Source organism: Rhodococcus sp. T2V, assembly GCF_029269925.1.
Taxonomy (GTDB): domain Bacteria; phylum Actinomycetota; class Actinomycetes; order Mycobacteriales; family Mycobacteriaceae; genus Rhodococcus_F; species Rhodococcus_F koreensis.
Genome location: NZ_JARJBD010000022.1, coordinates 57,672 through 115,342 on the forward strand (window position 1 = coordinate 57,672; position 57,671 = coordinate 115,342).

Genomic DNA, 57,671 nt, shown 5'->3' on the forward strand with positions numbered 1-57,671 from the left:
CGATTGCACCGGAAAGCGTCGGACTGGTTCGCCGACCATCACGCGCTCGGCGAGGCGGTCGATCATGCGCTGGCCGCCGGCGATGACGACCGTGCCGTGGACCTGATCGAGTCGCACGCGATGAACCTGATCGAAAGCTCGAAGATGGGGACGGTCCTCGCTCTGGTTGCGAAACTTCCCGCACTGCTCGCACAGAACCGGGCCCGGCTCCAGCTGATCGTGGCGTGGGCCAACGTCCTGCTGCACCGGCTCGAGCCGATGCAGGCCGCCCTGGCGCGGGTCGAGGCTGCCCTCGCCGAGCACACCCTGACCGAGGCGCAGGTAATCGATCTGCGGGTGGAGGCGGCAGTCATCGCCGATGTCGGTCGGTGCCACGCCGACGTCATCGACGGGGCCGGCGAGCAGGTCCGCGAATGTTTGACACGGCCGAACACCCTGCCGCCCTTCGTCGTCGCCGCGGCAGCCGACGTCACTTCCTTCGCCGACATCTGCACCTTCGACTTCGACGCCGCCCGTCGACTGCAGAACTGGGCACGGCCTTACCACCAGCAGACCCGCGGCCCGCACTTCGGGATGATCGGGCACTGTTTCGCCGGTATCGCCGCCAACGAACTCCTCGACATCACCGCCGCCGAGGATCACTTCCGGGCCGCCTGGGACCTCGCCGTTTCCACCGTCGGTGTCCACTCGTATGCGGCACAGCTGTCCGGGGCCCTGCTCGGTGACCTGCTGTATCAGCAGGGCACGATCGATGAGGCCGAGCGCCTGCTGGATGCCAGTTACCGCCTCGGCGCCGAGGGCGGCGTCGTGGATTTCATGCTCGCCAGTTACGGCACCGGAGCCCGGATCAAGGCCCTGCGCGGTGACATGCCCGCGGCCGCGCAGCGGTTGGACGAGGGCGCCGACACCGCCCGGAAGTTGTCACTGCCGCGGCTCGCCGCGCGGATCGACAACGAGCGGATTCGCTGCAGATGGGAACCGGGCGCCGAATTCCACTCTCGGACAGAGCGGTCGACGCCAGAACACCAACCCACCGTCATCAGCAGACGAACGACCGAAATCGACGAAGACTCCCAGATCCGGCTGCTCCTGACCGCCCACGCCTACGACCAAGCCTGCACCCGGGTCGAGGCGGTGGTCCGGACACTCGAAACAGCGCGGCGACCGCGGGCCCTCCTCGAGGCGAGGATGCTGCACGCCCAGTGCCTGGCCGCCGCGGGAAGGGTCACGGACGCGAAACAGGTCCTCATTCCCGTTGCCGCCGACTGCGCCGAATACGGCCTGCCCCGACTGGTGGCCGACGGCGGCGAACTCGTCACCCGACTCCTCACCGGGATCGCCGACGACCAACGCCACGGCCGCTGGCGGCCCGAATGGCCGTCCATCCCGGAGTCCTTCCTCACCCAGACGCGCCCGCACTAGCGTCGCGGAGTGCCTCTCACCGAAGAAGCGCATGTGGCGGGCCGGTCAGCGCTACTACGGGGCGGCCGAAACCTCCGGGAGTGAGGGCAGCGGCCGGGATGCGACGTCCCGTGCCTCGTCCGGGGCGACGCCGACCATGCACAGCATCGCCTGGGCGAAGACTTCGTCCGTGCGGTCCTGCGCCGGCGCCGACACCACGTGATGGAGGGTCGACAGCAGAGCGCCGAATACGCACGCCGTGGCGATCTCGACATCGGGAATCGTGAAGCTTCCGCTGTCCACGCCCTTGCGCAGGTCGCGGGCGGCCCGGGGGCCGAGGATGTCGATGAGCTTGGGGTGGGCCACGCCGAGGCGCACCACGAACCACCCCCACAGGGGATCGCTGATCGCATGGCGCACGAGGTGCCGCAGCGACGAGGAAAACACCTCGGCGGCGTCGGGCATGCCAGCGGTCATCAGATCCATTCTGGCGCCCAGTGATTCGATCGATTCCTCGGCGACGGCCTCGACGATCTCGTCGCGGGAGTGGAAGTAGTTGTAGAACGTCCCGGCGCCGAGGTCGGCGGCTTCGGTGATGTCCGACAGGCCCACTGCGTCGACGCCGCGTTCGGCGACGAGGGTGCGGGCGGCGTCGATGAGCCGTGCCCGGGTCTTCTCGCGCCGGCGCTGGTGGCGCGACGCCGGAGGGGGCGTCGCGGAGCTGTTCGTCGGTGCAGGCACAGGCAAACGCTACGCGATCGCCGTGCGAGCGCGGACCCGGACGGCCCATGGGATGAGCGATGGATCATAAATGAGGCATTGCTCAATATTGAAGAGTATGTCACCATTGCTTCATTCCTATGACCCAGCTCACTCGTGAAGAGGAAGTGCAATGACGGACCCTCAGACGGCTCAGTCGAACCTCGAGTACGACGCCGATGTTGCAGTGGTGGGCTGCGGCCCCGTCGGGACGCTGCTGGCCGTACTGCTCGGCCGGAGCGGTCACCGAGTCACGATCGTCGACAAGTGGCCCGCGCCGTACGCGCAGCCCCGCGCGGTCACGTACGACCACGAAATCGCCCGCATCCTCGCGATTCTGGGCATCGACTCGGACAACGATCCGGCGGTCGAGTACCACGACGATCTCTACTACTGGCGCAACGCCGAGGGGGAAACCCTCCTCGAGGTCGACTGGAAATCCATCGCGGCGTCGGGGTGGCGCACGCGGTACTGGTTCTCCCAGCCCGCGCTCGAGAAGCGGCTGCGTGATGTGGCCGCCACGTTGCCGAGCGTGACGATGCTGCGCGGCTGGCTGGCGACCGGCCTCGAGCAGAACGACGACGGGATCGTGCTGACCGGACAGGTCACCGGCCCGAACGGCGAGTCGGCCACCGAGGTGATCCGCGCGAAGTACGTCGTCGGGGCGGACGGTGCCAACAGCTTTGTCCGTGCGGCACTGGGCCTGGACTACGCCGACCACGGATTCTTCTTCGACTGGCTGATCCTCGACATGATCATGCCGGACATCTCGGGTCTCGACCTCGGCCCGACGCACTGGCAGCTGTGCGACCCGGCCCGGCCGACGACGATCGTCCCGGGCGGCCCCGGCCGCCGCCGCTGGGAGTACATGGTGCTGCCCGGGGAGAACCCCGTGGAACTCGCCTCCGAGCAATCCGCGTGGCATCTGCTCGAACCGTGGGGCGTCACTCCGGCCAACGCCGAACTCGAGCGATCGGCGGTCTACCGATTTCAGGCACGGTGGGCGGAGAACTGGCGCAACGGCCGTGGACTGATCGCGGGCGATGCCGCGCATCAGATGCCGCCGTTCGCCGGCGAGGGCATGTGCGCGGGCCTGCGGGATTCGGTGGCCCTGGCATGGCGTCTGGACCTCGTGCTGTCGGGCAGGTCCGGCGACGCCGTCCTCGATTCCTACGGGACCGAACGCACGGGGCACGTCCAGCACTACATCGACTTCTCGATGCGCCTCGGCAAGATCATCTGCATTGCCGACGCCGACGCCGCGATCGACCGGGACCGGCAGATGATCGCCGAACTCGCCGCCTCCGACGGCACCCCGGTCGACACCGACATGGCCTCGCTCGGGCCGGGCCTGTGGCATTCGGGCACCGCTCATGCCGGGGAACTGTCCGTTCAGGGCGTCGTGGAGGCGAATGGGCGACGGGGCCGATTCGACGACGTCGCGGGCCGAGGCTGGGCGGTGATCGGCCGTGGCGAATCCCCGGTCGAGGTGCTCACCGAAGAGCAGCGCCGACTGTGGAATCGTCTGGACGGACGCTGTGTCCGGATCGGGACGGCGGGTGCGGACTGCGACGTGGTCGACGTGGACGGCACCTATGGGAGGTGGTTCGACGAGATCGGCGCCGACTTCGTGATCCTGCGTCCCGACTTCTACGTCGCGGCCACCGCCCCCGACGCGGCGACGCTGCGGGCCTCACTCGGCACGATTCTCGACGGGCTGCATGTGACCACCATCGATCGCGCACCGGTCACGACCGGATGAAGGGAGCTACCACCGTGAATCTCACTTTCGATCACGTCACGCTCGGACAGCGGGTGCTGTTCGGATCGGGACGTGCCGCCGACAACCTCGCCGACGAGGTGGCCCGGCTCGGCGCCCGACGGGTCATGGTCGTCGCATCCCGATCCGAAACCCGGGTTGCCCAGGCGGTCACGACACACATCGATGTGGCCGTGTTCCACGACGACGTCGCCCCGCACGTTCCGATCGCCAACGCCGAATCGGCCCGTGCGGTTGCGGCGGACAACGCGATCGACCTGCTGGTGTGTATCGGCGGCGGCTCGACCACCGGGCTGGCCAAGGCCGTCGCCCTGACGACGGGACTGCCGATCGTCGCGGTGCCCACCACCTACGCGGGATCCGAGGCCACCAACGTGTGGGGTCTGACCGAGGCGGCCCGCAAGACCACCGGCGTCGACGACCGGGTGCTACCCGTCACGGTGATCTACGACGCGCACCTGACGCTGTCGCTGCCGGTGGCACTGTCGGTCGCGTCCGGCCTCAACGGCATGGCCCACTGCATCGACTCGATGTGGGCGCCGCGCACCGACCCGATCAACCGTGCCCTGGCCGCCGAGGGCATCCGGGCGCTTGCCGAGGGACTTCCCCTCATCAAGAGCGACCCGCAGGACGTGAGCGGGCGCGAGCAGGCCCTGTACGGCGCGTACCTGTCCGCGGTCGCGTTCGCCTCCGCAGGATCGGGTCTGCACCACAAGATCTGTCACGTCCTCGGCGGCGCGTACGACCTGCCCCACGCCCAAACCCACGCGACGGTCCTGCCGTACGTCCTCGCGTTCAACGCCCCCGCCGCGCCCGAGGCGGAGCGCAGGATCGCCGCGGCGTTCGGGACGGGCACGGCGGTCGCGGGACTCGACGCGCTGCGGACGGCACTCGCCGCCCCCCGCGCCCTGCGGGACTACGGGTTCGACGAGACGCGGATTCCCGAGGCCGTGGAGTTGATCCTGCCTGTCGTCCCCGATTCGAATCCCCGCCAGGTTTCCGCCACCGATCTCGAATCACTGCTGCGCGCAGCTCACGCAGGCGTGACCCCCGAACCGTGAAAGGCACACCCATCATGATCACCGACACTGCCCAACCGATCGGCCCGCAGCAGCGGGCGCTCGAGGACGAACTCGTAGCCACCGTCGTCGCGTCGTTCGACGCCGCCCCCGATCCGCGACTGAAGCAGCTCATGCAGTCGCTGACCCGGCACCTGCACGCGTTCATCCGCGATGTGCGCCTGACGGAAGAAGAATGGAACACGGCGATCGAGTTCCTCACCGCGGTCGGGCACATCACCGACGACAAGCGCCAGGAGTTCGTCCTGCTCTCCGACGTGCTCGGCGCATCCATGCAAACCATCGCCGTCAACAACCAGGCCCACAAAGGCGCCACCGACGCGACGGTCTTCGGTCCGTTCTTCGTCGAGGATGCCCCCGAGATCCCGCTCGGCGGTGACATCGCCGGCGGCGCCTCGGGGCAGCCGTGCTGGGTCGACGGCACCGTCACCGACACCGACGGCAACCCGGTTGTCGGCGCCCGCATCGAGGTGTGGGAGTGCGACGAAGACGGGTACTACGACGTGCAATACGCCGACGATCGAATTGCCGGTCGAGCGCACTTGTCCACCGACGACCAAGGGCGGTACCGATTCTGGGGTCTGACACCGGTGCCTTATCCCATCCCGCACGACGGGCCGGTCGGCAAGATGCTCGAGGCGGTGGGCCGGTCGCCGGTCCGTGCGGCGCACCTGCACTTCATGGTCACCGCCGACGGTCTGCGCCCCCTGGTCACGCACATCTTCGTCGACGGCGATCCGCAGATCGACATCGGCGACAGCGTCTTCGGGGTCAAGGAGTCACTGATCAAGGAATTCGCGGAGCAACCGCCGGGCACACCCACCCCGGACGGCCGCAGCCTCGGCGACCGCTCCTGGGCGCGAGCGCGTTTCGACATCGTCCTGGCGCCTGCGGGCGTCTGACGTCCGATCCCGGATCAGCGGGCCACGTTGCCGAGGTCGACCGTGCTCACGTCGACCTCCAGCGGGATGATGTCGCTGCGCACCCAGGTTTCGTAGACGTCGTACCGGAGACCTTCGGGCGTCCAGGACGTGGAGCGGATGCACAACATGGGCTCGTCCGCGTCGATCGCCAGCGCCTCGGCGATCTCCGGCGTCGGCCTGGCGGCGCGGATGATGCGGTTGGCGCCGCCCAGGCTGAAGCCCGCATTCGTCAGCAGAGTCGTCAGCGACGCCTCGCCGGCGAGCACCTCGCTCGCGGATGCCAGGACCGGAGTCAGGATCGGCGGGCTGTAGTTGGTACTGAACAGCGCGGGCGTGCCGTCGAGGGAGCGAACCCGCACCAACTCGAAACCCACTGTCTCGCTCGGCAGATTCAGCGCCTGGCAGACGTGGTCGGGAAACGTGGCAGTTCCCGAGCGCAGCACCCGGGTGCTCACCGACCGGTTCTGGTGGCCCATCGCATTCTCGAGGAAGCCTTCCTTGCCCTGGATGACCCAACCGGTGCCGTCCTTGGGGGCGCTGGCGAACACTCCGCGGTTCGGGATTCGCTGAGCAACTCCGCGAGATTCCAGGAACTGCAGAGCCTGACGGACGGTGGCCCGCGACAGTTCGAACTGGACGGAAAGCTCGTTCTCGCTGGGCAGCTTGGCTCCGCGGGCGATGGCCCCCGACGAGATCCGACCCTCCAGCACGGACGCCAGCTGCTGGTAGTACGGCACAACCGACTGCCGATCGATCGAACCCTCGGTACTCGTAGTCACGGAGCGGCTCCTTTCGGCTCTCTGATGTCTCGATCGTAGGTGTTGAACGGCCAGGCGTTGTCCACGACCTTGCCCGGTTCGCCGTCGCCGCCGGCCATATGTCTTGACAAAGAGCGACTCTAGAACGTACTAGTTGTGTACGACGTCTCCCCGACAGGAAGTGCACAGCGATGAAAATCGGACTACTCACCGACTCGGTCAGCCATCTGCCCTTCGACGCTGCACTGGACCTGGCGCGCACCCACGGACTGTCGTCCGTCGAGATCGCCACGGGAAACTGGTCGGAGAGTCCGCATGCCGATCTACCCGCCCTCGTGTCGTCCGAAGGGGCGAGGGAGGAGTTCCTCGGCAAGATCACGTCCCGCGGTCTGACCCTCAGCGCTCTCACTGCGAACGGCAACCAACTCCACCCCGTCACCGGGGAGCGGCAGGCCGAAGTCGTCCGCGACACCATCACGGTGGCCAGTGCGCTCGGAGTCCCGACAGTGGTCCTCATGTCGGGATTGCCGGGCGCCGAAGGTGACTCGTCGCCCAACTGGATCACCACGTCCTGGCCGCCGGAGAACGTGGACATCCTCGCCTACCAGTGGCAGGAGGTGGCAATTCCGTACTGGAAGGAACTCGCCGCCTTCGCGCGCGACGCGAACGTGCGTCTGGCCGTCGAAGCCTGTGGCGCCCAACTCGTCCACAACGTGTCGACTCTGCACCGGCTGATCGACAGCGCCGGGGCGGACGTCGTCGGCGCCAATCTCGACCCCTCGCACCTCATGTGGATGGGCGCAGACATCCCCGCCGTCATCCGGTCGCTCGGCGAGTCCATCTTCCACGTCCACGCCAAGGACATCCGGATCAACCGGTGGAACGCCGACAACGACGGACTGCTCGACACCGTTCCGATCACCACCCCGCACGACCGCGCATGGAACTACGTCACCCTCGGCCTGGGACATCCGGACGGGCAGCGGTTCTGGGCCGACTTCGTCTACAACCTCCGGTCCGTCGGCTACGACGGCACGCTCAACATCGAGCACGAGGACGCGCTCGTCAGTTCGGTCGAGGGCGTCGGCCGGGCGGCCGACTTGCTGAACCAGGTGGTGCTCACCGAAACCCCCGACTGGACACCGGCCCGCGTGTAGGTGGACAACCGTATAGACGGACCGCGTGTTCGCCAGGTAACCCCTACTCTATGAGCGACAACGGCGCGGACAGTCGACCCGCACAGGTTCGGGCGCCGTGGGAAACCGGGACACCTAGGAGCGCGACCATGCCGCTGGCACCGTTCGACCCCATCACCGCGATCTACACACCGGCGCACGCCTGGATGTACGAGACCATCGTGGCGCCGGCCGTCTACCGCTCACGCCGCGTCATCGACGAGTACTTCCTGCCGCATCTCCCCCCGAACGCCCGCATTCTGGACGTCGGATCGGGCGGGGCGCTCTTCACCAAGTACATCGCCGACCAGCGCCCCGACGTGCACATTCTGGGTCTCGATCTGTCGCAGGCGCAGATCAAGCGCGCCACCAAACGCATGCGCAGCTACGGCGACCGGGTGCGTTTCGACGTGGGCGATGCCACGAAGCTCGACTTCGCCGATCAGACGTTCGACGGCGTGATCAGCTACGGCTCCATCAAGCACTGGTCGTCGCGCGAGGCCGGGCTCGCCGAGTGCGTGCGCGTCCTGAAGCCGGGCGGACCGCTGCTGATCACGGATGCGGACCGCAGCACGAGTTTCGAGGATGCCGAGAGGTTCGTCGAGGCCTACAAGGCGCCGCGCATTCTCGGTGCGGTCAACCTCGCGATTTTCCACACCTGGATCGCCGGGCGCTCGATCAGTCTCGACGAGGCGCGTGACCTCGCGGACCGGATCGAGCTCGACGACGCGACCGTAGCGCGCATCACCGACATGCCGCTCGTCATGATTTCCGGTCGCCGGCCTGCGTGAACGTCACGGTCGGTCGCCTGCCCGGGCCGGCAGTGACGCGATGCCGCTGACGAATGCGGAGAGCAGCAGCTCCGGCTCGCCCACCGCGTGGAGTCCGGGGTGGGCGGCGAACAGTTCCTCGAGCATGACCCGCAGCTCGAGCTTTGCGAGGTTCACGCCCAGGCAGTGGTGGATGTCTTTCGCACCGAAGCCGAGATGCTTGCCCGCGTTCGGGCGAGTGATGTCGAACCGGTCCGGATCGTCGAAGACGTTCTCGTCGTGGTTCGCGGACAGGTACCACATGACGACCTTGTCCCCGGCCGCGATGTGGGCGCCGCCGATCTCGGTGTCGACGGTCGCGGTGCGCCGCATGTAGGGCACCGGGGACGCGAAGCGGATCACCTCGTCGATCGTGTTGTCGATGTGGCCGGGGAAGTCGGCGAGCAGCAGTTGCTTCTGGACGGGGTGCTCGCTGAGCAGGTGCAGCGCCCACGCCAGCGCTTGCCGGGTGGTCTCGTAACCCGCCGTGATCAGCAGGATGACGAACGACCCGAACTCCGTCGGCGTGAGGGTCTCCCCGTCGACCGTCGTCGACACCAGGCGGGACGTCAGGTCGTCGCCGGGTTCCGCCTTGCGTTTCTCGCCCAGTTCGAGGGCGTACCCGTAGATCTGACCGAGACCCGCCGCACCGCCGGGGGCGGTGACGAACTCCTGATCCCCACCCCCGGAAATGACGTCGGCGGCCGCCGCCAGGATCATCGGCCGATCGCTCTCCGGGATCCCGAGCAGCTCGCAGATCACCTGCACCGGCAACCGGGTCGCGACCTCGGGGACGAAGTCGAACACCGTATCTCGGGGCAGGTCGGCGGCGATCTGCGCGGCGTGACCGCGCACCCTGTCGGCGATGCCCCGCACCGACGCGGCGGTGAACGCCGATTGCACGATCCCCCGCAGATGCTGGTGCCGGGGGTTGTCCATCGCGATCATCGACATGGCGAACTCGAGGATCTCGACGGGGACGTCGTCGATGGTGAAGCCCTTGGCCGAGGAGAAGACCTCCGGGTTCCGGCTCACCGCCACCACGTCGTCGTAGCCGACGACCGACCAGAAGCCCGGTCCGTCCGTTTCGGTGTGGAACTCGATCGGCGACCGCTGACGAAGGCCCTCGAACAGGGCGCGACGATCCGCGAAGCTGCGGTCCCAGAACACGCGTGCGGCAGGCGAGATGATTCTTTCGGACGCAGAACCCGTCACCGGTCCCCCTCGGTCGGTCGAACAGTCACTGCGACCCTACTGGGCGGGCAGCGGTTGTGCAGGTGAGGAATCACCGCAGGTCAACGGCTATGATCATAGAGTTGGCCTGCGGTGCGCCGGAGATGAACGGGGAGGACGACCTGTGACGTTGAGGGTTCGACTCTCCGACCTGCGTGAGATGCGCGATCATCCGTTGGGGGCGATCGAAGCAGGGTTCCGGGCGGGCCTGACCCAGCAGGAGGCCTTCACCAGAGGTCGCGGCCCCTTTTCCGGCGACGCCGAGAGCGTCTTCTCCGAACGTGAATTGTTCGTCACCGCGCCCGACGACGAGGTGCTGGCGGTCGCGACGATCACCGGGGTCCGCGAGTACGACGGCGAGTTCCTCGTCGACGGCGACCTGGTCGTCGACCACGAGCGGGTAGGGACGCGGCTGCTGATCCGGACCCCCGACGAGAACGTGTTCTCCTGCGCCGACGAGGAATCGGCGTGGGCGGGCTCGATCGAACGGGCACGGTGGATCTACGTGCGGGCGCTGGTCGAGGTCGCAACGGTCAAGACGACCTCCTACGACCGTCGGCTCGCCTGCGCGGATCCTGCGGCCGACCCCGCAACGACCCTCGCCACCGCCGACGAGACGATGCAGGTGGTGCCCCGGTACGTGATGATCCACCGCAGCGGCAAGCTACGACTCGGCGGGCCGTACGCCGACATCGCGGACTGGGACGGTCACGTCGAACCCTGGTCCGACTACGGCTACGTCGACTGCCTGCGCCTCGACGACGTCCTGGGCACCAGCGGCGACCTCGACATCGACGCTCTTCGGCCACTCACCTCGCGGGCGGCCGCCGCGGAACTCCTCGAGTCGCTGGGATGGGACAAGGTCGTCCGCCGATTCGTCGAGGCCCGCTGACCGCCGGGCGCGCATAATCCAACGCAGACGGCTTGGTCTGTTCGGCCGCGATCCGGGTCTGATCGGTGGCATTGTAGGTGTGGGCTGTTATCTCATCGCATGATCCGTTACCACTCGACGGGAGTTCACGCATGGCCACGCACCTCCACCTCGGACACATCTTCCACATCGCAGGCGCGCCGAAAGTGACCGAAGCCGCGGCCGCCCTGGTTTCGATACCCGACGGCGCCCTGGTGCTGGACGACGATGGGCGAATCGTGTTCTGCGGTGACCGCGCCGAGCTCCCGTTCGAATACGAGACCGGCACCGTGTACGACCACCGGCCCGGGTTTCTGCTGCCCGGGTTCGTCGACACCCACGTCCATTTCCCTCAGACCTACGCCGGCGACTCCTACGGCGGCGGGCAACTTCTGGAGTGGCTGACCCTGTGCATGTTCCCGTCGGAGGCGAAATTCGCCGACCCGGCGTTCGCGCAGCAGGCGGCCGTCGAGTTCACCAACCGGCGCATCTCGGCGGGCACGACCGCCGCCATGGTGTTCGGCTCTGCGTTTCCGCACGCCCAGGACGCGTTGTTCACCGAGACACAGAAAGCCGGTCTGCGCATCGTGAGTGGCCGCGGAATTCAAACCGTCGGTGACGAAACCGCCCAGCCGTTGATGACGTCCGAAGAGGACGCCATCCGGCTCACCCGCGAGGAGATCGACAAGTGGCACGGCGCCGACACCGGCGACGTCGACACCGCGCTGCTCCATGTGGCGATCATCCCGCGGTTCTCGCTGTCGGTGACGACGGAGACCTTGAAGAATCTCGGGGAACTCTACGACGAGGTGCGCGACCGCGGGGTGTATGTGCACTCGCATCTCAACGAGAACAACCGTCCCGGCACCGGCGAGGTCGACTCGACCAAGGAGACGTACCAGGTGAACTCGTACCTGGACACCTACGACGGGAAGTTCCTGCCCGGGTCGGCGGTCGGCGGAAAGAGCCTGCTGGGCAGGCGCACGATCCTCGCGCACTGCGTGCACTGCCAGGACGCCGAGCTCGAGCGGATGGCCGAGACCGGTACGTCGGTCTCACACTGTCCGATCTCGCAGCTGTTCCTGGGATCCGGAACGATGCCGTGGAAGCGCACGGTCGCGTCGGGTGTCACCATCTCCGTGGGAAGCGATTTCGGCGGCGGCGACGAATGGCTGATTCCCCGGGTGCTCGGCGACGCGTTCAAGGTGCACATCACCGAGCCCGGTGATGACGGAGTGTCGATGCATCCCGCCGAGATGCTGTTCATCGGCACCCTCGGCGGCGCCCGGGCCCTGGACATGGAGAACCGGTTCGGCAACTTCGACGTCGGGAAGGAAGCCGACTTCGTCGTCGTCGACCCGTCGGGCACGCCTGCACTCGACGGGTTGCTGCGCAACGCCTTTCGATCCGCCGACCCCGAACTCGCTCGCGATCAGACCCTGTTCGCGCTGCTGATGGGGATCCGCGAGACGTCCATCACCGAGGTGTACGTCGCGGGCAAACGCGCAAAGTCGTCCTGAACCGACGGTGGTGGCCGACCTCGCGGGCCGGCCACCACCGCGTTGCCTCAGCTGGGGTTCACCGACGAATGATGGTTTGCGATCAGCCACTTTCCGTCTTCGTACCGGTACACCCACGTGACCCTCGCTGCCACGTCCTGGCCGTTGGCGTTGATGACCCAGCGGCCCACGTTGTAGGCGAGGTCACAGTCCGAATACTTGTAGCTTTCTTCCATCCGGGCCGTGGGATCGGCCTTGATCAGGTTGACGAAATACTCCGTTATCTCCTCCGGAGTGTCGGCGATCGGCACCGACAGGGTTGGTAGCAGTATCGCGTCCGGCCGGTACAGCGCGGCCACCCGGCTCGCGTCGCCGGAGACCAGTGCATCGTTCCAACTCGTGAAAAGCGCATCCAGCTCACTGTCACTCGCGCGGACACAACTGTCCTCACTGTCGGAGGAAGTATCCGACGAACACGAAACCACCGAAATCGTCAACGCGAGAATCGCAATGCCTGTGCCGAACGGTTTGGTATTCATACCAACCTCCGCGGAGAAGGGCGCGTACGGGAACGACCCGCCAACCGATCAAGCGTAACCCCGCGACCACACGGCGCGGATCGGATCAGCGCACCCCGACCCACGCGCCCGATGCGACCGATGCCGTGATGGCGTCGAGGGTTTCGGCCGCGGCGACGGCGTCGGCGATCGTTGCGCCCTGGGGCTTTCCGTCGACGATCGACGTGATGAAGTTGTTTCCCTCGATGACCTTGAGGTCGTCGTAGCTCATCGAGGACGCGGAACCCGGCTGGAAGCGGGCGTATGCCCCGGCGTCGGGCCCCACCCAGACCGTCGTGACCGGCTGGTCCTGGTACCTGCTGCCGAGACTCGTTCCGAGTTCGTTCATCCGCCGGAAGTCCCAGTACACTGCACCTTTCGTGCCGTGGATCTCGAAGCCGTAGTTGTTCTGCTCGCCGACGGCCACGCGGCTGGCGTCCAGTGCCACCCGCCCGCCCGATGCCAGACGGACCAGCGCGCTGACGAAGTCGTCGTTCTCCACCGCCCCCAACCTGCCGCCGGTGGCGCGCGCATGCCCGCTGGTGGCCCCCGTCGGGACGGCGCGCTGCGGGATGAAGACGGCCGTGTCGGCCACCACGGCGTCGATGTCCCCGAGCAGGTACCGGACCAGGTCGACGCCGTGCGAGGCGAGATCGCCCAGCACGCCCGACCCACCCCGCGCGTTCTCGTAACGCCAGCTCAGCGCGCCGTCCGGATGTGCGGCGTAGTCGCTGAGGAAGCGAAACCGTGAATGCGTGATAGTGCCCAGTTCGCCCGAGGCGATGAGATCGTGTGCCATCGCGACGGCAGGTGCGTGCCGGTAGTTGAACCCGACGGTCGACTGGACGCCGGCCTTCTCGACGGCGGCAGCAACAGCCTTCGCGTCCTCGGACGAGAGCCCGACCGGCTTCTCGATCCAGATGTGTTTGCCCGCCTCGGCCATCGCGACGCCGATCTCGCGGTGAAGGAAGTTGGGTGCGGTGATGCTGACCGCGTCGATGTTCTCGTCCGCGGCGATGTCGCGCCAGTCCGTCAGCGCTGCGCCGAACCCGAACTGGGCGGCGGCTTCCTCGGCGCGACCGGGTACCTCGTCGGCGACGGCGGCCAGCCGGATCGTCGGGGCTTCCGGGAAGTGGTGGCGCTGCCGCAGATACGCGTTGGTGTGCACTCGGCCCATCCAGCCGAATCCGGCCACTGCAACTGCGATCTCGGTGGGGTTGACGTTGGTCAAGGTCGACTCCGGAACTACTCGGTGCGGCGGGTGTCTCTACGACAGTGCTGTGCGCCTGCGGCGAAGTCAACCGTTTGTGCGGACAAAGTAGCTCTCGAGGGGAATTTGATGGGTTTCGCCCGCCGCAGGGCGGGGACCGCCGGCCCGCGGACCAGCGTTCCCCTCGCATTCCTCGACGGCTATGCGTCCGCGCGTCGCACCAACGTCGGGACGCCGGCGTCGACCCGAATCACGCACTGATCGAGCGACTCGAACATCTCCTCCGCCGAAGCCCCGGAAACGGAGACTTCGTGCAACGCTTGCCCTTCCGAGGCAACAAGCGAGACCTGGGGTGCAACGTCCTCACCCGAGTCCGGGATCGCGTCCGTCCCCGCGGTCCGCATGACGGCGGCGAGAATGCTGCCGCTGTCGTCCGCCAGGACCTGCACGTGGGACACCTTCGGTGATTCCTGTGTCGTCATGCGAGTACGCCTCCTTCGAGATGGAACCAGATGCCCGAATTCGAACTGTTATGAATGCCGAGCGCATACCACTGCCTGCTGGGGCCGCCGAATACCGGTTCGTTGGCGGTGCCCTGCCACTGCGTCACCAGGACCTTCGTGCCGCCACCACCCTGGCTGGCATCGAGTTTCGGCGTCGCCAGCTGCGGCCCCTTCCAGACGTCCCCGAACGAGAAGGAGAACTGATTCGCCTGACCAGCGGCGAGAAAAAGCCCCTGTGGCGTTGTCGACCAAGCCATTTCGGTGTCCTTTCGTCGATTCGCGAATGCGATACAGGACCGACCGTACGGCGACCTGCGCCGGGTGAACCGAGTAGTCGACTACGCGAATCTCGCGCCGGACGCGGCGTTCGGTGCGGACACGATGCCGGCGAGGCTGCAGGGGCCAGGACGGCGCTCACGTCGCCGCAGGAGATCGTGCTCGTACATGGCCCGCGCTCCGGCCGCGAGGTAGTCCTCCGGCCCCCACGGCTGGATCAGTGCAGCGATCCGGTCAAACCATGGTGACCGCGGGGTTCGTCGTGCTTGGCTGGATGCACGAGACCCGATGAGGAGCCAAGGTCATGACCGAGCCGTTCACTGGTGATCCCGCGCTCGACGAAGTGGGATCCGCCGCGGTGGCCTCGCCGCCCCGCCGTTCCGGGGTAGCGACGCGATGACCTGGGCGTTACCGGCGATCGCCGCGATGCTGCTCGCCTTCGCCGCGATCTCCCGGAAAGTTGCGGGTACCCCGCTCACCGCGCCGATCGCCTTCACGGTGGGTGGACTCGCGCTGGGTGCGGAAGGGGTGGGCCTGATCGAGGTGGACGTCTCGGGCGAGATCATCAAGTTGCTCGCCGAGGTGACGCTCGCGCTCGTGCTCTTCACCGACGCGTCGAACGTCGACCTCACCGCGCTCCGTCCCGAGATCGCGCTCCCAGCAAGACTTCTTGGATTCGGACTGCCGCTGACGATCGCCGCGGGCTTCGGCGCCGCGGTGCTCGTGTTCGACGATCTCGGCTGGCCGGAGGCGTTGCTGCTGGCGGTGATCCTGGCGCCGACCGACGCGGCGCTCGGACAGGCGGTCGTGACGCTGCCCTCTCTACCGACGCGGGTGCGGCAAGGCCTCAACGTCGAGAGCGGACTCAACGACGGCATCTGCGTGCCACTGTTCCTGATCGTCCTCGCGATCGCCCGCGCCGAATCGGGGGCGATCGGCGGTGGCTCCGCCGCGATCCTGGTCGCCGAGCAGATCGGCTACGGCATCCTCGCCGGCTTGGGTGCCGGGGCGGTCGCGGCAGCAATCGTGGTCGTCGCCGGCAGGCGCGATGCGATCGACCCGCTGTGGATCCAGATCGTTCCGGTCGCCGCCGCCGTGCTTGCGTACACGATCGCCGTTCCGCTCGGCGGGTCGGGTTTCATCGCGGCGTTCGTCGGTGGCCTCGCCTTCGGTGCCATTCGGCGGCGGGCGGGGGGCGAGCTCTCGCACATGATCGAGGAGTCCGGCGATCTCTTCAATGCGGTGACCTTCATCGTCTTCGGTGCGGTGCTGCTCGGTCCCGCGCTCGGCCACCTGTCGTGGCAGGTGCTCGTCTACGCGGCGTTCAGCCTCACCGTCGTGCGGATGGTGCCGGTGGCGCTCTCCCTCGTCGGCCTGCACGCACGGGGGCCGACCATCGCCTTTCTCGGCTGGTTCGGCCCGCGCGGGCTCGCCACCATCGTCTTCGTGGTCCTGATCGTCGAGGAGTCGGGCGAACTCCCGCACGAAAACCTGCTGCTGACGACCGCGCTGGTCACCATCGGCGCCTCGGTCCTCGCCCACGGACTCACCGCCGCGCCGCTCGCCGATCGTTACGCGGCCTGGTTCCGGGGGCATCCCCGGCCGGAGACCCTCCACATCGAAGCGTCCGGGGAGAGGCCGGGCGATGTCCGTCCTCGCGTGGACGACGGCGGCTAGCAACAGCGCAACCATCCGGTGGGCAAACAGAGCTCTGCGACGGGTTGCCCACCAGCGGGATGATCAATATACTGAACGAAAAGTTCACTTTATCGAACGGAATGTTGGGTCGAGTCCAAGTGACGTGGACCACTCCATCTACGAGGAACCGGCGTCGAGTCGGGCGAGGTGAAGCGTGAACTTCTCCGCAGGATCAGCGGCGGGCATTCGGTCGAAATATGGCGGATGCGACTACCCGCGAACCACTCCAGCACAGGCCTCCCTCACGCAGACGGCACAGTCGAGCAGCTCTATGTCTCGTCTGGGCACCTTCGTGCAGGTCCCGTGGACAACCCCACCACGCTGGGACCGGGCGACGTACTCGCCTTTGCCGGCGACGCTCCGCACGTGTACGTCACGTCGAACGAGTCAGTTCGACTTGACCGTGACATTCATTGTCCCAGTATCGAATTGAAAGGTCGTCCATGACCTCGCCCGCCACACCCCTGCAGGGATACCTCAGTGACAATGCTGCAGGCGCGTCCCCCCAGATCCTCGCCGCGATGACCGCGGCGGCCGAGGGCCTGGCCGCGCCGTACGGCAATGACGAGCTTTCGCAGTCGGTGCGGGCAAAGTTCGCCGACGTCTTCGACCATCACGTCGACGTCTTCCCGGTCGGCACCGGTTCGGCGGCGAACGGACTCGCGTTGGCCGCTCTGACGCCTCCGTGGGGCGCAGTCCTGTCGCACCCGGATGCTCACATCAACAACGACGAGGCAGGCGCACCGGAGTTCTTCACGAATGGTGCGAGATCAATCCTGGTGGACGGCCCGGATTCCAAGATCGACGCGGACGTGTTCCGCGCAGCAGTGGGCCGGAGGAGAGGAGATGTCCACAGCGTGCAGCCCTCCGTCGTCAGCCTCACGCAGGCAACCGAGTCCGGCAGCGCATACAGTCTGGACGAGCTCGCGGAACTGTCGTCGATCGCGCACGAGGCGGGTCTTCGTGTCCACATGGACGGTGCTCGTTTCGCCAACGCCCTGATCGCCATCGGGGCGACCCCGGCCGAAATGAGCTGGAAGGCAGGAGTGGACGTCCTGTCGTTCGGTGCCACGAAGAACGGCGCGATGACCGCGGACGCCGTGATCTCGTTCGACGGCCGGCTCACGACCGAACTGCAGTACCGCCACAAGCGCGCAGGTCAACTCACTTCCAAAATGCGCTTCCAGACAGCGCAACTCGGCGCCTACCTCGACGGCGACCTCTGGCTGAACAATGCGCGCCACGCGAACGGCATGGCGACACGACTGCGCGACGGCCTCGCGGGCCTTCCCGGCGTGAAGATCCTGAGCAAGAGCGGTGCCAACATTCTGTTCTGCCACTTCCCCGATCACCTGTCGGCCGATCTCAGGGCTCAGGGGTACGCCTTCTACGGCGACCGCTGGGAGCCGGGAGTCGTCCGGTTCGTGACGTCTTTCGCCCATCACTCATCGGACATCGACACGCTTGTGTCATCGGTAACCGAACTTACGCGCGGGTACCGATCTGTGCCGTAGAGCGCGAGAACGATAGACCGCCTCAGCGCGACAACGCCTTTGGTGGCCACCATCAGATCTGCCCCCGTCGATGCGCTGAGCCATGCGATCTCAGCTGCGGGACGGGGGGTTACCCGACGGCGCCTCCGGTGCGAAGTCCGGCGATCGCAGTGTCTGTGAGGCCGAGTTCGCTGAGCACGGCGTCGGTGTGCTCACCGAGGGCGGGAACAGGTCCCATGGGCAGTTCGACATCGGTGAACGTCATCGGCGGCAGTACCGCCCGCACCGGTCCGGCGGCGGTGTCGACCTCCCGCCACCGGCCACGCTCGGACAGTTGAGGATGGTCGATGAGGTCTCTCATTCCGTTCAGGCGGGCGGCGGGCACGCCTGCCGCGGCGAGTCGTTTGTCCAGTTCCTCGGTGTCGAAACGGCGGGTGTGCTCGGCGACGACCTGGTCGGTTTCGGGCCGGTGCTCCACCCGCAGGATGTTGGTCGCAAACTTCGGATGCTCCGCGAGATCGGGTCTGCCGAACACCTCGGTGACCAGCGCCCGCCAGCCGCGGTCGTTCTGCACCCCGATCAGGATCTGCCCGTCGACGGTCGGGTACGCGTCGTACGGTGCGATCGAGGCGTGACTCAGACCCATCCGCTCGACCTGAGTGTCCTGGTACATCTGCAGGTACATGGGGTGCCCGAGCCATTCGACGGTCGCGTCGAACATGGACACATCCACCGCGGCCCCCACACCGGTGCGTTCGCGCCGAAACAGTGCCGCCTGCACCGCAGTCAGCGCATACATGCCGGCGGCGATGTCGGCGGCTGGAATTCCCGTCTTGGTTGCCGTCTCGGGGGTGCCGGTGATCGAGCACAAACCGGTCTCCGCCTGCACCAGCATGTCGTACGCCTTACGTGCCTGCAGTGGGCCTGCGGTGCCGTAGCCGGTCATGTTCACCACGATCAGTCCGGGGCGGTCGCGGCGCACGGCGTCGGCGCCGAGACCGAGCCGTTCCATCGCGCCGGGAGCAAAGTTCTGGACGACGACGTCGGCCCGGTCGAGGAGCCGACGTATCACCTCGAGCCCCTCCGCTGACTTCATGTCGACGCACACCGACTCCTTGCCCCGGTTGAGCCACACGAAATGGGAGGCGAGACCGTGCACGGCGGTGTCGTAGTTGCGGGCGAAATCGCCCTCCCCGACACGTTCGATCTTGATCACGCGGGCTCCGAGATCGGCCAGGTGCCGGGTGGCGATCGGGGCGGCCACCGCCTGCTCGAAGCTGACCACGGTGATCCCGTCGAGAGGAAGGTCCCGGCGCGCCGTCGACGTCACAATTGAGGTCACGTGAATTCTCCTGATGATGGACCGCACGCTGCAGACGGAGCGTTCGGTGCCGGCTACCCGGCATGGTGACTCCAGGATCGGCCACCGCCCCACGACGCGGGTGTTCCAAAGCGGAACACCCCAGAATCCGGTCCGGGGGCGCTCGAGAGTCCGCTGAACGAGATCGCGGATTCACGGCGTTGCCCCTGCCCTCCACCGGCGGAGGCGAGGACACCGGACTGACCGCCCCGCTATGCGGTGGTGACGTCGGGCGGGTCGGGAAGGTCGACGTCGAGAACGAAGTCGAGCCAGATCAGGGCGTCGGCGAGCGTCTCCGCCCGCATGGTCACGTCGAATTGCTCGGCAGCGGTCAGCGACCGCTGCGCTTCGGCGAGATCCTCGGCGAGGAACGCCGACACCGTCCGCAGCACCCAACGCTCCGACGCCGAGAGGGCGTCCACGTCGACGAACCCGCCGTCCGTGAAGCGCAGGTCGAGGATGAACCTCTCCCCCGGTCCCGCGGCGCCCAAACGCGCGGTGACCACGCCGACGATGGCATCGACGACCCAGGCGAGCACGTCGCCGTACTCCGGTTGCTCTCCGACAGCCGGCGGTTCGGCGCACACCCGGGATATCTCGCCCGAGAACCGGACGACGTCACGGTCACCGACCAGTTGCATCAGCCGGCCGCCGACTGCCGCGGCCGACGAACTGGTGGGGCTGCCCGCGTTCGATCCCATACTTCGAGAATGCCCGGTGCGGGGCACCGCCACACAGCGCGGTCGATCACGCCCAGTTGCCGGTATGGCCCCACCGGTCCCGGCCGCCCAAAGCTGACCGGTGGGGTCCACCGCCCGTGTAGCGGCGTCCGACGGAATTCGATTCGACGTCGGCGCGCTGCGTACGGGCACACCGCCCGATCCCTCGATGGGCGGACTCTCACCTCGGTCTGGAGGTGGCGATTCGCTTCGCCTGCAACTGATTGGACGCTATCGCGAACCAAGGTAAAGCGCAAGTAAAGATCGCTCGAGGGCTCGACGTTCCCCGCTGCCGGCCGGCAGCAGCCTCAATCGACGGACCGAATCCGAACGGTGTAGTTTTGCTGCGGGCCTTATCCTCAGGGGACTCTGCGTGAGCGCCGTCACGGCGGCCTGACACGGCCGAGAAATCTGCACGAAACATGCACGTTACGTTCCGTTCGTACAGTGTTGCCCCGACGCACCCCCACCTCATCCGCGGGGTACACGCGAGGGAGAAACACATGAGTGGGAATGCCGTCCGTCTGCAGGCGATCAAGGACGTCGAGGCCTACGTGCCCCCGGCCGTCAGTTTCGTCGACGACGAGAAGCCGGGCGAGATCTTCGGCCAGAACGTGTTCAGCAAGACGGTGATGCAGAAGCGTCTGCCGAGGTCGGTATACAAGTCCGTCATCGCCACGATCGAGAAGGGCAAGCCTCTCGACCCGATGGTCGCCGACGCGGTCGCGTCGGCGATGAAGGACTGGGCACTCGAGAAGGGCGCCACGCACTACGCGCACGTCTTCTACCCCCTGACGGGCCTGACCGCGGAGAAGCACGACAGCTTCTTCGACCCGGTCGGCGACGGGTCGGCGCTCGCCGAATTCGCAGGTAAGACGCTCGTCCAGGGCGAACCCGACGCGTCGAGCTTCCCCAACGGCGGGCTCCGCAACACGTTCGAGGCGCGCGGTTACACCGGGTGGGACGTCACCAGCCCGGCCTACGTGCTCGAGAACCCGAACGGCAACACCCTGTGCATTCCGACGGTGTTCGTGTCGATGACCGGGGACGCGCTCGACCACAAGACACCGCTGCTGCGGTCGCAGCAGGCGATGGGTGTCCACGCGGAACGCATCCTGACGCTCTTCGGCCACGACGACGTCGAGAACATCGTCTCGTTCTGCGGACCGGAGCAGGAATACTTCCTCGTCGACCGGCACTTCTTCCTCGCCCGGCCGGACCTGCTCAACTCCGGCCGCACCCTGTTCGGCGCGAAGCCGCCCAAGGGCCAGGAGTTCGACGACCACTACTTCGGCGCCATCCCCGAGCGCGTTCTCGGCTTCATGATGGACACCGAACGTGAGCTGTTCAAGCTCGGCATTCCGGCGAAGACCAGGCACAACGAGGTCGCCCCCGGCCAATTCGAGATCGCACCGATGTTCGAACGCGGCAACATCGCCGCCGACCACCAGCAACTGCTGATGACGACGCTCAAGACGATCGCCAAGAAGCACGGCATGGCCTGCCTGTTCCACGAGAAGCCGTTCGACGGTGTCAACGGGTCCGGCAAGCACGTCAACTTCTCGCTCGGCAATTCCGAACTCGGCAGCCTCCTCGTCCCCGGCGACAACCCGCACGACAACGCCCAGTTCCTCGTGTTCTGCGCTGCCGTCATCCGCGGGGTGCACAAGTACGGCGGCCTGCTCCGCGCCTCCGTCGCGTCGGCGACCAACGATCACCGACTCGGCGCGAACGAGGCTCCCCCGGCCATCATCTCCGTGTTCCTCGGAGACCAGCTCGCCGGCGTGTTCGAGCAGATCGCGAAGGGTGCGGCCACCTCGTCGAAGGGGAAGGGCACCATGAAGATCGGTGTCGACACCCTGCCCGTGCTCCCGACCGATCCGGGCGACCGCAACCGCACGAGCCCGTTCGCCTTCACCGGCAACCGGTTCGAGTTCCGGGCGCCGGGTTCGATGCAGACCGTCAGCGGACCCATCGTCACGATCAACACGATCATGGCCGAGTCGCTCGACTACATCGCGACCGAACTCGAGACCGCGGTCGCGAACGGCACCGACTTCGACACCGCGGTGCAGAACCTGCTCACCGAGATCATCACCAACCACGGTGACGTCGTGTTCAACGGGGACGGATACTCGGAGAACTGGCAGAACGAGGCGGCCGCGCGTGGACTGCCGAACCTGCGCACGACGCTCGACGCGTTGCCCGAACTGATCACCGAATCGGCGGTCGAACTGTTCGGCAAGTACCAGGTGTTCAACCATCGGGAGATGCACTCTCGCTACGAGATCGGTCTCGAACAGTACGCGCTGACGATCGGTGTGGAAGCACGGCTGACCCTGGAATTGGGACAGACGTCGATCCTCCCCGCCGCGATTCGCTACCAGACCGAATTGGCGCAGAACGTTGCGGCGCTGAAGGCGGCAGGCGTGGACGCGGACCTGTCCGCGCTCGAGGCCGTGTCGGCACCCCTGACGAACCTCAGGGCCGCGCTCGCCGAGTTGAAGTCCGCGCTCGCCGCTCAGGGCGAATCGGAGGCACTGGCGGAGGCAACGCATGCCAAGGACGCCCTCCTGCCCGCGATGGCTGCCGTTCGCGCAGCAGCAGACAGCCTCGAGGACATCGTGGCCGACGACCTCTGGCCGCTGCCCACGTACCAGGAGATGCTCTACGTCCTCTGACGGACTGGAGTAGATCTGCACGCAGACAGGTCCGGAACCTACGGCGGAAGCTGTGGGTTCCGGACCTGTCCGTCGGCTCACACTGCGCGGGTCTCGGAGTGTCTGTCAGTGGCGCGATGCGGCCACGTCGCCGAGCGCTTCGACAGATTTCCAATCGACCACGGCTGCGCAGTTACGCCGCAGCAGCGCAAGAATCAGCTGGTTCACCACATCGTTGTCGGGGAGAACCGCGACCGCGGCGAGTGTGACGTAGAGGCCGCTGAGTAGCTGGATCCTGTAGTCGGCCGTCGCCTGCCCCTCGTCGTATCCGGAGGATTTCTCCGCGAACACGTCGATGTACGTCTTCAGCAATCGTGTTTCGTGTAGTCGGCGCTCGGCGACGTCGACACTGCCCGACATGAAGTACGCGAAGTCGTACATCGGATTGCGCAAGCCGGTGAACTGCCAATCCAGGAGCACGGTCGACACTCCCGCCTCCGACCTCTCGAACAGAACATTGTCGACGCGAGGGTCGCCGTGAGTGAGTGTCAGGTGTTGCTGCGGCAGCCCGTACCAGATGCGGACGAGTGCGACGGCATCTCGCATGGCGGCGAGGAAGTCCGGCGGGAGGTCCCCGGCGAAGCGCGTCAGCGCGGCCGCGGCCCCGCGTTCCGCCGCATCGCACCAGTAGTCGGAGACCTCGGACATGCGCACCAACCACGCGGGTGCTGCCTCATCTGTCAGTGGGAAGAAGCTGGAGTGCAGGCGAGCGAGTTCCGCGACAAGGGATTCCGCCTCGGCCACACCACACCCCGCGGCTTGATTGCCGGGCGTCGTCGTTGCCGTCAAGTCCTCCAGGACGAGGTTGATGTTCGTCTCGTCGCCGGCCACCCAGAAGCACCGCGGAATCCGGCAAGCCTGTCGGCCACCGACTTCCCGGTAGGCGCCGATTTCGCGGTGGTATGCACCGCTCCGCAGTCCGTGCGCGTGCGCACCCGGTGCGCTCGGACGGAACTTCACCACGACCGCGGCGGGGGAAACGAAGTCGGCTCGTGCGTACTCGATGCCGATTCGCACGGTGTCGCTCACGTTGCCTGCGCCGATCGGCTGCACCGAAATCGACGCGACCTCGACCCCGGTGTGGCCTGCGTGCCGCAGCACGGACTGCACCCATGCGGTGTCGATCTCGGTGGCGACGTCGAGCACTCTGGGAGTCGGGTGATTCATGACCAGGACCCTTCGAAGTAGTTGGAGTTCCACACATCCGTGATGAGTCCCGCGGTCACTTTGAAGACCTCGATTCCGCAGAGCCTCTCTCCGGTGGACAGGCGGATCGCGTTCCACGTCAGCGTCGCGAACTCCTCGTTGCCAGAGAGGTTGGCCACCTCGAATGTCGGCTGATTCGACGCCAGGTCGGCACGAATGCGCTCGACTTGCTGATTCCGGCTGAGCGCCAAGGTGTTACCCGCTTCGTGTCGAATGACCGGGTCTCCGCAGATTTCGTGGATGAGCTCGAACCGTTGCTTGTTGTAGATCTCGAACACGTACTGTTCGACGAGTTCGACGGGGGTCCTCACCGGAGACTCCTGTACGCCTCGACGACCGGCTCGAGTTCTGCCGGGGTCGAGCAGTGCATGATGACGCCGTCGACACCGAGATCGAGTTGGGCGGAGACCTTCTTCGCGCAGGCCTCGGCTGATCCTGTGGCGGCTGCGTCGAGCCACTCGGCGGGCAGCACTGTGCCGATGTGTTCGATCTCGGACGGGGTTGCCACCGCATCGCACCAGCCGTTCAATCCGGCGACCACCGGATCTTCTCGGAACCGCTGGAGCGCGCTGGGGTCCCAGTTGTTCGTCTTCACCATCAGGTCTCCGTACACCTGCAGGTAGGTCGCGAGTCTGGCCACGGTCTTCTTCAGTTGCAGTTCGACGGGCAGGTGGTCGGGAACCGTTGCGTAGCAGGACCACACCTTGACCGCTGCGGGGTCACGGCCGGCCTTCTCCGCAGCGGTGCGGACCGCGTTCACACACCGCACGACAGTGTCGTCCGAGAAGTACGTGTGGAGAACGACGACGTCGGCGGCTCGCCCCGCCAGGGCCAGGGTCGCAGGCCCGAATGCGGTCAGTCCGATCGGAATGCTCTCGTCGAATGTCGGGTCGAGGCGCAGCGCCGGAAAGTTTCCGGCCGGGCCGCTATGGCCCTCGACGGTCTCTCCCTTCCACAATCGGCGCATCAGACCGATGAAATCCTCCAGTTGCGCGGTGGTGACCGGCGGGAGGCCGAAGGCTTTCAGTTGCGGTGCCAGCCCACGACCGAGGCCGAGGACGAAGCGGCCGTTCGTCAGCCGGTGCATCGTCGTCGCCCATGCTGCTGTCACCATCGGGTGGCGGGTGTTGTGGTTGGTCGCAGCAGTGGCGATGTTCAGGCGTTCGGTCACCGCGCCGGCCGCGCCCGTCAACGACCCGAGTTCCTTGACGTTGAACCGTTCGGAAAAGAACGCGGTGCCCAGGCCGAGACGCTCGGCCAGTGCCAGTTCGCCGTACATCTCTCGGGGAGACTCGACGTGTCCGCCGAGTGCGTAGAAGCCCAGTTCAGGCATCGAATCGTTCACTGAGTGCGCCTTTCGTGAGAACCGCAGTCGGGCGCGGACCTACCCACGGTTCACCGCGACGAGGGGGTGGATCCCGATGTGGCGGGCGCCGTCGCGGTCCCGTGCATGTGTGAGGGAATTGGTGACCATGGACAGAAACAGCTCGTCACCGCGCTCGGTTCGTTCCACCAGCATCGCAGCCGCAACCCCGATGATGAAGTTGTGGAAGGTCGCGCACGCATAGTCCTGGACGAGACGTTCGAACGGATAGCCGTCGACCCCGAGGTCGACGAGTTCCGAGTGGTAGTGGAGGAGGAGTTCGTCCTCGTTCGCTCGACGTGTCGCGGCGTCCAGCGCGCCACCGATGAAGTAGGCGATATCGACGACTCCCGGTGCGTACACCACTGTTTGCCAGTCCAGTACAACGAGCGGCACTTCTCCGCCGCGCGCGTCGAACAGAACGTTGTCGGGTCGGTAGTCTCCGTGCTGGACGGTGTAGGGCATCCTCTCCAGCGCCTGGTAGTACCCGGCGATGTTGTCGACGAACTCCTGCCCCAGTGCGAAGTCGGCCTCGCTGAGCCGGCCGGTGTAGCGCTGACGGAATCCGTCGTACCATTCGGGCATCATCTCTGCGAATCGCTGCCAGTAGCTCGACGAGATGTCCAACCACGGGTTGCCCCTGAGTTCTTCGGAACCCCAGTAAGGCGCGTGGATCCGCGCGGCTTGTTCGACGGCGAGCCGCGTTTCGGCCACCGTGCAGCCGATCAGCTGGTTTCCGGGACGTGCGGGAGTGAGGTCCTCCAGGAGGAGAACGAATTCGGTATTGTTCGAATCGATTTCGGCGTGGAAACAGGACGGGACGCGGACCTGGAGGTGCGGCGCGATCTCGGTGTAGAAGCCGACCTCACGGGCGTAGTTGAGCTCGCTGCGTCCGGCCGCGCGACTCTGCTCGCTGTCGGAGGTCAGTTTCGCGACGAGCGACTCTGGCCCTCGGCCGGGGCCCGAGTAGGAGATCGTGATCCGATAGCTGTCGGCGACCAGGCCTGTGCCTATCGGTTCGATTGCCGTGTCGGTCACCCGATTGCCGCGGGCGAGTATCCCCTTGTCGTGCAACACTCGATCCAGCCAGCTCGCGCAAATATCAGCTGCGTGCAATGTCTTCTCCTTATCGAGGGCCGACGCCGACTCAGATCGCGAGGACCGTCACGACACCGGTCGTGCCGTCGACCTCGATGAGTGCTCCGTTCGGGATGCGCTTGGTCGCGTCGGTTGCCGAGACGATGCACGGGATACCGATTTCCCGGCTGACGATCGCGGCGTGCGAGAACGGGGCTCCGACGTCGACGACCACCGCGGAGGCGGCGACGAACAGCGGTGTCCAGGACGGGTCTGTGATCGGGGCGATGAGGATCTCTCCGGGCTCGAGCGCGGAGGGGTCGTCGGGGGTGGTCAGGACCCGGGCGATGCCCCGTGCGGTGCCGGTGCAGCCGGACACGCCGACCACAGACTCGCCCGCGGCCAGCGCAGCACCGGCGGCGCCTGCGCGCAGCGACCAACTCTCGAGCGGCGGAACTTCCTCGGATACCACGAACGGCGGCTTGACGTCGAAGAGCGCGCTATAGCTCTTTTCCCGCTCGCGCACGATGTCGGTGAACGCAGTGGGATCGACGAGGTAGGCATCGAGTTCGTCGGCGAAGAGCATGAAGATCTGCTCCACGCTGTCGAGGGCCCCCGCCTCGACCCCGCGTCGGCCGAGCTCCCGTGCGGGAAGCCGGATTTCGTGGATCACCATCGCTGCCGTAGTGCGGGCGCGTTCGCGGCCGCGGAGCCAGAGAGCGGCGGCGGCGAGGGTGGCCTCGAACTGGGCGGAGGTCTCGGGATCCCCGGCAAGGAGCTCACGGACCACCAAAGCGGCGGCCTCGCGTTCCTCACTTCGGATGGCGCCCTTACCTTCCGGCGCTTCGTCGTCGCCGACCTGCCGCATGCGGTCGACGGTGGCCAGCGCCAGTTCCGGTTTGACGCCCCAAGTCTGGGCGCGAATCTCCCATTCCGCCGGGCCGCGGAAGTCCCAGTCCGACAGGAACGCGTCGAGATCGGCGCGGAACGCGGCGACGGCCGGGTCGGTGCTCGCCGACAGCCGGTCGTAGAGGCCGGGGACGCCTTCGTCGAACACGGCGGCCACCGCCGGATCCTGGGCGGTGCGGCTGAGGGTCCACATCCGCTTGGAGGGTCCGGTGGAGTCGACGTCACCGATGCCGCCGACCAGGGTGAGGGCGAGCTCGGGCCTGCCGACGGCGGCGGCGATCTGCGCGACGGCCCCCAGCCCGACACCCGATTTGAGGCTGGCCTCGATGTGGTGCTGGAACAGCGGCCGCAGGATGTAGTCGAACGAGGTGATGCGCTCGCGCAACTGCTGGTCGGTCAACGCGGTCATGTCGGGCCGGTCGGCGCGGATGCGCATCACGTCCCGACGGTCGGCGTCGTACTCGGGTAGCCCGGTGGCCCCGATGACTTCTTCGACCAGCCAGGCGCCGGCGCGCTCGGCGAACTCCGGGTTCTCGTCGAAGTCCCGCTGCTCGCTCTCGTAGCTGGGAATCCCGGGCATGTCGCCGAAGTACTGCAGGTCGACCGCTTCCGGTGACATCCCCGGCACGCGGACGCCGAACAGCCGCATCAGCGACATGTTGATGTACAGGTAGCTGCCGAAGGCCGGGAGGATGTTGTAGTCGACCGTGGCGTCGTAGAGGTCGTGGTCCCAGACCCTGCATGCGACGAAGGCGTCCCGCCAGCCCGGTTCGAGATTGTGCTGGAAGCCGGCGGAGGCGTTCAACGGACTGATCGGGTCGGGGAAGATCTCCCCGACGTTCGCGCGGGAGTACAGGGGAAACACCTTCGACACAGTGTCGTTGATGGGCCACTCAGCCATGCGATGCCTTCTTTCAGACAAATGTTGTGGAGTGCCGGTGTCATTCCGGAACGATGCATGTCGCCTTTCGTGTTAGCGACTGTGAATTCACATTCTTATGTGAGTGGCGTCACTCTGTCAAGACTCCGAGGCCTTGACCGAACCCACGTCTGGCGAGTTTCCACGCTTGCCGGTAGACAAAAGTGTGAATGCTGCGTCACAATCCTTGAGTACGAGGTCTGAGCTGGCGTCTGGTTCGTGGAGGTCGGCAGGGAAGGAGAGCGCTCACATGCGCATTTTGGTCACCAACGACGACGGCATCGACGCGCCCGGACTGCATGCGGTGGCGACCGCTCTGGCAACCGAGGGGTACGAGATCACCATCGCCGCACCGCGCGGCGAGTGCAGCGGCAGCGGCTCTTCGCTGGGCACCCTCGAGCACGGAGCGGAGATCGCCTACACGGAGCGCCGCTTCGAGCACCTGCCGGGAGTGCAGGCACTCAGCTTCGACGCCCCGCCCGCATTTGCGGTGTTCGCGGCGTGCGCGGGGGTGTTCGGCCCTCCGCCGGACCTGGTCGTCAGCGGCATCAATCCGGGCCCGAACACCGGCCGGATGATTCTGAATTCGAGCACGGTGGCGGCCGCGCTGACCGCGTCGACCCTCGGCGTCCGCGGTCTCGCCGTCAGCTGCGGGTTTCCGCCGGAGCACCGATTCGACACCGCCGGCCGGATCGCGGTGTCGGCGGCACAGTGGATGCTCGCCCACAGCGCCCACCGTGCCGTGCTGAACGTCAATGTGCCCGATCTCGACATCAGTGACGTCAAGGGCGTGCGGATGGCGCCGCTGGCACCGCGCGGACTGCTCGGCTTGACCTTCGACAAGACCCCGGACACGGTGCGGCTGTTGCGATTCGCCAATACCGAACGCCTCGGCACCGGAACCGACTCCGCTCTCGTGCGTGACGGCTACGTGTCGATCAGCGCCATCTCGGCCGTCGCGGCCAACTCCGAGGGCTCAGGCGTCGCGGCGCACGTCGAGGCGTGCCTGCCGTTCCCGGTGGCCGCCGAGTCCTAGTCACAGGATTTTCTGCGCTGCACCGTATATCGAACACAGAAGGGGTCGGGCCGGTCATCGACCGGCCCGACCCTTCCCGTGTTGTGCCTTGTTCAGCCTTCGTCGGAAGCGCCCCGGGTCCGGCCGGCACTGAGGATGAGGTCTTCGTGCAATTCCATCCAGATGTCGTGGTAGCTGTCGTACATCGGCCGAGCGAACGAGGCGTTGTCGCCGCCGCGGATGCGGTCGAGCGCCGCGGAGAGGCGCGGCAGGTAGCGACCGAACCGCGGCAGCGCATCGACCAGTTCCGGGAGCGACGCCCGCAGTTGCTCGTCGGTCTGCGCCAGCGCGTCGACGACCTCGCCGTCGTAGGTCGGGTCGCCGTGATCGTTGGGGGTGTCGTCGCTGCGCATCTGCCAGCGCTGACACACCATCTTGAAGTCGGAATTGATCGGCAGGAATCGGTCGTAGAAGGCTGTCAGCGCGGTGGCCGCGCCCGTGGTGGCCGGATCCTGTGCGAGTAGCCGCAGATGCTCGGCCTTGCCCGCGGGGGTCAGCATCGCTCCCGGCATCCGACCCTCCCGGCGCACCACCAGACCCTGCTCGACGAGCGGATTCAAGGCCGCCGGCAGGTCCTCGACGGGCACGCCCGACAGGGCGCTGAGCACGTCGTCGTTGGCCAGTCCCTTCACGCGGAGCGAATGCAGGACGTCGAAGGTGTGTTGATCTTGCTGGGCGTGAACCATGTCTGGCTCCTGTTCGGGTGATCGATGGTCGGATTGTGTCTTCGTCAGGAATTCGCGAAATAGTGCGAGCGCAGGGCCTTCTTGTTGAGTTTTCCGGTAGGAAGCCGCGGCAGGCGGTCGACGAAGTCGATCGAGCGGGGCGCTTTGAAGGTCGCCAGGCAGCCGCGGCAGTGATCGATGAGGCCGGCGGCGGTGGTCGCGTCACCCGGTACACCCTCGCGCAATTCCACCATCGCCTTGACCTGTTCCCCGAATTCCGGGTCGGGGATGCCGAATACCGCGGCGTCGACGACATCGGGATGGCGCACCAGGGCGGCCTCGATCTCCTCGGGGTAGATGTTGACCCCGCCGGAGATGATCATGAAACTTTCCCGCCCGGCGAGGTAGAGGAATCCGTCCTCGTCGAGGTAGCCGCGGTCGCCCATGCTTTTCCAGCCGGCACTCGTCGCGGTGTCTCCCGCGTTGACGTAGACCGTCGCGGCCGGCGGTTCGAACCAGACCTTGCCGATCTCACCCGTCGGCAGCGGGGACCCCGCGTCGTCGGTGACGTGCACGCGGGTGCCGCCGAGGGGCCGGCCGACCGACCCGGGGTGGTCGGCGGATTCGGCGGCGGAGATGTAGGTGTGCCCGTAGCCCTCGGAGGCGCCGTAGTACTCGTGCAGGATGGGCCCCCACCACGCGTTGATCTGTTCCTTGACCTCTACCGGGCAGGGCGCGCCGGAGGTGACGGCGGTGCGGTGCGTCGGCGACAGCGCGATGGCGGCCCTGTCGGGCAGGGCGAGAATGCGCAGCAGCATCGTCGGCACCCACTGCGAGTGGGTGACCCCGTGGGCGGCGATCGCCGTCATGGCCGCGGACGCGTCGAAGCGTTCCATACATACGACCGTGCCGCCGGCGGCCATCGTCATCAGCTGGAAGGTGAACGGCGCCGCGTGGTAGTTCGGGGCGGGCGAGAGCAGCACCGTGTCCGAGTCGATGCCGAGCTTCAGGGCGAGGCCCGCGTGGCGGGTGGGCGCCTCCGCGGGATGGATGTCCAGCAATTTCTGCCGGAACGCTTTCGGACGGCCGGTGGTACCGCCGCTGTAGAGGACGCGGGCGCCGAAGCGCTCGTCCGCGATGGGAGTCCTCGGGTGGTTCGCGATCGCCGCGGCGAGGTGCTCGCCTCCGGGAGCAGGATCGGTGCACAGGATCAGCGCGGTGTGCCCTTCGGGAAGGGCGTCGGCGACCGCTCCGGCGAGCGAGCCGCTGGTGACCACCGCGGCCGGTGCCGCTTCGGTGAGGAGCGCGGCGAGTTCGGTGGCGCCGAGGTGCCAGTTCACCGGTGTGACATACAGGCCCGCGCGCATTCCGGCCGCGACCACCACCGGCCATTCGATCCGGTTCTCCATCACCAGGACGATGGAATCGCCTGTTGTCACGCCCCTGCTGCGCAGGAGATGGGCGAGCTGGTTGGACTGCTCGTCGAGCTGCCGGTAGGTGAGCGAAGAACCGGAGGCGGCCATCACGAACGCGAGAGAATCGGGATGCTCGGCGGCGATTGCGGGTGGGTACACGTGACCTCTTTTTGTGAATTGTTCGTCACTATCTAGGTCAGGCTACAAGCGATTTGACTCGTCTTACAAGGGGTATTTGCAAATCCGGCGATTTGTGCTTTAGTGACACCAATGTCACAAACGAACGTGACCGTGACGGGAGACATCCAAATGACCACCAGCAGTGGTATCGACCTGATGGACCTGCGGGCATTCGCCTCCGGCTACGCGGACGAGATCTTCGCGCAGTTGCGCAACGAGGACCCTCTGCACTGGAACGAGGAAACGAACGGCCCGGGATTCTGGTCGGTGACTCGATACGCCGACGTCAAAGCAGTTGCCGCGGACCACGACACGTTCACCGTTACCCAGGGGACGCAGATCGCGAGCAGGCGCGCCGAAGGCGAAGGCGCCCGCAGCATTCATCACGTCGACCCACCGGAGCACGGGCCGCTGCGCAAGATCGTCACCCCGCACGTGCGACCGGCCAAGGTGAAGGCCCTCGTCCCGGACATCGAGGCGGTGATCGACGACCTGCTGGACAAGGCCGTCGGCGCGGGGCCGATCGACCTGGTCGCGAACATCTCCGCCCAACTGCCCCTGGTGATGATCGGTCGACTGCTCGGCGCCCCGCTCGAGGACTGCCCGAACCTGCTGCGGTGGACGAACCAGATGGCCTCGGAGGACCCCGACTACTCCGCGGGTCCCGAGACCGCCGTGCGCGCCCGCGACGAGGTGTTCGCCTACTTCCGGGCCCTCGAGACCGAGCGTCGGGCCTGCCCGGCCGACGACCTGGTCAGCGTGCTGACCGCCGCCGAACTCGACGGGGTCCCGCTCAGCCGCGGTTACCTCGACGCCTACTACCTGATCCTGATGGTCGCCGGGAACGAAACGACCCGGAACCTGCTGTCCGGCGGTGTGCTCGCCCTGCACGAGAACCCGCAATGGTGGGACCTTCTGCGCGAGAATCCGGGCAAGATCCGCTCCGCGGTCGAAGAGATGGTGCGTTGGGTGTCACCGGTGCTGTCGATGCGGCGCACCGCCACCCGGGACGTCGAGATGCACGGCAAGACCGTGAAGGCCGGCGACAAGGTCGTCATGTGGTTCTGCTCCGCGAACCGGGACGAGCGGGTGTTCGAGGAACCGGACACGTTCCGGGCCGACCGGTTCCCGAACGAGCACCTGGGTTTCGGGTGGGGCGATCACGCCTGCCTCGGCGCCAACCTCGCCCGCCTCGAGGCGAAGCTGTTCTTCACCAAGCTCGTCGAACGCGGCATCGACATCGACGTGGTCGATTCCCCGAAGCGACTGCAGAGCAACTTCTTCCGCGGCATCAAGACCCTGCCCGTGCGATTGGAGCCGCGCAATGGCTGACCCCTTCGACCGGGCCGGTTGCCTGATCGACGGCGAATGGTTCGTGCCGGCCGGGCCGGTGATCGAGGTGATCGACCCGTTCACCGAGTCCGTGATGGGCGAGGTCGTCGACGCCGGATCCGAGGTGGTCGACGACGCCGTGCGGTCGGCCGCAGCAGCCCATCCGGCGTGGCGGCGCACCGACGTCGCCGAGCGGGCGGAAGTGCTCGACCGTGCCGCAGATCTGCTCACCCGTGACGGCGCGGCGATCGCGGCGCTGGTCAGCCGGGAAATGGGTATGCCGATCTCGCTCGCGGAGGTCACACAGGCCCAGCTCCCGGCCGACGTGCTGCGGGCCACCGCCCGCACCGCCCGCGACTTCCCGTGGTCGCAGGACATCGACGGGGCCACCCTGGTCCGACGCGGCAGCGGGGTGGTCGGCGCGATCACGCCGTGGAACATGCCGGTCCATCAGATCGTCGCCAAGGCCTCGGCCGCACTCGCCGCCGGATCGACCGTGGTGCTCAAGGCGTCGGAGATGACCCCGTACGACGCGAACGCGCTCGCCGCGCTGTTCCTCGAGGCGGGACTTCCGGCCGGGGTGTTCAACGTCGTGACCGGAACCGGTGCGGTCACCGGCGCCGCACTGGCCGCGCACCCGGGTCTCGCGCACGTCTCGTTCACCGGCAGCGTCGTCGCCGGTCGCACGGTGGCCTCCCTGGCGGCGCAGACGTTGACCCGCTGCACTCTCGAACTCGGCGGAAAGTCACCGGCCGTGGTGCTGCCGGACGCGGACCTCGAGACCGCGCTCACCGGGGCCGTCACTTCCGGACTGGTCAACTCCGGTCAGGCCTGCAACGCCACCACCCGCCTGCTGATCCCGGAACACTTCGCCGCCGACTCCGTCGACATCATCGAAGATGCAGTCGCGCAGCAGGTCCTGGGTAATCCCGCGGACCCCCGCACGCGCCAGGGGCCGCTCGTCTCGGCGCGCCAACGTGAGCGCGTCCTCGACCACATCGGTGACGCCGTCGCCGCCGGCGGGCACCTGCTCACCGGCACGGGCAAGCCGTCCGAGGCGTCCCCGACCGGGTACTTCGTCGATCCCACCGTCATCACCGGACTGCCCGAGGACGCCCGGGCGATCCGTGAGGAGATCTTCGGCCCCGTCATCGCCGTGCAGATCTACACCGACGTCGACGACGCCGTCCGGATCGCCAACGACTGCGCGTACGGGTTGTCCGCGGAGGTGTGGTCCGGCGACGTCGAGCGCGCCCGCGCAGTGGCCGGACGGCTCGACGTCGGCCAGGTCAAGATCAACGGCGTCCGTACTCGCAATCGGCCCACAGTTCCCTTCGGTGGCGTCAAGAATTCCGGCTACGGCCGCGAACTCGGCCACCTCGGCATCGAGGAGTTCACCGACGTGACGGCGGTAATGTCATGACCGGCACCACTTTCAGCGGAAACATCGTCGTCACCGGGGCGGCATCGGGGATCGGGCTCGCCCTCGCCGACCAGTTGAGCGCGGCAGGCGCCACGGTCTACGCCCTCGACCGGCGCGACTGCCCGATCGGACCGGTGCGCACCCTGCTGTGCGACCTCTCCGATCCCGGCTCGATCGGCGACGCCGTCGCGGCCCTCCCCGGTGAGGTCACCGGGCTGGCCAACGTCGCCGGTGTCCCGGGCACCGCTGCCGCGCAGACCGTGCTGGCGGTCAATCTTCTCGGGCCGCGCCTGCTCACCGAACTTCTGCTCCCCCGTATGACCGCGGGATCGGCGATCGTCAATGTCGCCTCCGTCGCCGCGCACCGCAACACCGAACCGCCGGAGTCGATCGACGAACTACTGCGGGTCCGCCACCGCGCGGACCTGCACGCCTGGCTGCGTGACCACCCCCTCAAGGGGCCCGCCGCCTACGACACGTCCAAACGCGCCCTCGTCGACTGGACGCAGCTGCTGTCGGCGAAACTGACGGCACGCCACATCCGTGCGCTGTCCGTCAGCCCCGGACCGGTCGAGACACCGATCCTCGCCGACTTCGAAGCCAGCATGGGCGCCGACGCGATGGCACGGTCCCACGACGCGGTCGGCAGACACGGCTACCCCCACGAGATCGGCGCGGTCGTCGCGTTCGCCCTCTCCCCCGCCGCATCCTGGCTGAACGGCATCGACATCCCGGTCGAAGGTGGCCTGTTCGCCACCCGTGCGGCCGCCAAATCCCCTGTTTTCGAAGGACTCTCGCTATGACCTCCTCCAGCAGTCCGGCCGAGCACGTCATCACCCTGGACGGCACCCACCCCAGCACCCGCGAGGTACTCGGCGGCAAGGCCTACAGCGTCAACAAGATGCGGGCGATGGGACTGCCGGTCCCCCCGGCGTTCGCGCTGCCCACCGGTGTCTGCGCGGTCTACCACGACAGCGGCCGATCCCTGCCGGACGAGATCTGGCAGCAGGTCCTCGAACACCTGCGACGGCTCGAAACGGAGACCGGCCGCCGGTTCGGCGCCGGTCCGTCCCCGCTGCTGGTGTCCGTTCGGTCCGGCGCCGCGCAGTCCATGCCGGGCATGATGGACACCGTCCTCAACCTCGGCCTGACCCCGGAACTGTGTGAGGCGCTCGCCGCCGAGACCGGCGATCAGCGGTGGGCGACGGACACCTGGCAGCGGTTCTGTCACAGTTACGCCGACATCGTCGCCGGCGACCCCGGTGCCGCGCCGCCGAGCGATCCGCTCGAGCAGTTGCGATCGGCGATCGGCGCCGTCTTCGACTCGTGGACCAACGAGCGCGTCAAGGCGTACCGCGGCCGGCACAACCTCGGCGCCGGCGCCGGAACCGCAGTCACCGTGCAGGCCATGGTGTTCGGCAACCGCGACGAACGGTCCGGGACCGGGGTGCTGTTCAGCCGGGACCCCGCGACCGGTGAGAACACCCTCTACGGCGAATGGCTGGCGAAGGCGCAGGGCGAGGACGTCGTGTCCGGGGAGAAGACCCCGAACCCGCTCGTCACCGTCGGCGACATCCTGCCCGACGTGTACCCGGAACTCGAGCGCATCGCCGAGGTCCTCGAACGTGAGCACCGCGATCTGGTCGACATCGAGTTCACCGTCGAAAGCGGCCGGTTGTACGTCCTGCAGTGCCGGGCCGGGAAGCGTGCGCCGCGCGCCGCGGTCCGGATCGCCGTCGATCTCGTCCGCGAAGGTCTCATCACGGCCGACGAGGCGGTCTCCCGCGTCTCGGCCGAGCAGGCCGCGAGCCTGGCGACAACGCACGCGGTGCACGCCGACCGGACGGTCCTGGCCGGCGGCCTCGGCGCCGGCCCCGGTGTCGCCGTCGGGCAGGCCGTCAGCGATCTCGACCAGGCCCTCGACCTCGCCGCGGCCGGCACACCCGTCGTGCTGGTGCGTCCCTCCACCGCCCCGGACGATGTGCCCGCGATGTTCGAATCGGTCGCCGTCGTCACCGAACTCGGCGGCAGCACCTCCCACGCGGCGCTGGTGTGCCGGGAGATCGGGCTGCCGTGCGTGGTCGGCGCCGGAGTCGGCACCGTCGCGAAACTGACCGGGCTCACGGTGACCGTCGACGGCACCACCGGCGCGGTCTACGAGGGCGACGCCCTGCACACCCCCGCCGAGGGCGACGTCGACGCGTACCTCACCGAACTCCTCGGCTACCTGCCCGACACCGTCCCGGTGGATCATCCGCTCGCACAGTTGCGCTCTGCGCACCTGGAACGGGCATAACGCAAGGTCAGAACGATGCGACATCCACTGTCAGTGATATCTTGTTCGCAAACTCGGGCGACGGAGAGGGGGCGGTGATGACCACACAGCGGCAGGTCCCACCGCGCACGCTCGACGACGTCTACACCCACGTCGGCCTCGTCGAACCCGGCGCGGCCACCCCGAAACGTCCCAACCGCCGCGGGGAGCTCACCCGGGAACGCATCGTGCAGGCCGCGATCGAATGCTTCAGTGAATACGGGTACACCCGCACCCGGGTCTCCGACATCACCCACCGCGCGAAGACCGCGCAGGGGAACTTCTACCGGCACTTCACCGACCTCGACGACGTCTTCCTCGCCGCCATGCACACCGGGCTCCAGGAGTTGTCCGAGGCCACCAGCCGCAAGACGACCACCAGCGGCGAACTCGAAGCGCTGATCGAGGTCAACAGCACGTACCTGCACGCCTACTCCCGGCACCGGCACATCCTGCGACTGCTGCGTGAAGCTGCCGCCGCCAGCGCCAACGAGGGTTTTCAGCAGCTGTGGCTGCAACTGCGTGACGACTTCATCGCACGCACCCGCCGCTGGCTGGAGAAACTGCACGACCGCGGGGAGATCGGGGACACCAACCTCGACCTGCTCGCCGAGTCGCTCGGCTGCATGACCGAGCAGATGGCCTACGTGCACGTCGGTCTGCCCGCCTCGACCCCCAAACGCGAACGCATCGACGAACTCGGCCGCGCCCTCGGTGAGGTCTGGTTCCGGGCGCTGCCCCCGGCCGCGTCGCCGTCCGAGCACTGACCGCATTCCACCGGTTCCCTTCGGCCACCGACGGCCGGAACGTGCCGCTTCCCCATCCTGAGCTGCAACGAAAGACGCACCCATGACCTCCGTCGCACCCGATTCTCTCGGCTACACCGTCCGTGTCGCCGACGTCATCGCCGAGACACCCGACGCCTCCTCCCTCGTCATCGACGTCCCACGGGAGATCGCCGACAGGTTCGCGTACCGACCCGGGCAATTCCTCACCGTCCGGATCCCCAGCGAACGCACCGGTTCGGTGGCACGCTGCTACTCCATCGCCAGCTCCCCCACCACCGACGACCGGATCAAGGTGACGGTCAAACGCACCGTCGACGGATACGGCTCGAACTGGCTGTGCGACAACATCACCGCGGGCGACGCCGTGCATGTGCTGCCACCGTCGGGCACGTTCACCCCGCACAGTCTCGACGGCGACTTTCAGCTGTTCGCCGCCGGCAGCGGCGTCACCCCGGTGATGTCGATCCTCAAGACCGTGCTGGCGTCCGCGACCGGAACCGTGTCCCTGTACTACGCCAACCGGGATCGGGATTCGATCATCTTCGACGCCGAACTCGCCGACCTCGCCGAGAAGCACGCAGACCGGCTCACCGTCGAGCACCGGCTCGAGAGCGAGGCGGGGCTTCCGACCGCGGACAATCTCACCCAATTCGCCGACGGCGGCCAGGACGGCACCGTCTTCGTCTGCGGACCCGCGCCGTTCATGGCCATGGTCAAGGAGACGCTGACCAGCATCGGGTACGACCGGCACCGGATTCACATCGAGGAATTCCGTTCCCTCGACGGCGACCCCTTCGCGCCGATCAAGCAGGTCGCCGCCGACGCCGCCGCGTCGTCGACCGTGGACGTCACCCTGGACGGCGACACCCACACCCTGCCCTGGCCGGCCGACGCAACCCTGATCGACGTGATGGTGGGCGCCGGGATCGACGCCCCCTACTCCTGCCGCGAAGGCGAATGCGGATCCTGCGCCTGCACCCTCCTGGAAGGGACCGTCGACCCCGGGGTCACCGACGCCCTCGATCCCGACGACGTCGCCGACGGCTACATCCTCGGCTGCCAGGCGAAGCCGACCAGCCCCACCCTGAAGATCGAATTCTGAAGCGTGCGACTGAGCGTGCTGGGCCGTCGGGCCCTCGTCTATCGGATCAGGCTCGCCAGTACAGCCTTCGCCGCGCGCTCGCCCGACGTGGCTGCGTCGGCGAGCGACGGCAGATCGAGCTGGTAGTCGCCGGCCAGGTAGATGGTGCCGAGCGGATCACGCAGCGCCGGAAGCGAGTTCCTCCGCCCGGGCGCCCAGAAGGGCACGACCCGACGATGCTTCCGTACGATGCCCTCGCCCAGCTTCCCTTCCAGCTCGGGGAACACTGCGAGCAGGTCCTGCCGGTATCGCGACACGATCTCCTCGTCGGGAAGGTCGAACAATACGTCGGCGTGAGCGCCGCCGGCGAAACAGGCCAGTGCGCCACCGGGCTTGCGATCGTCGCCGTTCCGCATCGCCGCGGCGTGGTTGAACATCGCCTGGAACGACAGTTGCGGGGTCGAGACACCGAAGTAGTCGTCCCAGCGTTGCGGCCCGACCTCGTCGGTGAAGAATCCGACGATCACGTACCGGCCGTAGGTGATGTCGTTGAACGCATTCCGGTGCTGCTGCGTCAGGTCCGGGATGATCCGCTCGGCGATGTCGGCGGGTGCGGTCACGATCGCGCGCTTCGCCCGCAGCCGCACCGGTCGGTCACCGTCGAGGCAGTCGACGACGACGCCGTCACCGTCCCGCCGCACCGAGTGCACCGCCGAATTCAGCCGGATCCGGTCACCGAGATCGTCCGCCAGCACGTCGGTCAACGTCTGGTTGCCACCCACCGGCAGCGAGAAGTTCGGGATCTTCTCCGGGTCGGCCAACGCGAGGCCGACCGACGTGACGAACTGAGTGGCGGCCGTCTCCTCCACCTCGCACCCCATCCACTGCGCCGACCACGACCGGACGACTTCGGCGGCCAGTTTCGACCGGACGCCCTTCAGTAGGTACGACGCCAGCTTGGTGTCGAGGTTGGCGCGAACCCGTTGTGCGATACGGTTCTGCGACTCCAGGAACGGCATGACGGCGAGGATGCGTGCACCGACGATGGCCATGCCGATCCGATCCATCAGGGTCATCCGGGTGCGGAACATGAGCGCGACCGGATTCGAGGTGTCGACCACGCCGCCGTTCAGGTACAGCGCGACGCTCTTGCCTGCGAGCGAGCCCATCTCGATGCCGTGCCGGTCGAGGGCATCGATCAGTGTGCCTGTGCCCTCGGTGAACTGAGTGCCGACGTTGATCCAGTAATCACCCTTCCGGACGGTCTCGACGCGGCCGCCCACGCGGTCGGTGGATTCGAGCACGACTACGTCGGTCTCCTGCGACAGCGTGGTCGCCGCCGTCAAACCCGCCATTCCGGCGCCGACGACGACCACCTCCGTGGTCTCTTCCTGGACGTGCGTTGTCATTTTTCGGTTCCTGACTCTCGATCGATCACAAGGGAAGGTTCGGCCACTCAGGCCGTGACCGAAGCGCCGCCGGTGACCGACTGAGCGTCGACGCGCTTGTTGTGGGCGTCGAACGCCCGGTACGCGCGGAAGTACGTGAACATCTGCAGGCCCCACGTGGACAGCGCGAAGATGTAGAAAATCGTGTGCTCCGCGTCGTCGCCCGGGATGTGGACGAAGTCGTAGGTCGAGGCGATGACGAATCCGCAGGCGGTGGCGACGGCGGAACACACCGCGTGCCCGCGCTCGCCGATGTTCCACAGGCGCTTGACGAAGTAGATCAGGAAGATCGTGGTAAGCACGTTGACCACGATGTAGAAAATCTTGCCGGGGGTGCCGATCTGTTCGGCGAACTGGCTGAGGAGAAAGCCGACCACGGCCGCGAGGGCGAACGCGCCGATGTCCACCGCGACGGACGGCTTGTACCGGTGGGTGACCTTCATCAGCCCCAGAACCAGGATCAGCGTGATCCCGACCGACCGGGAGAAGGCGTCGAGGAAGTAGGCGAAGGTGTACATCGGGCTGTCGTGACCGGCCTTGACGAGGCCGTAGATCAGGAAGTTCGAACCGGACGTCGCGACGATGATCCACTCGATGCCGAGCAGGTAGTTCTTGTAGTTCCGGATGAACTTGATCCCGTACGTGAATCCGACGGCGATCATCCAGATGTCCGCTACCGCGAAGAGCAGTTCTCGGATGGACATGATTTTCTCCTTGGAGGGTGGCTTGCGCCGATGGTTAGTTCGTGAGGGCTGCCAGGCGGTCCGAGGCACGGTCGGCGAGCCAGGCCGCGTGCAGCGCGGGGCCGCTGACCAAGCTGGGCCAGAAGCGCTTCCGGCCGTGCCAGATCGCGGCCAGGTCGTCGTGTAAGGGCGCGCCGCCGATGCGGTCGGCGAGCAGGTGGCCCACGTACTGCGCCTGAGCGAAGCCGTGGCCGTTGCAGGCGAGCGAGTAGAGCACGTTGTCGGAGGCCTCGCCGGCGACGGGGAGCCACGTGGAGCTCATGCCGATCCAGCCGCCCCAGGCCTTCCGCGGTTCGATGTCGCGCAGTCCCGGGAAGCGGTCGCGGAATCCGCGGACCAGGTCGTCGGCCACGTTCGGGGCAGGCGTGCGGTCCGGCAGCGGATTCCGCCCGGTCTGCACACGGCGGGTGCCGAACACGATCGTGCCCCGTGGGGTCACACGGTAGCTCTCGATGATCATGTGCAGCGTGACCATCGGTGCACGGCTCGTCCAGCCGATCTCGTCGAGTCGCTCGGGCGCGACGGGTTCGGTCTCGACCAGCGACGTCCACACCGGGGTGGCGAGGTTCTTCGGTGCGCTGGACAGGCCCGCGGTGTGGGCGTTGGTGGTCAGCAGCGCCTTGTGCGCCCGAACCCTTCCGTCCGGAGTCTGGACGGAGACCCCGCCGCCGGTGTCCGTGATGTCGAGGGCGGGAGTGTGCTCGTAGACCCGCACGCCGGATGCGATCGTCGCGGCCCGCAGGCCGAGGACGAACTCACCCGGGTTGAGGGTGCCACCGACGCCCTCGCGCATTCCGCCGAGGAAGCCGTCCGGGAGGCCCGCCTCCCGGCCCTCGACGAATTCGGCCGACGATCCGGCCTCGGCCATGACCTTCGCGTTGCGGCGCGCATGCCGGAGCTGCCCCTTGGACACGGCGGCCATCACGATGCCGGCCCGCTCGTAGCCGCAGTCGATCCCGTGGTGAGCGATCGCGTCCTCGGCGAAGTGCACCGCGTTCTCCGCGTACCGGTAGAGGTCGCGCAGCCGCTCGCTCTTCAGCAGGAAGCCCAGCAACTCCGGATCGGCGGCAATCGAATTCGTGACGTATCCGGCGTTGCGGGAGCTGGCGCCCCAACCGAGGGTCTTCGCCTCGAGGAGCACCACGTCGACGCCCTTCTCGGCGAGGCGGAGTGCGGCCGACATGCCGCCCCCACCGCCGCCGATCACGACCACGTCGCAGTCGATGTCACCGGTCAGGGGCGGTTCTGCGATGGCGGGCGTTGCGGCCCAACCGGTGTCGTGGATCAGCTCCATGACTACTACTCCGTCTCTTCTGCAGGGATGACCCCGGTGCCGCGAGCGCGCACCGCGACCAGCGGTTGCTTCAGGACCTGCGATCGGCCCGTTTCGCCGCAGACGCGGCAGATCACGCGGAGCTCGAAATCGATCGTGCGGCTGCGATTTCCCTTTTTCACCAGCGCGGCCTCGGCCTCGACGACGTCACCGCCGCGGACCGGCGCGAGGAACTCGACGGACGAGTAGCCGGCGAACAGCCCCTCGTGGCCGTCCAGCTCGATCGACAGGTTCGTGCCGACGTCTCCGAAGAGTTTCAGGGCGTAGGCGCCGTCGACCAGATTGCCCGCGTAGTGCGCGTCGGAGAAGGCGACGTAGCGCCGGTGGACTGTCGTGGTCATGAGATCTCCCGGTGGATGGCGCCGAGGTGGCGGGACTCTGTTTCGCCGTCGATCTCGACGCCGGGGTAGCCGCGCTTGGCGATCTCGGTGCACATCCGGCGGTACTTGCCGACACCGCCGACGTAGCCCATGAACGTGTTGGGTTTGCCTTCGACGTTGGAGCCGCGGTACCAGGAGTCGGTGGTGGCGTACAGCGTCTGGGCGACGGTCTCCTCGGTGATGTCGACCCAGTCGTTCTGGCCCTCGACGGTGGTCTCGACGAGCGTCGCTCCGGAGTCGCGGGCATGTTCGATGAGGTCGGCGATCCAGTCGACGGCCTGCTCGATGGTCATCACCACGTTGCTGGCGAGCGCGGGGCTCTGAGGGCCGCCGACCATGAAGAAATTGGGGAAGTCCGTGGTCATCATCCCGAGGTAGGTGCGGACACCGTCGCGCCAGGCATCCTGCAGCTTCGTTCCGGACGCACCGGTGAGTCCGAGCCCGTACAGCGGGCCGGTGAAGGCGTCGAACCCGATGGCGAGCACGACGGCGTCCGCCTCGTACGTGCCCTCCGAGGTGACGATCGCGTTCGCGGTCATCGTCTCGAGCGGCTCGTCGCGCAGCGACACCAGCGACACGTTCGGGCGGTTGTACGTCTCGTAGTAGTCGGTACCGAAGACGCTGCGCTTGGCGCCCAGCGGGTGGTGCCTGGGCACCAGTAGCTCGGCGGTCGCCGGATCCCCAACGATCTCGCGGATCTTGTCGTGGAGGAATTCCGACGCGGTCCGGTTCGCCGCGGTGTCGGTGAGGAGGTCGGCGAACTCGGCGCCGACACCCTGGAAGCCGCTGCGCTCGTAGGCCGCCTCGTAGCGCCGCCGACGCTCCTCGTCGGACACGTCGAAGGCGTTGTCGGTGACGGGGCGGTCGGGGATGCCGCCGGGTGAGTGCCGGCACTCCTCCCGGATCGCCGGGTAGTCGTCCTTGACGGCGGCGACCTGCTCCGCAGGGAGTTCGGCGTTGCGGGCCGGCATCACGTAGTTCGGGGTGCGCTGGAACACCGTGACGTGTTCCGCGACCTCCGCGATCAGCGGAATGGCCTGCACGCCCGAAGATCCGGTGCCGATCACGGCGACGCGCTTGCCTGCGAGGTCGTCGAGCGAGATGTTCCACCGGCTGGTGGACACCTGCAGTCCGGTGAAGTTCCCGAGGCCCGGCACGTCGAAGTCCTTGGGGGTGGACAGGCCACCCGCGCCCGAGATCAGGTAGCGGCTACGGCGCGTCTCGCCGTTGTCCAGCCGCACCTCCCACAGCCGGTCGTCCCCGTTCCATGTCGCGCCGACCACGCGGGTGTCGAAGGTGAAGTGCTTGCGCAGATCGAAGCGGTCGGCGACGTGTTCGATGTAGCCGAGGATTTCGGCCTGCGGCGCGAATCGCTGGCTCCACGTCCATTCCTGCTGGAGCGTCTCGTCGAACGAGTAGGAGTAGTAGATGCTCTCGACGTCGCATCGGGCGCCCGGATAGGTGTTCCAGAACCAGGTGCCGCCGACGCTGGGCCCGGCCTCGAAACCCGCGAAGGTCCACCCGGCGTTCGTGAGCCGGTGCGCGAGGTAGAGGCCGGAGAAGCCGGCACCGACGCCGATGACATCGACGATCTCGCTGGCTGAGGTGGAGGTGGAGTTCATGCTGTCGCTTTCGTTGTTATGATCAAACGACTCGATCAATTGACTTAGTGAGTAGACCAGTGGCACCGGTCACAGTCAAGAGGTGACGCGAAAGTAGTCCCGATCGCTACAGAGGGAGGTCGGGTGAATCCACGCCGACCACGCGGTCGCCGCAGAACACCCGGACGGACTCGCCGGGGGCATGGCCGCCGATTCCGGAAGCACCCCAGAAGCTCTGTGCGGATCCGTCGGCGAGATCGGCGACCTTGGCACCGTTCACGCGCACCTCACCCGACAACACCCGGGATCCGACGTCGACGGCGCGCTCCAGGTCGCCGCCGAACACGTACGCGTCGAGACCCGACGGGTTCGCGTTGGCGACGCGCAGTGCGTCCTCGTCGGACTCCACGGCGTGCAGGCTGACGAGCGGCCCGAACAGCTCGGCGGTCGCGACCGACGCGTCGACTCCCGAAGCGACGGTAGGAGACAGGAAGAACCCGTCGAGTGCGGGAAGCGTCGCGGGCTGATGGATCGTCGCGCCGTGGGCCCGCAACCCGTCGATCCGGCTCTGCAACGTGGCGAAATGCGGGGCGTTCGAGATCGGGCCCAGCTGCGTGTTCTCGTCGAGCGAGTGCCCGACGTCGATGCGGGAGATGCGATCGAGCATCGCCTCCAGAAGAGGCTCGACTATGCTCTTGTGCGCCAGCACCTTTCCGGGGCCTTCACACCACTGACCGTTGAGCTTGGTCATCCCGTCGAGGATCCCGTCGGCGGCGACGTCGATGTCGGCGTCGTCCAGCACGAGGGCCGGGTTGTTGCCGCCGAGCTCGAGCTGGAGCACCTTGAAGTCCTCCGCGGCCGCGCGGGCGATCGCGCGGCCGGCGTTCGGGCCGCCGGTGAACGAAACGATCTTCACGCGGTGATCGCCCGTGAGCGCCGCGCCCACGTCGCCCGCGCCGTGGACGAGCTGCAGCGCACCGTCGGGCAGCCCCGCCTTGACGAAGCATTCGACGATGATCTGGGCGCTGCTCGGCGCATGCTCGGACGGTTTGAGGATGACGGGGCAACCGGCGGCGAGGGCGCTCACCATCTTCGCGGCGGGGATGAAACTCGGGCCGTTCCACGGCGTGAGGATGGCGGCGGGGCCCCACGGGACCTTGTACAGACGCACGTCGCGGCCACCGGCCTCCAGGGCCGTCCGACGCGGGATGGCGCGCAGCTCCGCAGCGGACGAGCGGATCCGGTGCGGAAGGAACTGCGCGACCATCCGAGCCTTCGCGATCGGGACGCCGCTGGTGAGGGCATCGGTGCGGGCGATGTCCTCGATCCGTGCCTCGACGATGTCGGCCGCACGCTCGATGACCGCCGCGCGTTCCTCGCCGGCCGCGTCGTCCCACCGTTCGAAGCCGTACGACCGCTCGGCGTGCCGCAGTGCGCGCTCCACGTCGTCCGGTCCGGTGGTGACGGCGCGGTGGACCGGCCGGCCCGTGTTGGGGTCGAGATTCCACGCGTCCGGGATCGTCCGGCACTCGGACCACTCGTCGGCGATGTAGTTGATCGGCTGGGGCAGTTGAGGGTTCGACATCCGTGTCTTCCTTCGGTGCGTGGGTATGGGTGGGGTCGGTGCGATCACACGGTGAGGTCGGCGACGATGCGGGTCACCTCGCCCGACTTCATCGCCTCGAAGCCCTTGTTCACCTCGCCGAACGGGATCACGTCGCTGACCATCTCGTCGAGCAGCAGGCTGCCCTGGAGGTACAGACGCGCGAACTGGGTGATGTCCTCGTGCGCCTGGCCGGAGCCCATGTACGAGCCGATGAGGCGCTTCTCGCCGAAGAAGAAATCCGACGCGGGAACGGTGAGGTCGGTGCCGTCCGGTGCGATGCCCACCAGGCAGGCGGTACCCCTGGCACGCAGGACCGACAGCGCGGTGGCCGCGGTGCGCGCGGAGCCGACGGCCTCGAACGAGTAGTCCACCCCGTCGCCGAGTATGTTCCGGATCTCGCTGGGGACATCGGTCGCGCCGTTCACGACGTGCGTGGCGCCGTATGTCCGCGCCGCCGCGAGCCGGGCGTCGTCGAGATCCACGGCGACGATCGCCGAGGCACCGGCGAGCCGCGCGCCCTGGATGATGGCCGACCCGACACCGCCGCAGCCGATCACGGCCACCGTGGCGCCCGGGCGCACCTGCGCGCCGCGGAAGACGGCACCGACGCCGGTGATGATGCAGCACGAGAGGAGGCACCCGACGTGCAACCCCACCTCGTCGGGGACCTTCACCAGCGAGTTCTCCCGCATCAGGGTGTGGCGGGAAAAGGCGCCGATGTCGCCGAGCCGCTCGACGACCCGGCCTCCCGGCAACTGGAACGCCGGGCGCGGCCGCTGCCGGATCTGCGAGACGCGCTGGCACTGCGTCGAGTGCCCGGCCTGGCAGTTGCGGCACAACCCGCACGAGGGCGTGAGGGCGCCGACGACGCGGTCGCCCGCACGCAGCGAGGTCACCGCGGAGCCGACCGACTCGACGATGCCCGCCACCTCGTGCCCGACCACCACAGGCAGGTCGGCGTGCACGGTACCGGTCATGTAGTGCAGGTCGCTGTGGCACAGGCCCACGTTGGAGACCGCGACGCGGACTTCGTGGGGCTCCGGGTCGTCGACCTGGATCTCGGTGAATTCCAGCGGCTCGTTCACCGCGGTGAGAAGTGCTGCTTCGGTGGTGATCACTCTTGTCTCCGATCTCAATTGCTCGTCGTGGGCGCCGTGGGCGCCGCGTTCTTCGATGCCCAGAAACCCTCGATGCCCTCGGTGAAGGCACCGGACTCCCAGGACTGGCGGGCGGCATCGTCTTCGCGGGCGAACGCGGACTCGATGTCTTCGGGTCGCGGCCGCAGCAGGCCCAGGTGCAGTGCAGTGGTACGGGGATCGGAGTTCCACTGCCGGATCACCTGGACCGCGCGGTCCACCAGTGTCTGCGGGGCCACGATCTCGTCGAGCAGCCCGATCCGCAGGGCCTCGTCCGCATCGATCCGGTGGGAGCCGAGAATGATTCGCATCGCGTGGTTCCGGACCAGGCGGCCCATGAGGAAGCTCGAGGCGTTCGAGATGATGATCCCGCGGTGGTTCTCCGGCTGGTAGTACTCGGCGGCGGGCGTGCCGATCCGCGAGTCGCAGCACAGCGTGATCTCCGAGGCGCCGCCGACCGCGATCCCGTTCACGGCCGCGACCACGGGGACCTTCGTCTCGAGAATCGCCCGGGTGATGTCGTGGAACGTCGCGAAGGCCTCGTGAATCTCGGCGTAGCTGGTCGGCACCGTTTGCAGGTCCTCACCGGCGGAGAACGCCCGCCCCGCACCCGTGAGCACGATCCCGCGGACGGCGTCACCCGTCCCGAACCGGCGAATCGTCTGCGCGAGTATCACTCTCGTCGCCACGTCCAGCACGTTCAGCTTCGCCGGGCGGTTCAGTGTGAGCACGGCGACGTCGCGGTCGATGTGCACGTCCAGGTAGTTCTCGGTCATGTCCGGCTCCTCAGTTGCCGCTGCGGACAGCGCGCGGCGGCTGCAGGTCGTAGGTGATGCCCGGGCGTTCGGCCGAGCGCGCCTTCAGGGCCGGCTTCGACACACGCTCGGACGGGGTGCGCGGGAAATCGGCGACGAACTCGACGTAGCGCGGAACCTTGAAGCGCGCCAACTGGGTTCGTGCGCCGTCGACGATTCGCTCTGCGGCTCCGCGGCTCTCGTCGGCGCCGGTGGCCAGCTGCACGAAGGCCTTGACCTCCTCGCCGAACAGCTCGTCCGGGACGCCGACCACCGCTGCCGCGACGACGGTGTCGTCGCGCTCCAGGACGCGTTCGACCTCGGCGCTCGCGATGTTCTCGCCGCCGCGGCGGACCATGTCCTTGATCCGGCCCACCAGGCGGTAGCTGCCCGCCTCGCGGACCGCGACATCGCCGGTGTGCAGCCAGCCGTCGCGCAGGACCTGCGCGGTGTCTTCGGGCCGGTTCCAGTAGCCCAGCATCATCGGTCTGCCCGAGGTGATCAGCTCGCCGGATTCCCCCTCCGTAACCTCTCCGCCCTGCGGATCGACCACCCGGACCTGCTTCGTGGGAACCGGCTGCCCCAGCCGTCCGCTGCCGACGTCGGCCGTGCGCTCGGGGAGGCTGACCAGGTCGACCCCGCTTTCGGTCATCCCGAAGATCTCCCGCCACGGTGCACCCCAGCGCTGTTCGAGCTCCGCGTGCAGCGCGACGGGGATTGCCGAGCACAGCACGAGGCGTAGGTCGTTGTCCCGGTCCTGCGGGCTCGGCTCCTGCTTGAACAGCAGCGTGGGCATCGAGCCGAGCACGTAGCAGAATGTGGCCCGGTGCCTGCGGACGTCCGCCATGAAACCCGAGGCGGAGAACCGGGGCAGCACCACCAGCGGCGCGCCGATCGTGAGACACAGGGAGGTGTTCCACTGCGGGTCCATGTACGAGAACGGCTGCGAGGTGAGCGCCACGTCGTCGGCCCCGAGACCTGCCGCGCTCGCGCAGACCCACCCCAGCCGAACCCAGTAGTCGTGGGTCAGCATGCACGCCTTCGGAAATCCGGTGGTGCCCGACGTGTACTGGAGATTCGCGAGCGTCTCGCCGGAGATGGCGACCCCCGGCCTGTCCGCCGGATACTGCGCGAGTTCGTCGCACGAGGGGGCTTCGACGATCCGGACATCGGCCAGATCGGCGTTCGCGGCGCGCACCTGTTCGACGAGCGGGGTGTGTTCGACGTCGGTGACGATCACCCGGGAGCCGGAATCCCGCAGCACGAATTCGAGGTCGGCGCGCTGGTAGGACGAATTGATCGGCACCGCGACGCCGCCGGCCGCGAGAATCGCGAGCCAGGCGACCGGCCACTGCACCACATTGGGCAGCATGATCGCGACCCGGTCGCCTTCGCGGACCCCGTCCCCGCAGACAAGTCGCTGCGCGAGGCGTGACGTCCAGTCGTCGATCTCGCCGAAGGTCCACGACCCTTCCGCGAACCGGAGGAACTCGCGGTCGGGATACCGGAGGGCCTGGATCGCCAGCAGGCCGACGAGGGTGTCGATCGGCGGGTCCACAGCCATGCGATCGAACGCGATCGCGCGTTCCTGGTGAACTGATCGGACTCCGGTCATGGTCATCCTCTATGTCGGGTGCAGTGCGGCGTTGGTGCGGGTGCGGCTTGCGATCTCATGTCGTCACGGCGCATTCGCGGTGAGCTCGTGGCTCGTGGCCCTCCGATCGCCGACGGCGCCGGACTGTGGGCCCGGTCATAGCCTAGAAGAACATAGTCATATGATCAAGGCAAATGATCGTCTGACTGTAACCGCTGCAAATCGTGAGCTTACGATCTCGGCGATGAGGCGGCTCGCACGTTCGCCCGACTGGTAGCGTTTGCATTGACTTGATCAGTCGTTCGTATCTGATTCGACAGGAGAAACGCATGGCTCGTATTCCCGCCGCCGAACGTCGCGCCGAACTGGTGGCCGCGGCCGTGCGCATGATCGCCGCCCACGGGGTGGACGGCGCGACCACACGCCGCATCGCGCAGGATGCGAACGCTCCGCTGGCCACGTTGCACTACTGCTTCGCCACGAAAGAGGTGCTGTTCGCGGCGGTCTTCGAGCACGTCACCGCGCAGTATCGAGAAGTGTTGACACGCAACGACGTCCAGGTCGACGTCGAGACCACCGCGCGCACCCTGTTGCGCGGAGTGATGGAGTGGTACCTGGCGAATCCGGACTTCGGCGCGGCGATCGTCGAGCTGATCAGCTGGGCCCAGCGCCAGGAGGGCAAGCAGGCCGAGGTGGTGTACAACGAGGCATTCGCAACGATGCGAGCGATCCTCGAGGCCGCCGCGACCGCTGCAGGCCAGTCCGTCGACCCGGAAACGATCGGCGAACTGACCTACATCGTGTCCACGTTGTCCGACGGATTCGCGCTCAACTGGATGGTGTTCACCGACCGCACAACGGCCGAGTCGCAGATCGAGCTCGTCCTCGGCGTCCTCGACGCGTGGATGGCCGCCAACCTCGGCGATGTGTCCGGACCGGCGGCTCCCGCCGCGAAGGCGTCACCCGAGGACGCCCTCCGTTCGCTGGTGTCCTGGGTGAGCGTGGAGTGACGCACGGAGCGGACCGAGTCAGGACACGGCGCCTTCGACGCGTCGACCGGACCGGGCGCGCGAGATCAGCACGGTCACCACGACGAGCAGGGCGAGCACTCCCGACAGCCAGTAGCCGGTGCCGTAGAGACCCTTGGCCGCGACCTCGAGGCCGGTGCCGACCACCGGAACCAGGGAGGCGCTGAGGTCGCCGCTGACCAGGGCGGTGCCGAAGGCGAAACCCACGGCCATGGCCGTGCCGGCGACACCGGCCGCCATCCCGGCCTTCTCTTCGGGCACTGCCATCTGCACCATGGTGAAGCCGGCTGCGTAGCCGATTCTGGTCCCGAGCCCCATGACGGCAGCGCCCACGAGGTATTGCCACTGCTGGTCGTGCGCCAGGGCGAGCCAGGCCAGCCCCGATGCGCTGGTGAGCGCTCCGATGACGAAAACGGGGACACCACGGCCGTTGAACAGGGCGCGGTCGAGCACGGTTCCGCGGACCAGGAACGCCGCCGCGAAGGGCGCCATGAGCCAGCCCGTCTGCAGCGCACTGAGCCCGAGTCCGTAGGAGTCTTCGGGCCGAAGATTCTCGGGAGAGATCTGAGCGTAAGTGCTGAGCAGCAGCAAAAAGGCCGAGTTCACCGCTGCGAACAAAGCGATGCACAGGCACGACGCGGTGACCAGAGGCGTCTTCATCATCGCGACGTCGAACACCGCCGAGGTCGACCGGCGCTCGACGCGCACCCAAGCGATGCCGCCGACGATGCCGACCACCAACGGAACAAGCGCCGCGATGCCCCACACGAGGCCTTGCGTCAGAGTCAGCAGGATCGCCGCGACCCAGGCGATCATCCACACCGTGCCGAGTACCGCAATGCGGCCGTTACGCTCGGCGGGCGGGGCATGCGGGATCGCGACAAGGCACGCAATGGTCGTGGCCGCGCACACTGCGGTGAGGATGACGAAGAAGCTCCGCAGCGACAGGGTCTCGACGATGAAGCCGCCGCCGATCATGCCCACGACGATGCCGACGCCGGTGGCGACGACGAGAACCGCGACACCCACCGTGATGCCGTCCTCACCGAGATTGCGACGCAGGAAACCGAGCGGAAGCAGCTGCGCCGCACCACCGAAGCCCATGAGAATGCAGCCGACGAGAAGGGTCGGATACGAGTCGCCGACAGCCGGAACGAGCGCGCCGACCGCGAGGAATGCGGACGCCGCCACGGAGGCGTTACGGTCGCCGTGCAGATCGGCGAGGCGCGGCAGCAGGATGAAGCCCGCTCCCCCGCCGAGGGTAAGCGCCGTGTAAAGCCACGTCGTCTCGGCCACTGTGGCAAGGCCGTACTGCGCCTGGATGATCGGCAGCAGCGGCGGCAGGATGAAGATGACGGCGTTGGTCAGGACGATCAGCAGCGTGCCGACACCGATGAGCACTCCCTTTCTCGGTGCACGGTGAGCGGGCGGCTCACCGGCGAGTCCGGCGTGCTGGTGAATCTCTGTCATAGGTTTCTCCGATTCGTGATCAGACGCGGGCCGGGAGGCCGGCACCGATAGCGGTGTAGTCGTCACGGCCGAGCAGGTCCATCGGGTCGGACATCTGCCCCCCGACCTCGACCCAGCCGACGTAGTGCTCCGAGGACCAATCGAGCGCTCGCTGGATCTCCTCCGGGAACGACCGAATCTGGTCGAGGGTGTAGGTGAGGAAGGGGTTCTCCTCAGGGCGCAGGAATGCGAGGTCGTAGCCCATCGACAGGCCGAACCGATACTCGTCCGACGTAGTGTTCTGGCCACCACCGTGATACGTGGAGCCGATCCAGATCAGCGCCGACCCGGCCTTCATCTCCGTCGGGATCGCCTCCTCGCGACGCGGTGCGCGCTCGTCATCCCACAGGTGCGAGCCCGGGATCACCAGGGTTCCACCGTTCTCGGCAGTGAAATCGCTGACTGCCACCATGATCTGCACCCGCGCCTCGCGCTGATAGGTGGGGTGCCGCCACAACCAGACCGAGTCGTCACGATGGAGCGGCTGCGAGCCCTGCCCCGGTCCGATCTTGATTGCCATCGTCGCGCCTATGTGCATGCCTGCCGGGTTCGGCACCGGCTCTTCACCGAAGAAGACGTTGATCGGCTTGTTGAGGATGCGCTCGGCGACGCCTCGATACAACGGGTTCAGTGCAATCGTTGCCATGTGCTCGGTCCGCGCGAACAAGGCGCTTGCGCGCTTGGTCCTGTTGCCGGCGAACATCTCGTCGTGGCCGGTGTCGACCTGGTCGAGCACGGGGTTCAAGTCGTTCTCGAGTCCCTCGATGGTGGCCTCGTCGAGCAGTCCTTCGATGATCACGCCGCCGTCTCGCATGATCACCTCTACCACGGCTTCTGTGGTGGAGTCGGGACTGAGACGCGTCAGTTCGTTCGTCGTCATGAGGGGTCTGTTCCTTCGAAATGGGCCGGTCGCATTGGATGGGCACCGAGCCGTCTGTGTGATCCGGCTCATACCGTAGGCCAAGTCAGTCATACGATCAAGATGTTTGACTGTTAGCGTGGGGATGACTTGATCATTTGCCCATCTCTGTCGTGGCAGGAGAACCGCATGGCTCGCATTCCCGCCGCCGAACGTTCCGCCGAATTGGTGGCAGCAGCGCAGCCGTGCGCGTGATTGCCGCCCACGGAGTGGACGGCGCCACTACTCGCCGTATTGCCGAAGAGGCGAATGCCCCACTCGCCACGCTGCACTACTGCTTCTCCTCCAAGGAGGTACTGTTCGCGGCAGTCTTCGAGTACGTCACCTGGATGGCCACCAACCTCGGCGACGTCTCTCTACCGGCGCGCCGAGCTTCGACGGTCTCCCACGCGGAAACCCTGCGCTCGCTCGCGTCCTGGGTGAGCGTGGAGTGATAACGCACTGACCCGAAAGACAACTGTCGGCCACCACTTTCCGTGGCGGCCGACAGTCTCTTGTGGTCAGATCCGCTGGTTGCCTTCAGCGACGATCCAGCTCAGCGCCGGATCGTCTCGCTCCATCCACTCGGGATGCCACTGGACACCGAGCACCGCGGCCCCCGGCAACTCGACCACTTCGACGACGCCGTCGGCCGCGCGACCGGTGATCACGAGGCCGGTACCGCAGCGGTCGACCGCCTGGTGGTGCCACGAATTGGTGACCGCACTGGCGCCGAACAGCCGTTCCGCGATCGAACCGGGCTCGAACGTCACCTTGTGGTCGTCGGCACCGTCGGTGAGCGGGGGCGACACCGACAGGTGCTCGACGGCGCCGGGCGGGAGGTCGGCGATCAGCGTGCCACCGAGAGCGACGTTCAGGATCTGCAGGCCGCGGCACACCCCGAGCACCGGAATGCGCCTGGCGAGTGCGGCACGCACGAGCGCGATCTCGAACTCGTCCCGATCAGGGTCGTGGACCATCGGATCGTCCCGCGGATCCACGTCCCGGACCACCGACGGGTCGCCGCCCCAGCACGCGGGATGAACGTCCTGGCCTCCGGTGATGACCACGCCACCCAGCCAATGGCAGAGTGCCTCCGGGTCGGCATCGTAGGGCAGGTTCACCGGAATGCCACCGGCCCTGGCGATCCGGTCCGAGAAGTCGGACATGAAGGCGTCGGCGAACAGGTGGCCGTAGCGCTTGTCGAGTCCATCGACCAGCCCCAGCCGGAACCGCCGGCCGGTGATGCCGATCAGCGGCCGGAGGGTGCCCGGCGTCGCGCTCTCCGTGCTCACGGGAACTCGAAGTATCGCGCCGACTCCCATTCGGAGAGCTCGGCGAACGGATCGCCACCCGCGGTGTGGAACTGCATCCACTCCCACCGGCGGGTACCCACCCAGTAGTCGACGAACTCGTCCCCGAGTTGTTCGCGCAGGATCGGATCGGCCTCGAGAGCCGCGGCCGCCTTGGTGATGGTGTTCGGCAACCGCTCGAGATCGGGTGCACACCACGCCATGTCGTTGACCGGCTCGGGCGGCTCGATCGCGCCGTCGAGGCCGGCGACCACCCCGGCGAGAATAGCCGCGACCGCGAGGTACAGGTTCGCGTCGGCACCGGGAACCCGGTACTCGAGGCGGGAGTACGCCGGATGCCCGCACACCGCACGCACCGCGGTGGTCTTGTTGCTGATGCCCCACGTGACCGTCGTCGGCGGGCCGCTCAGATCAACCAGGCGGCGATACGAGGTGATCTGCGGGAGCACGATCGACGTCGCGCCCTGCAACGTCGCGAGGAGTCCGCCGATCGCGTGCCGCATCGTCGGTGAGGGCCCGCCCTCGGCGTAGAAACTGTTGACCCCGTCGCGCTGCAGGGACAGGTTGACGTGCGACGCCTGACCGTACCCGGCCGTCGGCTTGGCCATGAAGGTCACGGTGTGACCGAGTTCGAAGGCCACCTCGCGCATCACCTGCCGGGCGCGAGCCCAGGCATCGCACACCGAGATCGGGTCACCGGGAACCAGGTTGAGCTCGACCTGGCCTGCCGCGTCCTCGTCGCTCCACGCCTCCCACTCGATGCCGATCTCTTCGAGGCGACGGGCGACCGCCGACATGTAGTCGACCCAGTCCTTCGATTTCGCGAGGTGGTACGCGGTTCCGGCGGAACCGCCGAGCGGCGTCAGGTCGCGATAACCCTTGGCGCGGGCCTCGTGAATGGACTCCTGGAACAGGGTCGCCTCGATCTCGACCGCCACGGTGGCCGTGAAACCACGCGTTGCGAGTCGGTCGACCAGCTTTCGGGCCAGGTTGCGCGGACAGGTCCCCACCGGGGTGCCGTCCGTCTGCCAGTAGTCACCGATCACGGACTGCAGGCCGGGCTCCCACTGCACGAGCGTCGACATGTCGGGCCGGAACTGGACGTCGGCCAGGTGCCCACGCCAGTCGGGGTAGGTGAATCCGAACGTCGGATCATTGCCCAGATCGAGGCCGAACAGGAGATCGGCGAACGCGAAACCCGACCCCGCGCTCGCGGCGAACTTCTTGGGCGCCAAGTTCTTTCCGAGGAACGAGCCATCGTGATTGGTGGCCTCGAGACGGACCGTGTGGACGGAGGCATCGTGCTCCGTTGCGGTGGCGGTGATTTCAGACATCGTATCGAACCTTCCAGGATGCGGCGACGAGCACCGACAGCTGAGAGAGCGTGCCGCGCACGCCGATCAGACCGGTGGACAGGGCGGCGATCAGATCGTCGGCGCCCGAGAAGATCCCGGCCAGCAGCTCCGGGGGGCCGGCGATCACATAGTGCGTCTCGCCCTCGCCGACGACCAGCTGGTCCAATCCGTCGGGGCCGTCCGCGACCGCGACGAGCACGTCGGGGATCCCCGGTACCGACCGGGCCGCGGCCCAGAACGTCTCCGCGGCGACATGCCAGTCCGGCAGCGGCGGCGACAGCAGTGCCAGCGACGTCGCGGCGAGGTCGCGCTCGCCCGCGGGCTCGCCGACCGGGGCGAGCCGCGCGTTGACGTCGACGGTCAGGGTGACGTCGGGTGAGGTGAACACGCCGCTCGACACCGCGACGACACCGTTCGAGATGCTGATCGTCGCAGCCTGCGGGGTGTCGTGGGAGCGGACCGCGACAATGCCTTCCACCCCCTCCACGACGGAATCCGCACGGTTCGCGCGGACGGAATCGGCGATCGTGCGGCCGATCAGCCGGACGATCGGACTCGCATCGTCCTCGATCCGGATGTCGACCCCGTCGACCGCGTCGGCCTCGCATGTCGCGTGGCCGATCGTCGTTTCGGTCATCCTTCAGTCCTTTCGATTCGACGAGATCATGTGCGCGGTACACCGTCAGCAGCGGATCCCAGTTGGAATGCGACCTTCACAGTCAAACGTCTTGGTCACGTGACTATGATGGTGAGGCACAGATCACTTGTTGTCAATGACTTGCGAGGTTTCCGAGATGAACGACGACGCCCCCACCTGGTGGAATCTGCTCGACGGCGAGGCACAGGCCGCGGCCCGGATGATCGCCCACGCCCTGCAGAAACCGATCCGGGAGCTGGGGCCGCAGCAGGCCAGGGCGCTCCTGAACACGACTCCACCCGCCGAGCCGATCACGCCGCTCGACCGTGTCGAACAACTGACCGTCCCGACCCGCGCAGGTGCGATCCGGGCTCGCCTGTACCGCGCGAACAGTGCCGCTCCGGACGTCGACACGCCCGCCCTCGTCTATCTGCACGGCGGAGGTTTCGTCCTGGGAACCCTGGACGGAGCCGACGAGCTGTGTCGCGCGATCGCCGCCGGATCCGGATGGACGGTCGTGTCCCTGGACTACCGGCTGGCTCCCGAAAACCCCTACCCGGCAGCCCTGGAAGATTGCCTCGACGCCTATGCGTGGCTGACCCGGACAGCAGCGGAGCTCGGTATCGATCCGGCACGGATCGCGGTCGGGGGCGACTCCGCCGGCGGCAATCTCGCCGCCGCCCTCTGCCTGCACCGACGCGACGAGCGCAGCCCCCTACCCGTGACTCAGGTACTTGCCTACCCCGCCGTCGACGGGACATTCACCATGCCGTCGTGGTCGGAATTCGCCGATGCGCCGCTACTGAGCACCGTGGACGCGCGCTGGTGCTGGGACCACTACGTCGGCCCGGGACATCGGGCCGACGACCACCTCGCGGCACCCATGCGCGCCGACTCGCTGCGCGGACTGCCGCCTGCCCTGATTCTGACCGCGGAGGTCGACCCGATCCGGGACGACGCCGAGGCCTACGCCGGACGGCTGCGGCGCGACGGCGTCCCCGTCTCGCTGACCCGGTACGCCGGCGTCTTCCACGGCTTCGTCACCGAGATCGGTGTGTTCGCGCAGGCGAAACAGGCGATCGACGAGGTGTGCCTGCACCTGCGCGAGATCGCCCGGGCATAGCTCTGCGCTCAGCGCCTCACAGACCGGATTCGCGGCTCTCGCGTTCGGCCGCCGCCAGGATCGCCTCGATCACCACGTCGAAGACGGCACGGCGATCGATGCTGGTCAGTTCGGTGATGTGGGCACGGGCGGTGGGGTACTCGCCATCGGGCAACTGGGCGTAGATGCGGGTCCACGACGACGCGTCCTTCGCCTGGATCTCGGGGTCCAGGGTGGCGAGGGTGGCGACCTGGCCCGCGAGCCCGAGCGCGGCGTCGACGAACGCCCGGTAGTACCGGACGGTGGCGCTCCGGGACAGACCGGACCGCGAGAACGTGTCGAGAATCAGCTCCACCATCCGGCGCTCCGCGGGCCCGCCGGTCGTGCGCGCGAACGTCAGTGCGGCGATCGCCGGTGAGTGGGCCGCCGTCGCCCAGATCCGGTCGGCGATGCGCCGCAGCGTGTCCTGCCAGTGCTCGTCCTCGTTCACCTCGCCGATCTCGTCGAGTTCGATCGCGGTCGCGTGATCGTAGACGGCGAGCAGCAACTCATCCTTGTCACGGAAAAGCCTGTACAACGTGCTCG

At 67.4% G+C, this 57,671-nt stretch carries 50 protein-coding genes and 2 pseudogenes (2 of these 52 cut by a window edge); 21 read left to right on the plus strand and 31 right to left on the minus strand.

What is annotated here, in order from left to right:
- Positions 1-1,422, plus strand: a pseudogene (locus tag P3H15_RS19870) (protein kinase); it begins 1,988 nt to the left of the window's first position.
- A 54-nt stretch (positions 1,423-1,476) separates the two neighbouring features.
- On the opposite strand, the gene P3H15_RS19875 reads toward P3H15_RS19870, so the two are convergent.
- Entirely contained in the window at positions 1,477-2,142 is a 666-nt protein-coding gene (locus P3H15_RS19875; protein ID WP_276138826.1) for a TetR/AcrR family transcriptional regulator, read from the minus strand.
- A 151-nt stretch (positions 2,143-2,293) separates the two neighbouring features.
- Here P3H15_RS19875 and P3H15_RS19880 point away from each other — a divergent pair, with 151 nt between their 5' ends.
- The 3 genes from P3H15_RS19880 to P3H15_RS19890 are packed head-to-tail and all read left to right on the plus strand — an operon-like array spanning position 2,294 to position 5,921.
- The gene (locus P3H15_RS19880; protein WP_276138827.1) at positions 2,294-3,922 is read left to right on the plus strand and encodes a bifunctional 3-(3-hydroxy-phenyl)propionate/3-hydroxycinnamic acid hydroxylase; all 1,629 of its coding nucleotides are present in this window, start codon (positions 2,294-2,296) and stop codon (positions 3,920-3,922) included.
- A gap of 14 nt (positions 3,923-3,936) precedes the next feature.
- Positions 3,937-5,001, plus strand: a complete 1,065-nt coding sequence (locus P3H15_RS19885; RefSeq protein WP_276138828.1) for a maleylacetate reductase — start codon at positions 3,937-3,939, stop codon at positions 4,999-5,001.
- Positions 5,002-5,015: 14 nt separating this feature from the next.
- A complete protein-coding gene (locus P3H15_RS19890) occupies positions 5,016-5,921 on the plus strand; it encodes a dioxygenase (protein ID WP_276138829.1) in 906 nt (301 codons plus the stop codon).
- Between the two features lie 14 nt (positions 5,922-5,935).
- On the opposite strand, the gene P3H15_RS19895 is transcribed toward P3H15_RS19890, so the two are convergent.
- Positions 5,936-6,721, minus strand: coding sequence for a GntR family transcriptional regulator (locus P3H15_RS19895; RefSeq protein ID WP_276138830.1), 786 nt, complete (start codon positions 6,719-6,721; stop codon positions 5,936-5,938).
- Between the two features lie 170 nt (positions 6,722-6,891).
- Between P3H15_RS19895 and P3H15_RS19900 the strand changes: the two genes are divergently transcribed.
- Both P3H15_RS19900 and P3H15_RS19905 read left to right on the plus strand, forming a co-directional pair.
- Positions 6,892-7,857 (plus strand): sugar phosphate isomerase/epimerase, encoded by a 966-nt coding sequence (locus P3H15_RS19900; protein WP_276138831.1) that lies wholly within the window; start codon positions 6,892-6,894, stop codon positions 7,855-7,857.
- Between the two features lie 128 nt (positions 7,858-7,985).
- Complete coding sequence (locus tag P3H15_RS19905) at positions 7,986-8,666, plus strand: class I SAM-dependent methyltransferase (protein ID WP_276138832.1); 681 nt, start codon at positions 7,986-7,988, stop codon at positions 8,664-8,666.
- A 3-nt stretch (positions 8,667-8,669) separates the two neighbouring features.
- Here P3H15_RS19905 and P3H15_RS19910 read toward each other — a convergent pair whose 3' ends face one another.
- Entirely contained in the window at positions 8,670-9,899 is a 1,230-nt protein-coding gene (locus P3H15_RS19910) for a cytochrome P450 (protein ID WP_276138833.1), read from the minus strand.
- A gap of 142 nt (positions 9,900-10,041) precedes the next feature.
- On the opposite strand from P3H15_RS19910, the gene P3H15_RS19915 reads away from it, so the two are divergent.
- Together P3H15_RS19915 and P3H15_RS19920 are read left to right on the plus strand one after the other, a co-directional pair.
- The gene (locus tag P3H15_RS19915) at positions 10,042-10,809 is read left to right on the plus strand and encodes a hypothetical protein (RefSeq protein WP_276138834.1); all 768 of its coding nucleotides are present in this window, start codon (positions 10,042-10,044) and stop codon (positions 10,807-10,809) included.
- A 131-nt stretch (positions 10,810-10,940) separates the two neighbouring features.
- Positions 10,941-12,347 (plus strand): guanine deaminase, encoded by a 1,407-nt coding sequence (locus tag P3H15_RS19920; RefSeq protein ID WP_276138835.1) that lies wholly within the window; start codon positions 10,941-10,943, stop codon positions 12,345-12,347.
- A gap of 47 nt (positions 12,348-12,394) precedes the next feature.
- Here P3H15_RS19920 and P3H15_RS19925 read toward each other — a convergent pair whose 3' ends face one another.
- The 4 genes from P3H15_RS19925 to P3H15_RS19940 form a co-directional block, all read right to left on the minus strand.
- Positions 12,395-12,865, minus strand: a complete 471-nt coding sequence (locus tag P3H15_RS19925; protein ID WP_276138836.1) for an SgcJ/EcaC family oxidoreductase — start codon at positions 12,863-12,865, stop codon at positions 12,395-12,397.
- An 85-nt stretch (positions 12,866-12,950) separates the two neighbouring features.
- A complete protein-coding gene (locus tag P3H15_RS19930; RefSeq protein ID WP_276138837.1) occupies positions 12,951-14,114 on the minus strand; it encodes a Gfo/Idh/MocA family protein in 1,164 nt (387 codons plus the stop codon).
- 179 nt (positions 14,115-14,293) lie between these two features.
- Positions 14,294-14,575: a hypothetical protein gene (locus P3H15_RS19935; RefSeq protein ID WP_276138838.1), complete on the minus strand. Its 282-nt coding sequence runs from the start codon at positions 14,573-14,575 to the stop codon at positions 14,294-14,296.
- A complete protein-coding gene (locus P3H15_RS19940; RefSeq protein ID WP_276138839.1) occupies positions 14,572-14,853 on the minus strand; it encodes a hypothetical protein in 282 nt (93 codons plus the stop codon). Before P3H15_RS19940 ends, P3H15_RS19935 begins: the two co-directional genes overlap by 4 nt.
- Positions 14,854-15,268: 415 nt before the next feature.
- Between P3H15_RS19940 and P3H15_RS19945 the strand changes: the two genes are divergently transcribed.
- The gene (locus P3H15_RS19945; RefSeq protein WP_276138840.1) at positions 15,269-16,549 is read left to right on the plus strand and encodes a sodium:proton antiporter; all 1,281 of its coding nucleotides are present in this window, start codon (positions 15,269-15,271) and stop codon (positions 16,547-16,549) included.
- 464 nt (positions 16,550-17,013) lie between these two features.
- Positions 17,014-18,084: a low specificity L-threonine aldolase gene (locus P3H15_RS19950; protein WP_276138841.1), complete on the plus strand. Its 1,071-nt coding sequence runs from the start codon at positions 17,014-17,016 to the stop codon at positions 18,082-18,084.
- Positions 18,085-18,193: 109 nt separating this feature from the next.
- Here the strand turns inward: P3H15_RS19950 and P3H15_RS19955 are convergent, their stop codons facing one another.
- Both P3H15_RS19955 and P3H15_RS19960 read right to left on the minus strand, forming a co-directional pair.
- The gene (locus P3H15_RS19955; protein ID WP_276138842.1) at positions 18,194-19,405 is read right to left on the minus strand and encodes a CaiB/BaiF CoA-transferase family protein; all 1,212 of its coding nucleotides are present in this window, start codon (positions 19,403-19,405) and stop codon (positions 18,194-18,196) included.
- Between the two features lie 230 nt (positions 19,406-19,635).
- Entirely contained in the window at positions 19,636-20,124 is a 489-nt protein-coding gene (locus P3H15_RS19960; RefSeq protein ID WP_276138843.1) for a hypothetical protein, read from the minus strand.
- A gap of 521 nt (positions 20,125-20,645) precedes the next feature.
- Between P3H15_RS19960 and P3H15_RS19965 the strand changes: the two genes are divergently transcribed.
- Positions 20,646-22,823 (plus strand): glutamine synthetase III, encoded by a 2,178-nt coding sequence (locus tag P3H15_RS19965; protein ID WP_276138844.1) that lies wholly within the window; start codon positions 20,646-20,648, stop codon positions 22,821-22,823.
- Positions 22,824-22,928: 105 nt separating this feature from the next.
- Here the strand turns inward: P3H15_RS19965 and P3H15_RS19970 are convergent, their stop codons facing one another.
- The 5 genes from P3H15_RS19970 to P3H15_RS19990 are packed head-to-tail and all read right to left on the minus strand — an operon-like array spanning position 22,929 to position 28,318.
- Entirely contained in the window at positions 22,929-24,029 is a 1,101-nt protein-coding gene (locus P3H15_RS19970; protein ID WP_276138845.1) for a phosphotransferase, read from the minus strand.
- Positions 24,026-24,379 carry a hypothetical protein gene (locus P3H15_RS19975; RefSeq protein ID WP_276138846.1) on the minus strand — a complete coding sequence of 118 codons (354 nt, stop codon included), beginning with the start codon at positions 24,377-24,379 and terminating at the stop codon, positions 24,026-24,028. Before P3H15_RS19975 ends, P3H15_RS19970 begins: the two co-directional genes overlap by 4 nt.
- Positions 24,376-25,401, minus strand: a complete 1,026-nt coding sequence (locus P3H15_RS19980; protein WP_276138885.1) for a TIGR03857 family LLM class F420-dependent oxidoreductase — start codon at positions 25,399-25,401, stop codon at positions 24,376-24,378. The genes P3H15_RS19975 and P3H15_RS19980 overlap by 4 nt, the downstream gene beginning before the upstream one ends.
- 51 nt (positions 25,402-25,452) lie before the next feature.
- A complete protein-coding gene (locus tag P3H15_RS19985; protein WP_276138847.1) occupies positions 25,453-26,547 on the minus strand; it encodes a phosphotransferase in 1,095 nt (364 codons plus the stop codon).
- Between the two features lie 31 nt (positions 26,548-26,578).
- On the minus strand, positions 26,579-28,318 hold the full coding sequence (locus P3H15_RS19990) for a PEP-utilizing enzyme (protein ID WP_276138848.1): 1,740 nt from the start codon (positions 28,316-28,318) through the stop codon (positions 26,579-26,581).
- Between the two features lie 268 nt (positions 28,319-28,586).
- Between P3H15_RS19990 and surE the strand changes: the two genes are divergently transcribed.
- Positions 28,587-29,372, plus strand: coding sequence for a 5'/3'-nucleotidase SurE (surE, locus tag P3H15_RS19995; protein WP_276138849.1), 786 nt, complete (start codon positions 28,587-28,589; stop codon positions 29,370-29,372).
- 92 nt (positions 29,373-29,464) lie between these two features.
- Here surE and P3H15_RS20000 read toward each other — a convergent pair whose 3' ends face one another.
- Positions 29,465-30,097 (minus strand): MarR family transcriptional regulator, encoded by a 633-nt coding sequence (locus tag P3H15_RS20000; RefSeq protein ID WP_276138850.1) that lies wholly within the window; start codon positions 30,095-30,097, stop codon positions 29,465-29,467.
- A gap of 44 nt (positions 30,098-30,141) precedes the next feature.
- Positions 30,142-31,650: an AMP-binding protein gene (locus P3H15_RS20005; RefSeq protein WP_276138851.1), complete on the minus strand. Its 1,509-nt coding sequence runs from the start codon at positions 31,648-31,650 to the stop codon at positions 30,142-30,144.
- Between the two features lie 150 nt (positions 31,651-31,800).
- Between P3H15_RS20005 and P3H15_RS20010 the strand changes: the two genes are divergently transcribed.
- From P3H15_RS20010 to P3H15_RS20035, 6 genes are all read left to right on the plus strand, one after another.
- Positions 31,801-33,003 (plus strand): cytochrome P450, encoded by a 1,203-nt coding sequence (locus P3H15_RS20010; RefSeq protein WP_276138852.1) that lies wholly within the window; start codon positions 31,801-31,803, stop codon positions 33,001-33,003.
- A complete protein-coding gene (locus P3H15_RS20015; protein ID WP_276138853.1) occupies positions 32,996-34,426 on the plus strand; it encodes an aldehyde dehydrogenase family protein in 1,431 nt (476 codons plus the stop codon). Before P3H15_RS20010 ends, P3H15_RS20015 begins: the two co-directional genes overlap by 8 nt.
- Positions 34,423-35,229 carry a coniferyl-alcohol dehydrogenase gene (locus P3H15_RS20020; RefSeq protein WP_276138854.1) on the plus strand — a complete coding sequence of 269 codons (807 nt, stop codon included), beginning with the start codon at positions 34,423-34,425 and terminating at the stop codon, positions 35,227-35,229. The genes P3H15_RS20015 and P3H15_RS20020 overlap by 4 nt, the downstream gene beginning before the upstream one ends.
- Entirely contained in the window at positions 35,226-36,722 is a 1,497-nt protein-coding gene (locus P3H15_RS20025) for a pyruvate, phosphate dikinase (RefSeq protein ID WP_276138855.1), read from the plus strand. The genes P3H15_RS20020 and P3H15_RS20025 overlap by 4 nt, the downstream gene beginning before the upstream one ends.
- Before the next feature lie 77 nt (positions 36,723-36,799).
- Positions 36,800-37,507: a TetR/AcrR family transcriptional regulator gene (locus P3H15_RS20030; protein ID WP_206014232.1), complete on the plus strand. Its 708-nt coding sequence runs from the start codon at positions 36,800-36,802 to the stop codon at positions 37,505-37,507.
- A gap of 82 nt (positions 37,508-37,589) precedes the next feature.
- Positions 37,590-38,630, plus strand: a complete 1,041-nt coding sequence (locus tag P3H15_RS20035) for a ferredoxin--NADP reductase (RefSeq protein ID WP_276138856.1) — start codon at positions 37,590-37,592, stop codon at positions 38,628-38,630.
- 38 nt (positions 38,631-38,668) lie between these two features.
- Here P3H15_RS20035 and P3H15_RS20040 read toward each other — a convergent pair whose 3' ends face one another.
- The 9 genes from P3H15_RS20040 to P3H15_RS20080 form a co-directional block, all read right to left on the minus strand.
- Positions 38,669-40,018, minus strand: a complete 1,350-nt coding sequence (locus P3H15_RS20040) for an NAD(P)/FAD-dependent oxidoreductase (RefSeq protein ID WP_276138857.1) — start codon at positions 40,016-40,018, stop codon at positions 38,669-38,671.
- A gap of 47 nt (positions 40,019-40,065) precedes the next feature.
- On the minus strand, positions 40,066-40,761 hold the full coding sequence (locus P3H15_RS20045) for a transporter (protein ID WP_276138858.1): 696 nt from the start codon (positions 40,759-40,761) through the stop codon (positions 40,066-40,068).
- Positions 40,762-40,795: 34 nt separating this feature from the next.
- Complete coding sequence (locus tag P3H15_RS20050) at positions 40,796-42,094, minus strand: FAD-binding oxidoreductase (protein WP_276138859.1); 1,299 nt, start codon at positions 42,092-42,094, stop codon at positions 40,796-40,798.
- Positions 42,095-42,099: 5 nt separating this feature from the next.
- A complete protein-coding gene (locus tag P3H15_RS20055) occupies positions 42,100-42,474 on the minus strand; it encodes a hotdog domain-containing protein (RefSeq protein ID WP_276138860.1) in 375 nt (124 codons plus the stop codon).
- Positions 42,471-44,135 (minus strand): NAD(P)/FAD-dependent oxidoreductase, encoded by a 1,665-nt coding sequence (locus P3H15_RS20060; protein ID WP_276138861.1) that lies wholly within the window; start codon positions 44,133-44,135, stop codon positions 42,471-42,473. Before P3H15_RS20060 ends, P3H15_RS20055 begins: the two co-directional genes overlap by 4 nt.
- A 106-nt stretch (positions 44,136-44,241) precedes the next feature.
- Positions 44,242-45,699: an aldehyde dehydrogenase gene (locus tag P3H15_RS20065; RefSeq protein WP_276138862.1), complete on the minus strand. Its 1,458-nt coding sequence runs from the start codon at positions 45,697-45,699 to the stop codon at positions 44,242-44,244.
- Positions 45,700-45,743: 44 nt separating this feature from the next.
- Positions 45,744-46,838 carry a Zn-dependent alcohol dehydrogenase gene (locus tag P3H15_RS20070; RefSeq protein ID WP_276138863.1) on the minus strand — a complete coding sequence of 365 codons (1,095 nt, stop codon included), beginning with the start codon at positions 46,836-46,838 and terminating at the stop codon, positions 45,744-45,746.
- 14 nt (positions 46,839-46,852) lie between these two features.
- On the minus strand, positions 46,853-47,632 hold the full coding sequence (locus P3H15_RS20075; RefSeq protein WP_276138864.1) for an enoyl-CoA hydratase/isomerase family protein: 780 nt from the start codon (positions 47,630-47,632) through the stop codon (positions 46,853-46,855).
- 10 nt (positions 47,633-47,642) lie between these two features.
- Positions 47,643-49,265: a class I adenylate-forming enzyme family protein gene (locus P3H15_RS20080; protein ID WP_276138865.1), complete on the minus strand. Its 1,623-nt coding sequence runs from the start codon at positions 49,263-49,265 to the stop codon at positions 47,643-47,645.
- 308 nt (positions 49,266-49,573) lie between these two features.
- Between P3H15_RS20080 and P3H15_RS20085 the strand changes: the two genes are divergently transcribed.
- Positions 49,574-50,254, plus strand: coding sequence for a TetR/AcrR family transcriptional regulator (locus tag P3H15_RS20085; protein WP_276138866.1), 681 nt, complete (start codon positions 49,574-49,576; stop codon positions 50,252-50,254).
- A gap of 18 nt (positions 50,255-50,272) precedes the next feature.
- On the opposite strand, the gene P3H15_RS20090 is transcribed toward P3H15_RS20085, so the two are convergent.
- Positions 50,273-51,742 (minus strand): MFS transporter, encoded by a 1,470-nt coding sequence (locus tag P3H15_RS20090; RefSeq protein WP_276138867.1) that lies wholly within the window; start codon positions 51,740-51,742, stop codon positions 50,273-50,275.
- A 19-nt stretch (positions 51,743-51,761) separates the two neighbouring features.
- Positions 51,762-52,661: a phytanoyl-CoA dioxygenase family protein gene (locus P3H15_RS20095; RefSeq protein WP_276138868.1), complete on the minus strand. Its 900-nt coding sequence runs from the start codon at positions 52,659-52,661 to the stop codon at positions 51,762-51,764.
- Positions 52,662-52,829: 168 nt separating this feature from the next.
- Between P3H15_RS20095 and P3H15_RS20100 the strand changes: the two are divergent.
- A pseudogene (locus tag P3H15_RS20100) lies at positions 52,830-53,023 on the plus strand (TetR family transcriptional regulator); the annotation flags it as partial.
- A gap of 177 nt (positions 53,024-53,200) precedes the next feature.
- On the opposite strand, the gene P3H15_RS20105 reads toward P3H15_RS20100, so the two are convergent.
- The 3 genes from P3H15_RS20105 to P3H15_RS20115 are packed head-to-tail and all read right to left on the minus strand — an operon-like array spanning position 53,201 to position 55,984.
- Entirely contained in the window at positions 53,201-53,974 is a 774-nt protein-coding gene (locus tag P3H15_RS20105; protein ID WP_276138869.1) for a gamma-glutamyl-gamma-aminobutyrate hydrolase family protein, read from the minus strand.
- Positions 53,971-55,326 (minus strand): glutamine synthetase family protein, encoded by a 1,356-nt coding sequence (locus P3H15_RS20110; RefSeq protein WP_276138870.1) that lies wholly within the window; start codon positions 55,324-55,326, stop codon positions 53,971-53,973. Before P3H15_RS20110 ends, P3H15_RS20105 begins: the two co-directional genes overlap by 4 nt.
- Positions 55,319-55,984, minus strand: a complete 666-nt coding sequence (locus P3H15_RS20115; protein ID WP_276138871.1) for a hypothetical protein — start codon at positions 55,982-55,984, stop codon at positions 55,319-55,321. The genes P3H15_RS20110 and P3H15_RS20115 overlap by 8 nt, the downstream gene beginning before the upstream one ends.
- Positions 55,985-56,141: 157 nt before the next feature.
- Between P3H15_RS20115 and P3H15_RS20120 the strand changes: the two genes are divergently transcribed.
- Positions 56,142-57,107 carry an alpha/beta hydrolase gene (locus tag P3H15_RS20120; protein WP_276138872.1) on the plus strand — a complete coding sequence of 322 codons (966 nt, stop codon included), beginning with the start codon at positions 56,142-56,144 and terminating at the stop codon, positions 57,105-57,107.
- Positions 57,108-57,123: 16 nt separating this feature from the next.
- On the opposite strand, the gene P3H15_RS20125 is transcribed toward P3H15_RS20120, so the two are convergent.
- Positions 57,124-57,671: the 3' portion of a TetR/AcrR family transcriptional regulator gene (locus tag P3H15_RS20125; RefSeq protein WP_072943705.1), read on the minus strand. The gene runs 163 nt beyond the window's last position; 548 of the gene's 711 nt are visible here — the last part of the coding sequence; the start codon falls outside the window, past its right edge — the gene reads right to left on this strand; its stop codon occupies positions 57,124-57,126.

Excerpts from the sequence above, each read along its gene's own strand:
- P3H15_RS19880 (WP_276138827.1), top strand. The coding sequence starts at position 2,294 with ATGACGGACCCTCAGACGGCTCAGTCGAACCTCGAGTACGACGCCGAT.
- P3H15_RS19890 (WP_276138829.1), top strand. The coding sequence starts at position 5,016 with ATGATCACCGACACTGCCCAACCGATCGGCCCGCAGCAGCGGGCGCTC.
- P3H15_RS19900 (WP_276138831.1), top strand. The coding sequence starts at position 6,892 with ATGAAAATCGGACTACTCACCGACTCGGTCAGCCATCTGCCCTTCGAC.
- P3H15_RS19905 (WP_276138832.1), top strand. The coding sequence starts at position 7,986 with ATGCCGCTGGCACCGTTCGACCCCATCACCGCGATCTACACACCGGCG.
- P3H15_RS19920 (WP_276138835.1), top strand. The coding sequence starts at position 10,941 with ATGGCCACGCACCTCCACCTCGGACACATCTTCCACATCGCAGGCGCG.
- P3H15_RS19925 (WP_276138836.1), bottom strand. The coding sequence starts at position 12,865 with ATGAATACCAAACCGTTCGGCACAGGCATTGCGATTCTCGCGTTGACG.
- P3H15_RS19935 (WP_276138838.1), bottom strand. The coding sequence starts at position 14,575 with ATGACGACACAGGAATCACCGAAGGTGTCCCACGTGCAGGTCCTGGCG.
- P3H15_RS19940 (WP_276138839.1), bottom strand. The coding sequence starts at position 14,853 with ATGGCTTGGTCGACAACGCCACAGGGGCTTTTTCTCGCCGCTGGTCAG.
- P3H15_RS19945 (WP_276138840.1), top strand. The coding sequence starts at position 15,269 with ATGACCTGGGCGTTACCGGCGATCGCCGCGATGCTGCTCGCCTTCGCC.
- P3H15_RS19950 (WP_276138841.1), top strand. The coding sequence starts at position 17,014 with ATGACCTCGCCCGCCACACCCCTGCAGGGATACCTCAGTGACAATGCT.
- P3H15_RS19960 (WP_276138843.1), bottom strand. The coding sequence starts at position 20,124 with ATGGGATCGAACGCGGGCAGCCCCACCAGTTCGTCGGCCGCGGCAGTC.
- P3H15_RS19965 (WP_276138844.1), top strand. The coding sequence starts at position 20,646 with ATGAGTGGGAATGCCGTCCGTCTGCAGGCGATCAAGGACGTCGAGGCC.
- P3H15_RS19970 (WP_276138845.1), bottom strand. The coding sequence starts at position 24,029 with ATGAATCACCCGACTCCCAGAGTGCTCGACGTCGCCACCGAGATCGAC.
- P3H15_RS19980 (WP_276138885.1), bottom strand. The coding sequence starts at position 25,401 with ATGCCTGAACTGGGCTTCTACGCACTCGGCGGACACGTCGAGTCTCCC.
- P3H15_RS19990 (WP_276138848.1), bottom strand. The coding sequence starts at position 28,318 with ATGGCTGAGTGGCCCATCAACGACACTGTGTCGAAGGTGTTTCCCCTG.
- surE (WP_276138849.1), top strand. The coding sequence starts at position 28,587 with ATGCGCATTTTGGTCACCAACGACGACGGCATCGACGCGCCCGGACTG.
- P3H15_RS20000 (WP_276138850.1), bottom strand. The coding sequence starts at position 30,097 with ATGGTTCACGCCCAGCAAGATCAACACACCTTCGACGTCCTGCATTCG.
- P3H15_RS20010 (WP_276138852.1), top strand. The coding sequence starts at position 31,801 with ATGACCACCAGCAGTGGTATCGACCTGATGGACCTGCGGGCATTCGCC.
- P3H15_RS20015 (WP_276138853.1), top strand. The coding sequence starts at position 32,996 with ATGGCTGACCCCTTCGACCGGGCCGGTTGCCTGATCGACGGCGAATGG.
- P3H15_RS20020 (WP_276138854.1), top strand. The coding sequence starts at position 34,423 with ATGACCGGCACCACTTTCAGCGGAAACATCGTCGTCACCGGGGCGGCA.
- P3H15_RS20025 (WP_276138855.1), top strand. The coding sequence starts at position 35,226 with ATGACCTCCTCCAGCAGTCCGGCCGAGCACGTCATCACCCTGGACGGC.
- P3H15_RS20030 (WP_206014232.1), top strand. The coding sequence starts at position 36,800 with ATGACCACACAGCGGCAGGTCCCACCGCGCACGCTCGACGACGTCTAC.
- P3H15_RS20035 (WP_276138856.1), top strand. The coding sequence starts at position 37,590 with ATGACCTCCGTCGCACCCGATTCTCTCGGCTACACCGTCCGTGTCGCC.
- P3H15_RS20040 (WP_276138857.1), bottom strand. The coding sequence starts at position 40,018 with ATGACAACGCACGTCCAGGAAGAGACCACGGAGGTGGTCGTCGTCGGC.
- P3H15_RS20045 (WP_276138858.1), bottom strand. The coding sequence starts at position 40,761 with ATGTCCATCCGAGAACTGCTCTTCGCGGTAGCGGACATCTGGATGATC.
- P3H15_RS20050 (WP_276138859.1), bottom strand. The coding sequence starts at position 42,094 with ATGGAGCTGATCCACGACACCGGTTGGGCCGCAACGCCCGCCATCGCA.
- P3H15_RS20055 (WP_276138860.1), bottom strand. The coding sequence starts at position 42,474 with ATGACCACGACAGTCCACCGGCGCTACGTCGCCTTCTCCGACGCGCAC.
- P3H15_RS20060 (WP_276138861.1), bottom strand. The coding sequence starts at position 44,135 with ATGAACTCCACCTCCACCTCAGCCAGCGAGATCGTCGATGTCATCGGC.
- P3H15_RS20065 (WP_276138862.1), bottom strand. The coding sequence starts at position 45,699 with ATGTCGAACCCTCAACTGCCCCAGCCGATCAACTACATCGCCGACGAG.
- P3H15_RS20075 (WP_276138864.1), bottom strand. The coding sequence starts at position 47,632 with ATGACCGAGAACTACCTGGACGTGCACATCGACCGCGACGTCGCCGTG.
- P3H15_RS20080 (WP_276138865.1), bottom strand. The coding sequence starts at position 49,265 with ATGACCGGAGTCCGATCAGTTCACCAGGAACGCGCGATCGCGTTCGAT.
- P3H15_RS20085 (WP_276138866.1), top strand. The coding sequence starts at position 49,574 with ATGGCTCGTATTCCCGCCGCCGAACGTCGCGCCGAACTGGTGGCCGCG.
- P3H15_RS20090 (WP_276138867.1), bottom strand. The coding sequence starts at position 51,742 with ATGACAGAGATTCACCAGCACGCCGGACTCGCCGGTGAGCCGCCCGCT.
- P3H15_RS20095 (WP_276138868.1), bottom strand. The coding sequence starts at position 52,661 with ATGACGACGAACGAACTGACGCGTCTCAGTCCCGACTCCACCACAGAA.
- P3H15_RS20110 (WP_276138870.1), bottom strand. The coding sequence starts at position 55,326 with ATGTCTGAAATCACCGCCACCGCAACGGAGCACGATGCCTCCGTCCAC.
- P3H15_RS20115 (WP_276138871.1), bottom strand. The coding sequence starts at position 55,984 with ATGACCGAAACGACGATCGGCCACGCGACATGCGAGGCCGACGCGGTC.
- P3H15_RS20120 (WP_276138872.1), top strand. The coding sequence starts at position 56,142 with ATGAACGACGACGCCCCCACCTGGTGGAATCTGCTCGACGGCGAGGCA.